Genomic DNA, 57173 nt, shown 5'->3' with positions numbered 1-57173 from the left:
CACGACGAAGCGCCGATGCGCCTGATGCTCGACGGCACCTGGCGGGCGGCGGGCTATTTCATGCCGTGGGCCGCGCGCCTCGGCCTGGCGGCCCGCTTCGATGCCGCCGTCGCGCGCGCCGCCGTGCGCGAAATCGCCACCAGCGCAACACCGCTGGGAATCAACATTTCCGCCGAATCGCTCGCCGACGCGAGCTTCCGCAGCGAACTGTTCAGCCTGCTGCAGGGCAATCCGGCAGCCGCACAACGACTTTGGATCGAGGTGCCGGAATACGGCGCGCTGCGCCACCAGCCTGAGTTCCGCGCGTTCTGCCTCGCGCTGCGACCGTTCGGCTGCAAACTCGGCATCGAACATGCCGGTCCGCGCTTCGCCCGCTTGAACGACCTGCACGAGCTCGGCCTCGACTACATCAAGATCGACGCGGCGATCATTCGCGGCATCGACGGCGACGCCAGCAGCCAGGGCTTTCTGCGCAGCCTGTGCACGATCGCCCATTCGATCGGCCTGCTGACCATTGCCGAAGGGGTCGGCACCGAAGCGGAGAAACGCGCCCTGCCGGCCTTCGGCGTCGACGGTATGACCGGGCCAGCGATCAAGGCGCCGCAGCGCCTCCAGCCCAGCCACGCTCCCGATGCCGCGTGGCCGTAATCAGCCGTTCAACTTGCGCCGGCCGATCGCCATGTCGAAGATGCGCAGATAACTGGCAGCCACGTTGCGGATGTCGAATCGTTCGCGTGCATCATGCAGCGCGTTTTCGCCGAGATGACGGAAATCCGCCGGCGTGTCGATCACCTCCGTCGCATACTGCACCCACGTCTGTATGTCGTCGTACTTGCACAGCAGGCCGTTGTAGCGATGCCTGATGACTTCGGGAACGAAACAGCGATCGCTGCCGATGACCACCTTCGCGCGGAACAGCAGCTCGAAGAGCCCCCAGTTTGCGGAGCCGAACTGCAACGGGTACAGGAAGAGATCCATCGCTTCCACATAGCCGGCGAACTCGTCGTACGACGCGAAATCCACATGCTGGAAAGCCGAATCCTCGCCGAGCGTGATTCCTTCGCGCTCCAGCACGTACTTCATGAACGATTCGGGCCGGTTTTCCTTTTCGAAGCGGCTTTGCAGGAACGCATCTTCGTAACTGTAGAGCACTTTCGGCGCCCCGCAGAAGACGAAGCGGACGTTCTGCCTTTTTTTCAGGATTTCCTTCGCGATCAGGATGAACTGCTCGAACCCCTTCGCCGATGACAGGTCGCGCGCAGCGAAGCCGACGTGGAAAACGCCGTCCTTCCGGGCGAAGGTGGCCGGCCGGCGGGTGATGTCGAAGCCCTCCATCTGCGCGATCACCTTGTCGTGCAGGCACGCGGGAAACATTCCTTTTGCATAGACGCTCGGCACGATCACGAGTTCGCTCTTCAGCACCTGGTGATAGCTGGTCATTTCGAACACTTTGTCGCGATAGGAGGCGTAGTCGGGCTGCGGGTACTTCGCGTCGTAGCCGTGGTGCGTGAACGACGGGAATTCGATATAGGTGATGATCGGAATATCGAATTCGCCGAACAATTGCAGCGGAAAGCCGCCGGACCCGTGTGCAACGATGACATCGATGCCGGTACGCGCAAGCAGTTCGGAGATCGACTTCTTGATCAGGAACGAGCGCTGGATGCGGGCTTCGAGATTCTTCGTATAGAAATAGGTATTAGCGTTCTCGGCCGGCACCTGGAACGGCACGAGGTTCGCAATCCTGTCCTTGTTCGCCTGATAAACCGAGGTCGAGCACAGAAACCACGAGTGCGCGAGGCTCTCGGCATTCAGGTGCTCGTGCAAGGTCTGAAACTGCCCCAGTCCTTCGTGTATGAAAAGTATGCGCATCGCGAGCTTTCTTGATCCATTCGAGAAAATGGCGGACCCGCGGGCCCGCCACCGGCGTCACGTCATTGACGCGTCATTCGCCGGAAGGCACGTCGTTCCTCAACATCCGGCTGATCGCGTCCTGATCGAAGGATTCGAACGCGTCGCCGCCGGGGGCGCCCGAACCACTCGCCTGCTCCGCGCCTTCGATCAGCGGATCGTCGTCACTGATCACATCGATCGCCGCGAGCGGCTGACCCGCCGAATGACCGATCTCCGCCGTTACCGTCTCGGTGACGGTCTCGGTGAAGTGGCCGACGGTCACGGTCTCGGTGAAGTGACCGACGGTCACGGTATCGGTGAATTCGCTCACGGTGATGGTGTCGGTGAATTCGGTCAGCGTGATTGTCTCGGTCGGGCCGGCGATCGTTTCGGTCGCCGTGACCACGGTTTCGGTGACGAAACTTACGGTCTCGGTGCCGGAAGTCACGGTTGGGGTCGTGGCCGTGCCGAACTCTTCGACCGTCTGAGTGCCGACGGTTACGGTGTCGGTCACGGCTTCGGTCGCCGTCACGTCCACCGTCTGCGTGCCCGTCGTCACGGTTTCGGTCACCACTTCGGTCGCCGTCACCTCGACCGTCTGAGTGCCCGTGGTCACCGTCTCGGTCGCCGCTTCGGTTGCCGTCACCTCCACCGTCTGCGTGCCTGTCGTCACTGTCTCGGTCTCGGCTTCGGTCGCCGTCAGCTCGACCGTCTGCGTGCCCGTCGTGACTGTCTCGGTCTCGGCTTCGGTCGCCGTCAGCTCGACCGTCTGCGTGCCCGTCGTCACCGTCTCGGTCGTGGTTTCGGTCGCCGTCACCTCGATCGTCTGCGTGCCTGGCGTCACCGTCTCGGTCACGGCTTGCGTTGCCGTCACCTCGACCGTCTGCGTCCCCGCCGTCACCGTCTCGGTCGCCGCTTCGGTTGCCGTCAGCTCGACCGTCTGCGTGCCCGTCGTCACCGTCTCCGTCGCCGCTTCGGTCGCCGTCACCGCGACCGTCTGGGTCCCCGTCGTCACCGTCTCGCTGACAGTTCCGGTAGCGGTGAGGGTGACCGTTTCGGTCTCCGTTGCGATGACCGTTTCAGTCACCTGCACGTCCGTTGCAATCCCGACAATGGGACCGAGTCTGAACGCCCCGCTTACGCCGGTAATGGTCAAGGCGGTGTAATCGCCAGGAATGAGCACTTCCCCGCCTGCCGTCGAAATCGTGCCGCTACTGCCGTCCGAGGCCGACCAGTCGAAGTTTGCAGAACCGCCCGGAACAAAGATTTCGAGCGTTACGTCATTGACGGACACGGGCAGGCCTTCGGCTTGGAAACGAATGAAGAGCGTCTCGTCCGGATTGATGTTCAGGTTATCGATCGCGATATAGCCATTGTTCGCGTTCACCAGATGTCCAGCCGTGGTCGAAAATATGACCGTCAGCGGCGCATCAGTGACGGAATATTCTCCATTCGGGCCAGCCGCAGTGATTGCCAGATCGGACGTATCGAACGAAGTGGTCGTCGTGATCGTTTCGGTGACGTAGGTGTTCGTGACCGTGTCGGTCCCGACAGTCACCGTCTCGGTTGCCGCTTCGGTCGCCGTCACGTCCACCGTCTGCGTGCCCGTCGTCACGGTTTCGGTCACGGCTTCGGTTGCCGTCAGCTCGACCGTCTGAGTGCCCGTCGTCACCGTTTCGGTCACGGCTTCGGTTGCCGTCAGCTCGATCGTCCGCGTGCCCGTCGTGACCGTCTCGGTCGCGGCTTCGGTTGCCGTCAGCTCGATCGTCTGCGTGCCCGTCGTCACCGTTTCGGTCGCCGCTTCGGTTGCCGTCAGCTCGATCGTCTGCGTGCCCGTCGTGACCGTTTCGGTCGCGGCTTCGGTTGCCGTCAGCTCGATCGTCTGCGTGCCGGTCGTGACCGTCTCGGTCGCGGCTTCGGTCGCCGTCAGCTCGATCGTCTGAGTGCCGGTCGTGACCGTCTCGGTCGCGGCTTCGGTTGCCGTCAGCTCGATCGTCTGCGTGCCGGTCGTGACCGTTTCGGTCGCAGCTTCAGTCGCCGTCAGCTCGATCGTCTGCGTGCCGGTTGTCACCGTCTCGGTCACGGCTTGGGTTGCCGTCACGGTCACCGTCGCCGTGCCGGTCGTCACCGTTTCGGTCAATGCCGTTCCGGTCACCGTTTGCGTGCCGGACGTCACGGTTTCCGTGATGCCGGTGACCGTGATCGTCTGACCGCCGCCGACAGTGGCCGTCACGATTCCGCGCTCCGTCGCAGTGACGACGCTCGTTGCCGTGTCGGTCACCACTCCTTCCACGGTGTCGGTGATGACGCCCGTCACCGTGCTGGTAACGGTCAGCGTTTCGGTCAGCGTCGGCGTGACCGTCGCCGTCTCGTCGACGACAAGTGCGTTGCCCGTCGGCACCGGCAGCAACTCGTCCTCGGCGAAGAGGCTGAAGTCGAACTGGACCGGGTTCACCTCTTCGATAATTCGCAGCAGGCGCACGAAGTTGTTGCCTTCGCCGCCGCCGCCCCCGGCGAGGCCGGCCGCGGGGGCCTCGAGTACGTCATCGAGCTTTGCGCCTTCATTGATCGCATCGATGATCAGGTTGACGGTGTCGCCGGCGATCCGGGCATCCTGGGCGTCCGGGCGGGATGCTTCGGTGATGTCGGCGGCGAGCTTGACGGACTGATTTTCGGCCATGGTGAACAGGTCGCCATCGGGGAGGATGATTGCGACTCGGGCGCCCCCGGCGGTAACGACCGTTTCACCTTCCGTCAGCACGTCCCCCTGCCTGAGAGATCGAACCCTGCCTTCGGCATCACGTGCATATGCGTTACCGGTGACTGTAATGACGGTTGCGATGGGGCCGGCCATGATTGCTGCTCCTGAATGATCGAGAGGCGTCGCCGGCACCGGCCGGCGGCACAACGTCTGCTGTCGACGGATACCGTACGCCACCCCTCGCGCCGAACCTATTGCACCGGAGGACAAGTGGCGTGAGAAATTTCACGGCCCGCCGCAATTACGCAGGCATCGTTCCGATGACGACGTCAATCGCCGGGAAACCGCCTGCGAAAAAACCTGTTACAGCACGTCACCGGTGTCGTCGAACGACCCGAGCCGATGCATCGCCTCGCGGGTGCCGCGCCGCTCCATCAGCTTCGCCTGCGCAGCGGGCGGCAGGTCGGTGAAGCGGATCACGGCGCGGTCGATCAGCAGGTCGATCAGGTCTTCGAGCACGCGCACCAGCCCGAGGTCGGAAGGGCTCAGCGGGTTGGCGGATTCGGTGATCAGGCAGCAGAAGGCGACGACCTCGGGTTCGTCACTGTTGGCGACCTCCCAGCCGCCTGCTTCGAGGTTGTCGCAGGCGACCGGTTCGCGGCTGACGGCAATCACTTCTCCCCTGGCATTGCGCTTGATGAAAATCATCGTTCAGTCCGCGATCACCGCGCTGCTGTGCGCCGACAGCCGGAGGACCAGCTGGAGCCGGTCGCGCACGCCGAGCTTGTCGAAGATTGCGCCCAGGTGCGCCTTCACCGTCCGTTCGGTGATACCGAGCTTCGAAGCGATCTCCTTGTTGCTCAACCCCGCCGCCGTCTCGCGCGCGACTTCACTTTCGCGGGCCGAGAGATTGGCCGGCAGCGGAGCCCTGCCGGGGGCGGCGAGCGCCCGTGCGGCGGCATCGACGAGCCGCGCCATCAATTCCGCGCCGACCCACAGGCCACCATGCCGAGCGACGAGCTCGACCTCGCGCAGCAAGCCGGGCACCGCCAGCGCGTGGCAATAGCCGCGCGCGCCATGCTCGAGCGCGACGATCGCCTCGTCGGCTTCCGGCACCATCGTGACGACGACGAGCGGCGACTGTGGCAGGGTGCAGTGGAACCGGGCGACCAGCGCCGGCCAGTCGGCATGGGCAGTGGCGACCCAGATGACGTCCAAAGGGCGCGCCGTCGAGAGGACGTCGCCCGCATCGGCACGCATGCCGTCCGGAAACGCTTCGAGCCAGCGTTCCGACGGAGCCACCGCTGCAGAGCAGGCGAAGAGGTTTCGGTTCATCGTTCGGACAGTGCGTTGGCCTTGGCCCGCAGGACGGGCTTCAGCAGGTAGGAGAGGATGGTTTTCTTGCCGGTGAGGATGTCGATTTCTGCGACCATGCCGGGAATGATCGGAAGATTTTCGCCCAGGCTGGATTTTTGCGTGCGCACCCTGACGGTATAAAACGCGTTGCCTTTGTCATCAATGACGGTGTCCGCGCCGATGTGCTCCACTGTCGCATCGAGCCCGCCGTAAATGGCGAAGTCATAGGCGGTGAATTTGACGAGCGCCGCCTGCCCCGGGCGCAGGAAAGCGATGTCCTTCGGCTTGACCTGCGCTTCGAGGATCAGCGCGTCGTCGAGCGGGACAATCTCGACGACCTCCCGCCCCGGCTGGACGACGCCGCCGACGGTATTGACGAGCAGGCGCTTGACGGTGCCGCGCACCGGCGAGCGCACTTCGGCATGCTTGACGCGGTCGGCGAGCGCCCGGCTGCCTTCCGACAGGCTGCCGAGCCTGGCCATCGTGTCGGACAACTCGCTGCGCATCTCGTTACGCACGCTCAGCTCGACTTCCTGGATCTTGCGCGTCGCCTCGGCAATCGCCGACTGGATGCGCGAGATCTGCGCGGTCGACTGGTCGCGATCGCCGCGCAGGCGTGACACGTCGCGTTCGAGGCGCAGGATATCGACCTCCGAGACCGCGCCGGACTTGACCAGCGGCCGGGTGACGCCGAGTTCCTGCATCGCCAACTGGAAACCGCGGCTCGCCTGTTCGTGGCGCGCGCGCACTTCATTGAGCTCCTGCTGGCGCTGGGTCAGCTGCTGGCGGGCGATCGACAGCTGCGCCTCCATGCCGGCGACGCTGGATGCGTGCAGCAGGCGTTCGTGGGCGGCGATTTCCGGGACCTCGCGCAGCACTTCGTCGGGCAGCGTGAAGGGGGTGCCGTTCGTCAGCGCCTCGAGGCGCGCGGCCTTCGCCTGCAGCGCGAAGAACTGCGAGCGGTTTTCGGCCAGCGACGAGACGAAGCGGGTCGGATCGATACGCAGCAGCAACTCGCCCGCGTTGACGACCTGCCCCTCGCGCACCGGCATCTGCTCGACGACGCCGCCGTCCACGGTCTGGATGATCTGCACCTGCGACGACGGGACCACTTTCGCTTCGCCGCGGGTGACTTCGTCGACCTGCGCAAAACCCGCCCACAGCAACAGCAGCACGATCACGCCGGCGACGACGCGCAGCAGCATGCGGGCGCGCAGCGGCTCCTGCTGCAGGCGTGCCCAGTCGGCGTCGCACGCCCAGTCGAGGCCGTCGTCGGCCGGGGGCGGCGGAATCAGGCGGGCGAAAAACCGCCCGAACAACGGGCGCGCCGGCTGCGCGACGCGCTCCGACACGTCGCCGACGCGCTCGAACGCTGCCCGGCCGTAATCACCCATCACAGCGCCCTCCCGACCCGGCCCTGGCGCAGCGCTTCGACGACCTGTTCCTTCGGGCCGTCGGCCACGATCCGGCCGCCGTCGACCACGACGATGCGGCTGACGAGGTCCAGCAGCGAAGTACGGTGAGTGACGACGATCATCGTCTTGCCGCATGCAAACGCCCGCAGCCGGCCCTTGAGCTCCTCCTCGCTCGAGCGGTCCATCGACGCGGTCGGCTCGTCGAGCAGCAGGATCGGCGGATCGTTGATGAGGGCGCGCGCGATCGCGACCCCCTGCCGCTGACCGCCGGACAACGACGCGCCGCGCTCGCCGACCTGCATGTCGAAGCCTTGCGGATGGATGTTGACGAACTCGGTGATGCCGGCAGTCGTCGCCGCGCGCAGCACTGCGGCATCATTGGCGAACGGCGTCGCCATCGTGATGTTCTGCCGCAGCGACCCGTAGAACAGCGTGACGTCCTGGGGGACATAGCCGATATGGCGGCGCAGTTCGGCCGGATCGAGCTGGCGCTGGTCGATGCCGTCGATCAGCACGGCCCCAGCCGTCGGGCGGAACAGCCCGAGAATGAGCTTCTCGAGCGTCGTCTTGCCCGAGCCGATGCGGCCGAGGATCGCGACGTGCTCACCGGCGCGGATCTGCAGCGACACATTGCGCAGCGCTTCGGTTTCCTGGCCCGGGTAATGGAAGCTGACGTTGCGGAACTCGATGTCGCCGCGGAACGACTGGCGGCTGATGAACGACGACGCCTCGGGGCGCTCGATTTCCTTCTTCATCAGCGTGTCGAGCGACGCGAGCGCGGTGGCTGCGGCATGATACTGAACCAGCAGTCCGGCAACCTGGCCGATCGGCGACATCGCGCGCGACGAAAGCATGAAACACGCGATCAGCCCGCCGACGCTGAGCCGGCTGTCGCCGATCAGGTACACGCCGAGAATGATGACCACCACGCTGACGGTGTGCTGCACCCACGCGGCACCGTTCGTCGCGGTCGCCGACAGCAGCCGCAACTGCGAGCCGACGCGCGCGAGCAGCGCGACGCTCTTCTCCCATTTGCGTTGAATTGGCGCCTCCGCGCCGAGCGCCTTGACCGTCTCCATGCCGACCAGCGCCTCGACAAGCGTCGCGTTGCGCTGCGCACCGGCACGATAAGTGGTCTCCGCCAGTTCATGCATCCGCCCCTGCACCGCCATCGCGTACACAAGCAGCAGCGCGACGCCGAACAGGAAAGGCAGCACCAGCGGCCACGCAATCCAGCCGATCACGAGCAGGAACAGCAGCGCGAACGGCACATCGATGAAAACGACGACCGTGGCCGAGCTGATGAAGTCGCGTACCGACTCGAACGCGCGCAGGTTCGCGGCGAACGATCCGGCCGACTCCGGACGCTGCTCCATGCGCAGGCCGAGGACCCGCTCCATGATCGCCGCCGAAAGCTTCACGTCGGCGCGGCTGCCGGCGAGATCGACGAAGTAGCCGCGCATCGTGCGCAGGACCACGTCACCGACGAGGACGATCAACATCCCCGCGCCCAGCACCCACAGCGTTTCGACGGCCTGGTTCGGGACGACTCGGTCATAGACATTCATGACGAACAGCGGCATCGCGACGGCGAACAGGTTGATCATCAGCGCCGCCAGCAGCACGTCCCGGTACAGCGCGCGATTCTCGGCGATCACGCCCCAGAACCAGTGCTGGCGACGGGCCGGCCGCACTTCCGGCGCGCGCGCATCGAAGCGATGCGCGGGGCGCACGTAGATCGCATCACCGGCGTAGCGCGCCTCGAGGTCCGCCATCGGGAGCTCGACATCCGAGTCGCCCAGCTCCGGGAACACCACGCGGGCGACGTTGCGCTGCGCATCGCGGCCGAGCAACATGCACGCGGACCGGTCGTGAAGCAGCAGGACGACGGGAAACAGCGCATCGTTCAGGCCGTCCAGCGGACATCGGACAACGCTGCTGTGCAATCCTGCACGTTTTGCCGCGCGGGCGAACAACGACGGCGGCAGACGGGCACCGTCGAGCGGTAAACCGGCAACGGCGGCGTCGCGCGTCAGGTTGCCGCCGTAGGTGCGCGCAAGCAGCAGCAGGCACTCGAGAAGAGGGTCGCCGGGTGCCAGTGCCGCTGCATCGACGCGTGACGGTTCGGCGCGAGCCGGCTCCTGCTCTCCGGCGGTTCCCACCTCCGCGAGAACGCAGTCACCAGAACGCTCGTCCGCTTCTGCCACGCACTCTCCGCCGGGAATACTGGAAACAGGACCGGCAACACGGGCCTTCACCGCCGCTCGTTGCCTCGAACAAATTGTTGCATAACTCGCAGCAGAGGCTCGTGACAAGATTCTCACTTCAGCGCCGGGGCCGCGCCGCTTCACCGCGGCTCCCATGGCAGCCGTCCGGACAATGCAAATCGTATCGTTGAAAATGCCGGTCACGCCAAGAAAAGCAGACAGCATCAGCATGTCGCGCAGCCCTCACCCCTGAAATGCTACAATGTTGCATTAGTGACACTCCGCTCCCCGCACCAGCACGATGCCGCCCCGACCCTCCCTTCCGAGAAAGCACCGCCGCACTGATCGCCGCATGCGGGGGGCGCATTACGCGGACGCGCCTCGCGGTACTCGGGATCCTGCGCGACAGCGCCCATTCGCTGAGCCATGACGACATCGCGGCGCGGCTGCTCGCGCTCGACGTGCACCACGACCGCGTGACGCTCTACCCGCGCGCTCGACTGGCTCGTCGAGCAGGGGCTCGCCCATCGCGTCAGCGGACCGGACCGCGCGGGGCGCTTCAACAGCGGCGGCGACAACGCCGGCGCGCATGCGCATTTCCATTGCGACCGCTGCGGCCACGTCGTGTGCCTGGAATCGATACGCCCGGACGAAAGCCTGGCGCTGCCTGCGGGATATCGCCCCGAGCGGGCCGAACTCGTCTTCCACGGCACGTGCCCGGACTGCGGCCGGCGGCGGGCCGAGGGTACATGAGCGCCGGTGGACACGGCACTCGCGACGAACCTGCCACCCTCCCCGACGATGAATCCGTCCACCTCCGGCCGCCGCAACCGCGCCGCACCACGACGCCTCGCAGGGGCACGGCCGGCACGCTCCGCTCGCGCCCCCTCACCCTCACCCCTCGTTCGGCTCGTCGGTTCTCGTCCAGGGCGTCGGCACCCGGCTCGCCCTCGCCGCCGCCGGCGCGGCGCTGCTGTGGATCACGATCGGCTGGGCACTTTCATGAAACGCGACATCGACGTCCCGGCGCTGCGCCTGGAAAACCTCACGCTCGGCTACGACCGCCACCCGGCCGTGCACCACCTCAGCTGCGACATTGCGAGCGGCGCACTGGTCGCGATCGTCGGCCCGAACGGCGCCGGCAAATCGACGCTGCTCAAGGCGCTGACCGGCGAACTCTCGCCGCTGCAGGGGACTTTCCGGCTCAAGGCCGGCCGCGAAGGCGTCGCCTACCTGCCGCAGCAGAACGAGATGGACCGCAGCTTTCCGGTATGCGTTTTCGACATGGTCGCGATGGGATTGTGGCGCGACATCGGCGCGTTCGGCGGACTGCGCCGCGACCAGGCCGAACGCGTGCACGGGGCGCTCGCCGCGGTCGGCCTGTCCGGCTTCGAGTCGCGCCAGATCGGCGCGCTGTCGGGCGGACAGCTGCAGCGTGCGCGCTTCGCCCGGATGATGCTCCAGGATGCGCCGCTGCTGCTGCTCGACGAGCCGTTCAACGCCATCGACACCCGCACCATCGAGGATCTGGTCGCGATCGTCCTCGGCTGGCATGCCGAAGGCCGGACGATTCTCGCGGTACTGCACGATCTGGAGCTCGTGCGCCGGCACTTTCCCGAATGCCTGCTGCTTGCGCGCGAACCGGTCGGCTTCGGCCCCACCGCCGAAGTCCTCACCAGCGAGCGCCTCGCCATCGCGCGCCGTCTCGCGAGCGATTTCGACGACGCGGCGCGCGTCTGCCAGCGGCAACCCGAGCGGGGGGCCGCATGATCGCAGACGCCCTGTTCGCGCCATTTTTCGACTTCGAATTCATGCGCCGCGGCCTGGCCGGCTGCCTCGCGCTCGCACTGGGCGCGACGCCGGTCGGGGTGTTCCTGCTGTTGCGCCGCATGAGCCTGATGGGCGACGCGATGGCGCACGCGATCCTGCCGGGCGCGGCACTGGGTTACCTTGCGTTCGGCCTGTCGCTCGGCGCGATGACCGTCGGTGGCATCATCGCCGGCCTGGTTGTCGCGCTCGCCGCGGGGCTCGTCGCGCGCTCGTCGATCCTCAAGGAGGACGCCAGCCTCGCCGCGTTCTATCTGCTGTCGATCGCAACCGGCGTGATGATCGTGTCGCTGCGCGGGCGCAACCTCGACCTGCTGCACGTGCTGTTCGGCTCGGTGCTGGCCCTCGACGACAACTCGCTGCTGCTGATCAGCGCGATCTCGACGCTGACGCTGTTCGCGCTGGCGCTGCTCTACCGCCCGCTGGTGATCGAATGCTTCGATGCCGCGTTCCTGCGCAGCGTCAGCGGCACGAGCCCGGTCGCCCACTATGGCTTCCTGGTCCTCGTCGTGTTGAATCTCGTCAGCGGCTTTCACGCGCTCGGGACGCTGATGGCAGTGGGCATCATGATTCTCCCTGCCGCCGCAGCGCGGCTGTGGGTCAGGCGCCTGCCTTCGATGCTGGGGCTGGCGATCGTGATCGCGCTGGCAAGCGGCATCGGCGGTCTGCTCGCGTCGTTTCACGCCGACGTCCCGGCCGGGCCGGCGATCATCCTGGCCGCCGGCGCCGTCTATCTGCTGTCGCTCGCGCTGGCGCCCGGCGGCATGCTCGGCGCGCGGCTCGACCGCCGCCCGCATCTCGAATCCTGAACCGCCCGGTCGTCACGCAATCGATGAATCCTCTGAAAATCGCCCTCCTCGCCGCGCTCGCGCTCGCTCTTGCCCTCGCCGCCCCGGCGCTGCGCGCCGCGCCGCTCGAAGTGGTCGCGAGCTTCAGCATCCTCGGCGACTTCGTCAGCCGCGTCGGCGGAGAACGTGTTGCCGTGACGACCCTCGTGGGCGCCGGCGCCGACGCCCACAACTACCAGCCCCGCCCCTCGGACGCCCGGCGCCTCGGCAACGCGCGGCTGATCGTCGCCAACGGCCTCGGCTTCGACGAATGGGTCCAGCGCCTGGCTCAATCCGCGGGTTACCGGGGCACGATCCTGATCGCCAGCGCCGGGATCCGGCCGCTCGCGGAAGAAGATGGACACGGACATGCCCACAAAGGCGCCGTGGACCCGCATGCGTGGCAGGACGTCTCGAACGCGATCCGTTACGTCGCCAACATCGCTGAGGCGCTGATCCAGGCCGATCCCGCCGGTGCGGCCGTCTACCGGCAGAATGCCGCCCGCTACACGGCGGAACTGGAAGCCCTCGACGCGACGATCCGCCGCACGCTTGAAACGGTGCCGGCGGCACGGCGCAAGGTCGTCAGCTCGCACGACGCCTTCGGCTACTTCAGCCACGCCTACGACGTCCGTTTCCTCGCCGCGGCCGGGATCAGCACCCAGTCCGAGCCTTCGGCGAGCGGCATCGCGCAGCTGATCCGCCAGTTGCGGCGCGAGCAAGCCCCTGCCGTGTTCGTCGAGAGCATCAGTGATCCGCGGCTGGCCGAACGCATCAGCCACGAGAGCGGCGCGCGGCTCGGCGGGACGCTGTACTCGGACGCGCTATCGAGCGTCGACGGTCCGGCACCGACCTACCTCGACATGATGCGTCACAACCTGAAGACGCTGATGGAGGGATTGACGCCGGCACCGTGAGCCCCAAGGAGGCCGGCGGCGAAGTTTCAGTCACCGTCCTCGGCGAGACGAAAGCCCTGGAACTGCCAGCGCTCGTGCGGATAGAAGAAATTCCGATAGGTCGGGCGTACATGGTCGGCAGGGGTCGCGCATGAGCCGCCGCGCAGCACCATCTGGCTGCACATGAACTTGCCGTTGTACTCGCCCAGCGCGCCGGCTGCGGCATGGAAGCCCGGATACGGCAGATACGCCGAGGCGGTGTGTTCCCACACGTCGCCATAGAGCTGGCGCAGGCCTTCACCGGCATCCGCGACGACAGGATGGAGATAGCCCGCATCGCGGAAATTTCCGCCCACCCCCTGACCCGCGGCAGCCACTTCCCATTCGGCCTCGCTTGGCAGACGCCGCCCCGACCACGTCGCGAAGGCGTCCGCTTCGTAGTAGCTGACGTGGCAGACCGGTTCGTCCGGATGCACGCGGCGCATCCCGCCCAGCGTGAACTGCCACCATTCGCCGTCGATGCGCTCCCAGTACAGCGGGCTGCTCCATGCCGACTGCTTCACCTGCGCCCAGCCGTCCGACAGCCACAGCGCCGGATTGGCATAACCGCCCGATTCCATGAACGCAAGGAACTCGCCGTTGGTCACCGGCCGGGACGCCAGCCGGAAAGGGTCAAGCCACACGCGGTGGCGCGGGCGCTCGTTGTCGTACGCGAATCCTTCCCCGGCATCACCGACCTCGCACAGGCCGCCGCCAAAACTTATCCACTCGAGCGCGCTGCGCGAACGCCCCGGCGCCACCGGCAGCTCTGCGCGATAGGCAGGACGCAGCGGATTGACGCTGAAATTGCGCTTGATGTCGGTCAGCAGCAGCTCCTGATGCTGCTGTTCGTGGTTCAGTCCGATTTCGAGGCGCTCGAGGATTTCCGGCCACGGCCGGTCGCGGCGGTCGTCGAGCAGTTCGAGCATGTGGCGATCGACGTGAGCGCGATAGCGGTAGATTTCCTCGACGGTCGGCCGGGAAAGGGATCCGCGTGCCGCGCGCGGATGAAAAGCGCCGATCTGCTCGTAATAGGAATTGAACAGGACCCGGTACGCAGGATCGAACTCGACATAGCCCGGCGAGTATTCGCGCAGGATGAAAGTCTCGAAGAACCAGCTCACGTGAGCCAGGTGCCACTTGGCCGGGCTCGCCTCGTCGGCAGTCTGGATAACGAAATCCTCGGTGCACAACGGCGCGACCAGCGCTTCGCTGTCCGCCCGGATGTCGCGATAGGCCCCGATGCATGCCTCGCGCAATGCCTCCGGATCTGCGTCGGCCATCTCGCCGACCGCCCGCAATCGCCTCATGACTCGACCTCCCCCTTGCCGCCCCGCAAACCGGCCGGGCTCAACTCAAAAGAAAATCGCGTGCAACATCTTCGCGCACAGCAGGATCAGCACGCCCGCGAACACCTTCTTCAGCGTTGCGACCGGCAACTGGTGGGCGAGTTTCGCGCCGAGGGGCGCGGTGAACATGCTCACGCCGCTGACCAGCAGCAACGCCGGCAGGTAGATGAAGCCCAGGCTGTATGGGGGCATCCCCGCGCCATCCCAGCCATTGACCAGGTAACCGGCGGTGCCCGCGAGGGCGATTGGCAATCCGATCGCAGCCGACGTGCCGATCGCGTTATGGACCTTGACGTTGCACCAGGTCATGAACGGCACGGACAACGACCCGCCACCGATCGCGACGAGGGCGGATACGCCCCCGATCCCTGCACCGACCGCGCTCATGCCGAGCAATCCCGGCAATTCGCGCGAGGGCTTCGGCTTGACGTTCGCGAGCATCTGCAGCGCCACGTAAGCCATGAAGCCGGCAAAGAAGATCGCCAGCGGCTCGGAAGCGACCCTTGACGCGATGAAGGTCGCGGCGAAGGTGCCGAGCAGGATTCCCGGGGTGATGCTGCGCACGACATCCCAGCGCACGGCGCCATGGCGATGGTGGGCGCGCAGACTCGACAGCGAAGTCATCACGATCGCCGCCATCGACGTACCGAGTGCGAGATGCACGACGCTGCCTGCGGCGAAACCCTGCGCGATGAAGAGGCTCGTCAGCACCGGCACCATGATCCCGCCGCCGCCGACGCCCAGCAGGCCGGCAAAGAAACCGACGAACGCACCGAGCGCAAGGTAGCTCAACCACCACACATCGAAAACCATGCTTCCAGTCCCATCAGCCGGCAATTAATGAAAAACGCCCGCAAAAAACAAGAGAGGCACGGACCGCAATCCGTGCCTCTCAATTTGGCCCCCCACCTGTTTCGTCTCCGCCGGCATCCTGAACCTGGGGTTCAGGGAGGTCGCTTCCCTTCCGCATCAGGCTCACCCGGCGAGGGGCGTGCACACCTGCGGCATCCATGGTCCGCGACCAAGTCTCTCGACATTGGTCCAAGGAATCTACGACTTCAACGAACAGGCGGGGGATTGATCTTTCAACTCACGCCAAGCCTTTGTCCAACTCGCGCCAAGCCTTTGTCAAAAAAGCTTTTCCCGCTGCGCGAGCACCCCGTCGAGGCGTGCATTTACGAAACTGATTCTACGCTTCACGGCCTGCATGTCAAACCCGCCGGTGCGCTGAAACTGCAAAAATTCGTGGGCGATGTTCAGTGCCGTCATCATCGCAAGCTTCTCCCCCGACGCGCGCGTCTTGCCCGCCAGACTGTTGAGTTTTTCGTCCAGATAGGAAACCGCCGCGAGCAGATCTTCCTTGTCTTCCGGGCGACAGGTCACGGAGTAAGCCTTGCCGAGCAAGGTGATGTCGAGTGTGTCCGAGGGCATGTCAGGATTCCGGCAATTGTTCAAGCAAGGATTCGAGTTTGCCCGTCGCGAAGCGCACCTTTTCGGCCAGCGCCCGGTTATCGGCCTCCAGTCCGGCGAGCCGGGTCCGCAGTTCGCGTATTTCGACCCTGCCCGATTCGTACAGGCCGATCAGCTGTTCGAGCTGGTTCTCGAGCTTGTTGAGTTCTGCGTCCATGCGGCGGATGGTAGAGGGCGGTCGCCAGGCGGTCAAGAAGGGCTGCCGGCACGGCAACCGAAGCGCAATCAGGCCTCGGCGGCCTGAACCCAGTCGAGCGCCTCGAACTGGAGCCGGATGAGCTCGCCCGGCTCGACGCCCAGCACGTCGGCGAAGGACTTCATCCGCTGCGCGTCGCCCTGTTCGAGCGCCAGCGCCAGTTCGAGGTACGGCGCCATGGGCCCGCGCCGGTTCAGGATCGCGTCCTGCATCGCCGCCGAGAGCTTGAGCGGGCGAATCGCGTCCTCGATGGGCACTTTCAGCGCCACGTCCAGCAGCGAAAAAAGGCCCAGCACGAACAGCTGCGCAGCCGGGTCCCGCTCACCGCGAAGCGCCCCGAGCAGTTCGAGGAAACGGGCCCGCGTCAGTGCCACCTCGAGCACCACGCCCGCCCCGGGCACGCTGCGCGCGCTCCCGAGCAGCATCATCGAGACCCAGCGCTGCAGCGGCTCCCGGCCGAGCAGCAGCACCGCCTGCTCGACCGAGGTGATGTGGTGGTTGAGCCCCCACCCGGCGGCATTCACATAGCGCAGCAGGCGATAAGCGAGCGCGAGGTCATGCTTGAGGATCTGCGCGATCTCCTGTGTCTCGACGCCGCGGTGCAAGCGGTCGAGCAGCGAGGCGAGGCGCGCCCCGTGCGGCGAAAGGCTGTTGCCTTTCCAGTCGTCGCGACGCGTCACGAATCCGCCGGCAAAGGCCGAGCATCCGGCGCTGCGCGCGAGTTCGAAGTCGTCGTGGGTACCGACGTCCCACGCCCAGACTGCCACGCCTGGCTGCCGCCGTGCGATCGCGCGGGCGAACAGCGAGACCTCCTCGGGCACGCAGAACCCCATGCGGAACACGACCGCATCGGCGACCGGCAGCAGGCTCTCGAGCCACGGCCCGGGATCGTTGTGGTCGAGCGCGATGCGCATCCCCAGCCCCCGCAGCCGGCGTGCATGGGCGATTGTTTCGCCGCCGGCCGCACGGGCCGGGTTCTCGGGCTGGACGAGCAGCGCGACATGCAGCCCGACGAGGCGTTCCAGCACGGGCTGTGCGAGAAATCCGTCCCATACGCGTATGCAAAGGTCGCGATTGCGCAAGGTTGCGCCGTGCCGGTAGTGCGCAAGCTGCTCGACAAGCAGAGCGTTGACGAAATCGCGCGCGCGCCGTCCGGGGGCACGGATGCGGCCCGCGAGATCCTCGCGCAGTTCGAACGCGTAACCGAGGAGGCACTGGTCGCGATCGAGGACCTCGGTGCGACACAGCAAAGGCACGGCCACGTCGTCACGGTCCTCGTCTACAGCAACGTCATCAGCCAGTGCGGCCGGTCGAACGGCGGCCGACGGCGCCGCGGTGGAGTCGGCCGCGGCAACGACGACTGTGGCCGGCGGCGCCGCGACGACGAGCGGCGCCGCCGGCCTGCCGCCGAACAGCCGCATCAGCCAGCCGAACAACTCACCCGCCGCAACATGGACGCGCCTTCACCGGATTCCGTCCGCCTCGTGTCAGCGCTGGACTTGCGTCACATCCCGCACGCCGCCGGTGTCTGCGCTGGTCGTCAGTGCCGCATAGGCCTGCAGCGCCGCCGAGACGACACGTTGGCGCCCTTCCGGCTTCCACGCCTTGTGGCCCTTCGCGTTCATCGCGGCACGGCGGGTGGCCAGCACTTCATCGGGTATGGCGAGGTGGATGCGCCGGTTCGGGATGTCGATCTCGATCGAGTCGCCCTCCTCGACCAGGCCGATCGCGCCGCCGCACGCCGCTTCCGGGGAGACGTGGCCGATCGACAGGCCCGAAGTGCCGCCGGAAAAACGGCCGTCGGTCAGCAGCGCGCATTCCTTGCCGAGCCCCTTCGATTTCAGATAGCTCGTCGGGTACAGCATCTCCTGCATGCCGGGACCGCCCTTGGGCCCTTCGTAGCGGATCACGACGACGTCGCCGGCTTTGATCCGGTCGTCGAGAATGCCTTCGACGGCCGCTTCCTGGCTCTCGAACACGCGCGCGCGTCCGGTGAAAGTCCAGATCGATTCATCGACTCCGGCGGTCTTGACGATGCAGCCTTTCTCGGCAATGTTGCCGTACAGCACCGCGAGACCGCCCTCCTGCGTGAACGCGTTCGCCCGGTCACGAATCACGCCGTGCGAGCGATCCATGTCGAGTTCGTTCCAGCGCCGGTTCTGCGAGAACGCGACCTGCGTCGGCACGCCGCCGGGAGCGGCCTTGTAGAATTCGAACACCGCGTTGTCGTGGGCCTGCATGACGTCCCAGCGCGACAGCGCTTCGGCCATCGTCTTGCTGTGCACAGTCGGCAGTTCAGCATGCAGCAGGCCGGCGCGGTTCAGTTCGCCGAGGATCGCCATGATGCCGCCTGCGCGGTGCACGTCCTCGATATGCACGTCGGCTACCGCCGGCGCGACCTTGCACAGGCACGGCACCTTGCGCGAGATGCGGTCGATGTCGGCCATCGTGAAATCCACCCCGGCTTCACGTGCGGCGGCGAGCAGGTGCAGCACCGTGTTCGTCGAGCCGCCCATCGCGACGTCGAGCGTGATCGCGTTCTCGAACGCCTGGAAGGTCGCGATCGAACGCGGCAGCACCGACGCGTCATCCTTTTCGTAGTAGCGCCGCGCCATGTCGACGATCGTGCGGCCAGCGCGCAGGAACAGCTGCTCGCGGTCGGCATGCGTCGCGAGCACCGTGCCGTTGCCCGGCAGCGACAGCCCCAGCGCTTCGGTGAGGCAGTTCATCGAGTTCGCGGTGAACATGCCGGAACACGAGCCGCAGGTGGGGCACGCGGAGCGCTCGATCGCATCGACCTCGGCGTCCGAGCAGCTGCTGTCGGCCGCCTTGACCATCGCATCGACGAGATCGAGCGAGATCACCTTGGCTTCCCACTTGACCTTGCCCGCTTCCATCGGCCCGCCGGACACGAAGATCGCCGGGATGTTCAGCCGCAGCGCGGCCATCAGCATGCCGGGGGTGATCTTGTCGCAGTTCGAGATGCACACCAGCGCGTCCGCGGTGTGCGCGTTGACCATGTATTCGACGCTGTCGGCGATCAGCTCGCGCGACGGCAGCGAATAGAGCATCCCGGCGTGGCCCATCGCGATGCCGTCGTCGACGGCGATGGTGTTGAATTCTTTCGCCACGCCGCCCGCCGCCTCGATCTCGCGCGCAACCAGCTGGCCGAGGTCCTTCAGGTGCACGTGGCCGGGCACGAACTGCGTGAAGCTGTTGGCGATCGCGATGATCGGTTTTTCGAAATCGCCGTCCTTCATGCCGGTGGCGCGCCACAGCGCGCGGGCGCCCGCCATGTTGCGGCCAGCGGTGGAAGTACGGGAACGGTACTGGGGCATGATGTCCTCGGCTCGGAAATCGGGCGCTCGGCTCTCGTCGGCCTGCGCCACTTCGGGTTCAGACTTGGAATTCTAACCGAAGCGAAACGCCCGTCGGCTATCATTCCCCTCCCGCCGCGGGCACGCCCGCGGCACCGAATGGGAATGCAATGACCGACCACACCCTGGCCGACGCCGGTGAAGGCTTCGACCTCGACCCCGCCGAGATCCGCGTCCTCGGCGTGCTGATGGAAAAAGCCTTCGTCACGCCGGATAACTACCCGCTCTCGGTGAACGCGATCGTCACCGGCTCCAACCAGCTCACCGGCCGCGATCCGGTGATGAATCTCACCGAAACCGAAGTCCAGGATGCGCTCGACCGGCTCATCGCGCGCAAGCTCGTGTCGAAGCGCGACCAGGCCGGCGCGCGCGTCGGCAAGTACGAACACCTCGTTCGCCTGCGCCATTCGCTGCCGCCGCCTGAACAGGCCGCGCTGGCGACGCTGATGCTGCGGGGTGCACAAACCGCTGGCGAGATCCGCCAGCGCAGCGAACGCATGTATCGCTTCGACGACATTGCCGCGGTGGACAAGGTGCTCGAGCACCTGGGCGAAAAATACCCGCCGATGGTCGCCGCGCTGCCGAAGGCGCCCGGCACGAAGGAGACCCGCTACGCGCATCTGCTGGGCGGCCGGCAGGCTTTCGCGCAGATGGGCGAAGCCGTCGCGAGCGGGTACGCGGCAGGCGGGGCGATGCGGGGGCGGACCTCGGAACTCGATGAGGAAGTGCGGCGCCTGCGCGACGAGCTCGACCTGCTGCGCAGCGAGTTCGAGAAATTCCGCTCGCAGTTCGAATGAGCGGCCGGCTTCCGTACATCACGCTCCTATCCGCCCACCGCCCATGCTGATCCATCCCCAGTTCGACCCCGTCGCGTTTTCCGTCGGCCCGCTGTCGGTGCGCTGGTACGGTCTCATGTACCTGACCGCGTTCGTGCTGTTCATGACGCTCGGCCGCGTGCACGCGCGGCGGCGCCCGGAACTGGGCTGGAACGCGCAGCAGCTCGACGACCTGCTGCTATACGGCATGCTCGGCGTCGTGCTCGGCGGGCGGCTCGGCGAAGTGCTGTTCTTCCAACCCGCGTATTACCTCAGCCACCCCGCGGAGATCCTCGCAATCTGGAAGGGCGGGATGAGTTTCCACGGCGGCTTTCTCGGCGTGCTCGTCGCAATGTGGCTCTATGGACGCCGCAGCGGCAAGGGGTTCTGGCAGGTCACCGATTTCATCGCGCCGCTGGTGCCGACAGGGCTTGCCGCGGGGCGCCTGGGCAATTTCATCAACGGCGAGTTGTGGGGCCGGCCGGTCGAGACCGACGTGCCATGGGCGATGGTGTACCCGTGGGTCGACGCGCTCCCCCGCCATCCGTCGCAGCTCTATCAGGTGGCGGGCGAAGGCCTGCTGCTGTTCGCGATCCTGTGGGTCTATTCAGCGCGCCCGCGGCCGCTGAAGGCCGTCTCCGCAATGTTCCTGATCGGCTACGGGGTGCTGCGCTTCGCGGCCGAGTTCTTCCGCACGCCGGATCCGGGAATATTCGGCACCCTGTCGCTCGGGCTGTCCACGGCCCAGTGGTTGTGCGTGCCGATGATCGCCGTCGGCATCGGGTTGCTCGCAGCGAATCGGGCGAATCAGGCGCATTGACCGCTTTCCGCACTCGCCGTGTCGTCCGTCGCCCCCGCCAGCGCCGCGAGTGCGGCGGGCAGCATGTCGCAGGTCACGACGACATCGGCGCCGAGCGCCGACGCCGCGCGGGCAGGCATCGAGTCGAGCGACGGCACGATCGAAATGATGTACGCATCCGGCGCGACACGTCGCAACAGTCCGATGAATCTTGCCGGCTCGTTCGCCGCGACCCGCCAGTCGAGCAGCGTGACGTCGGGCCGGACGCGGAAATAGAGCTGCAGCGCCCGGCTTTCGGCATCGGCCCTGCCGACGAGATCAAACAGCGGCGAGATCAGCAGGAAGTCGTCGAGCCGCTCGCAGCAGCGCTCTCGCGGAGCCGCCAGCATGACGCGCAGCGGCCGACCGGGAAGGGTTTGTCGACGGCGGTATTGGAGCAACGGAAGCATTCGGGCTCGTCCCGGAAATATTTCGGCCGATCATGCCACAGGCCCGACGCTGATGACATTGGGGATTCCACCCGGCATCGCGCGGACTTCGCGAGTTTGGCGTGAGGGACCGACGGCGTGGCGGAGGCAGCGGACGGGACGTGAAGCCCCTTCATCGGGGGGCTCCGCCGCACCATCCCGGATACGTTTGGCAACATTTACGTACTATGATGCTCTCATTGCAAGAGGAGCGACTTTAGGAGGCATGACGTGGCATCCGGACTTGTTTCTCGCAGCCTGTCGAAAGTGCGCGCAATGGTCGCCGGAGCAGGCGGAAAAAGCGGCGAACCGTCGGAAAAAGTGCTCGCCCGCATCCGGCGGCAACTGAAGGAGTGCGCCGAGGGACTGGGCGGCGAAGTGTCGACGCGGCTGCGCGCAGGCCGTCTCGCCGAAACCTATCTGAGCCTCGATGATGCGGGACGGATCGCATTCCTGCGCATGATCGCGCTCGAGTTCGGCCCCGATCCGAAAAAAATCGCGAAAGCGCACGAAGCGTATCAGGCCGCGGTGGGGACGGAGCGGCAATGGGACGCCGAAGCGCAGTTGCGCGCCGCGATGCGCTCGTCGCGGATCCGCATCCTGACCCAGTTCAACGCGATCCCGCAGGGCGTGAAGTTCCTCGTCGACCTGCGCGCGGACCTGCTCCGCTTCCTCGAGAAAGACAAGGAACTCAAGTCGCTCGACCGCGAACTCGAAGCGCGCCTGACGGCGTGGTTCGACGTCGGCTTTCTCGAGCTCACACGGCTCACCTGGAATTCCCCCGCCGCGCTGCTCGAGAAAATCGTCCAGTACGAGGCGGTGCACGAGATCCAGTCGTGGCGGGACCTGAAGAACCGGCTCGGGTCCGACCGTCGCTGCTACGCGTTCTTCCACCCGCGGATGCCGCAGGAGCCGCTGATTTTCGTCGAAGTCGCGTTGATGGAGAATCTCGCCGACAACGTGCAGAAACTGCTCGACGAGAACGCGCCGGCGGCCGACACCAACCGCGCGACGACCGCGACCTTTTATTCGATCAGTGCCACTCAGGAAGGGCTGCGAGGGGTGTCCTTCGGCAATTTTCTGCTCAAGCGCGTCGTCGATGACCTCAAGCGCGATTTCCCGAAGCTCAACACCTTCGCCACGCTCTCGCCGATCCCCGGCCTGGTGCGCTGGGCTTCGAAGAACCCGGACGAAGTCGCCGTGGCGTTCACCGAAGCCGACTGGAAGCGCCTGGCCGCGGCCGGCATCGAGGGTCCGGATTCGGAGCGGCTCAAGCCGGTATTGGCGGGGAGCCACGAATGGGCCGCCGACCGGGCGCTTACCCGCGCGCTGCGCGATCCGCTGCTGCGGGTCGCGGCGGCCTACCTGCTCGGCGGCCGGCGAGACAGCAAGGCGATCGATCCGGTCGCCCGCTTCCACCTGGGCAACGGCGCCCGCATCGAGCGGCTGAACTGGCTCGCGGACACCTCGGACAAGGGACTCGACCAGTCGTGGGGCATCATGGTCAATTATCTCTATGACCCCGATCGCATCGTGACGAACGTCGAGACTTTCGCCGCCAGCGGGGAAATCGACGCCGCCGCCGGCGTGAAGCGGCTTGCGCGGCGCTGACGGCGAGGCACCGTGAAGTTTCCTTTCCGGAGCACTTCGATCCGTGTCCGCCTGCTGCTGGGCAGCACGGTCGTCCAGGTCCTGCTGCTGACGCTGCTGCTCGCCAACAGCGTGCGGCTGATGAACGACGCGACGTCCGCGAGCCTCGACACGCTCATCGACCAGAACGCGACGATGCTCCACGCGATGGCGGTGGCGTACGGCGACCAGCGCCAGTTCGACGTGCTGCAGGACGTGCTGGGCGAGTTGCTCGGCGAAGCCGATGAAGGCCTTGTCTATGTGCGCATCGGCACCGCCGATGGACACCTCCTCGTCAGCGCGGGGATGCCCGGGATGACCGAACTGCCGCCGGACAACTCGGACGTCGCCAACGACAGCCACCACAACGAGCTGATCCACGTGCGCCGGCCGCTGCTGCTCGAACGCAACGAAATCGGCTTCCTGCAGTTCGGCGTGTCGGTGTCGGTGCTCGCCGCGGCGCGCAAGGCGATCACCGAGCAGGGCGGGGTGATCGCGCTGGCCGAGATCCTGCTGACCTTCGCGCTGTTGTCGGGCATCGGTTTCCTGCTCACCCGCAAGCTGAGCCGCCTGCTCGCGGGCAGCCAGGCGATCGCCGAGGGGCGGCTGGACCACCGCCTGCCGGAGGACGGCCACGACGAGCTGGCCCGCCTCGCCCAGCATTTCAACGTCATGGCCGCGAACCTGCAGGACCGGATCGGTGAACTGCAGGACACGGCGGCGCGGCTGAAAACCAGCGAGCAGCGGTACGAACTCGCGATCCAGGGCGCCCACGACGGCCTGTGGGACTGGGACATCGCCGCCGGTTCGGTGTATTGCTCGCCGCGCTGCTGCGAGATCGCGGGCCTTTCGGCCGACCGCCCGCTGCAGTCGCCCGTTGACATCCTCGGAAGAATCCACCCGCTCGACGTATCGGCGTACCGCAACAAGCTGGTCGAGCACCTGAAAGGAAACAGCACCCAGTTCAAGGCGGACTACCGCATGCGCCAGCACGACGGCAGCTATTGCTGGGTCATGAAGCGTGGCGTGGCGCTGCGCGGCCCCGATGGCCGCGCGTTCCGCATGGCGGGATCGATCAGCGACATCCACCTGCACAAGCTGGCTCAGATGCAGCTCCAGTTCGATGCCCTCCACGACAGCCTGACAGGACTGCCGAATCGTGCCCTGTTCCTCGAGCACGTACACAGCGCACTCGGCCAGCAGCAGCGCCGCGCCGATCTTTTCGGCTTTGCGGTGCTCGCGATCGATCTCGAACGTTTCCGCCTCGTCAATGACAGCTTCGGCCACGCCGCGGGGGACGAACTGCTGAAGAAAGTGGCGGAGGCGATCCGGACGACGCTGCGCCAGGGAGACATCGCCGCGCGCGTCGGCGGTGACCAGTTCGCGCTGCTGCTCAACGGCATCGAGGATCCGGCCGAGTCGCTGCGCCTTGCCGACGCGCTGCGCGAGAATCTCGCCAGACCCACACGGATCGCCGGCCACACGCTGTATCCCAAATGCCGCGTCGGCGTCGCGCTGAGCACCGACCACGATGACGGCGAAGCCTTGCTGCGCGATGCCGACAACGCCCTGCAGCAGGCGCGCGAGGGCGGTGAGGACCGCGTGGCGATGTTCCATGCGTCGATGCACACCCAGGCGCTGCAGAGCCTGCGGCTCGAAGGCGAACTGCGCGCGGCGCTGCGCAGCGGCGGGCTGGCGGTGTATTTCCAGCCGATCGTCGCGCTCGCCGACGGCAGCATCAGCAGCTTCGAGGCGCTGGTGCGCTGGCCGCACCCCACCGAAGGAATGCTGGCCCCGAACCTGTTCATTCCGCTTGCCGAGACCCTCGGGCTGATCCACGAGCTCGACATGCTCGTTCTCACGCGCGCCTGCGAGCACATCCTGCAGTGGCAGCGCAGGGCCGACGGCAGGCCGGTCCCGCGCGTCAGCGTGAATCTTTCCGCATTGCAGTTTTCCCGGCCCGACCTCGCGGGCGAGATCATCGCCGAAGTGCGCCGTCACGGCTTGTCCCCGGGCCGGCTGCGCGTCGAAGTCACCGAAAGCGTCCTCGCCGAGACGTCCGGCCCGGCGACCCAGGTGCTGCAACGCCTGCGCGACATCGGCATGTCGGTGCTGATCGACGATTTCGGCACCGGTTACTCGGCGCTGAGCTACCTGCACACGATCCCGTGCGACATCGTGAAGCTGGATGGCTCCTTCGTCCGCAGCCTCGAGCACGACGAGCGGCTGCGCAAGATCGTCGCGCGCAGCATCGAGCTCGCTCACGACCTCGGCATACGCGTGGTCGCCGAGTGCATCGAAACGCCTGAACAGGACGCGCTGCTGCGGGCAATGGGATGCGATTACGGGCAGGGCTACCACTATTCGCGCCCGCTCGATCCTTTGGCGGCCGAACACTTGCTGTTCGGCGCTTCGACGTTGACCGAGACCGCCACATGATCTTCCCTCCCCTGCAGTGCGCACGCCTCCTCCTCCTGCTGTTGCTGCTGTTCGCGGCCTTCCGGCCGGCGGGCAGCGCCGCGGCCGACGCAGGGACGCCCGAACTGTCGGGTTTCGCGACGCTCGGCGCCGTGACCACCGACCGCCGCGACATGTGGTTCACGCGCTCCGGCGTCAACTACCCCGGCGGCGGCGATCCCGACTTCAGCCCCGACTCGCTGCTGGGCCTGCAGGCGAGCCTGCGGCTTATGGCCGACAACGACATCACGCTGCAGGCCCTCTCCAGGGAAGACGGGACGAACAGCTACGACCCGCGGGTCACGCTCGCTTTCTTCCGCCAGACGCTCGCGCCCGGTCTGTCGGCACGCGTCGGTCGGGTCCGTGCACCGTTCTTCATGCTGTCGGATTCGCTGCACGTGAACTACGCGAATCCCTGGGTGCGCCCGCCTGTCGAAGTGTACGGCCTCAATCCGTTCACCGACCTTGACGGCATCGACTTCATCTACCACGCCCGGATCGGCGCACTGGACGCCGAAATCCACCCCTATTACGGCCACAGCGCGATCTCGTTTCCGCAGGGCAAGGCTCGCCTCGACGCAACCTGGGGCCTCAATCTGGTGCTGACGCGGGGCGGCTTTTCCCTGCACCTCGGGCATGCCGATGCGCGGTTCAGGGTCAAATATCGCGACCCCCAGCACGTGGCGCTCGCCGCAGGCCTCGCCGCGATCGGGCTGGGCAGCGTGGCGAGCGATCTGTCGGGCGACGACGGCAGGACGAGTTTCGATTCGGTCGGGGTGCAATGGGACGACAGTCGCTGGCAGGTCATCGGCGAATACGTGCGCCGGCGGGCCGACCGCTACGTGACGAGTTCGAGCGCGTGGTACCTGAGCGTTGGCAGGCGCTTCGGCGCCTTCACGCCCTACGTCTCGCTTGCCCGGCAGATCCTCGACGAACCCGTCGCCCGGGCGACGATCCCCGCATCCATGGCGGGGCTCGAAGCCGGCTGGAAGGCCTATCTGGCCTCGCGCAACAACGCCCAGCGCAGCCTCACCGCTGGAGGGCGCTGGGACCTCTCGCCCACTGCCGCGCTCAAGGCGGAATTCACTCACGCCCGGCTGGACCGGGATGCCTGGGGATCCTACTTTCCGCGTGACAAGGCACAGCTCGCCCCGATCGAGGGAAATACCGCGAACACGCTGAGCCTGTCGCTTGATCTGACTTTCTGAGGCGCGCCAGGTGAGGCCTATCTCCTCCGGAATCCTCGTCGCGGTGGCCCTGGCGCTGCTCTCACCCCTCGCCGCGGCGCAGATCCTCATCGTCACCAGCGCGCGCGGCGCAATCGGCGAATTGTCGCGACAGCAAGCCGAGCAGTTGTACTTGGGGCGCACCCGCAGCCTGCCCGACGGGACTCCGGTCGCGCTTGCCGACCTGCCGGGGGGCAGGGTGCGGGACCGTTTCTACGAGCAGCTCACCGGCAAAAACCCGAGCCAGATCCGCGCCTACTGGTCGCGCATGGTCTTCACGGGCCGCGCGCTGCCGCCGCAGCAAGCCGAAAACGTCCGTGAACTCGGCGCGCGCCTCATGGCCAACCCGAACCTGATCGGTTATCTGCCGGCCGCCGATGCGGATCCCCGCATGAAAGTGCTGCTCGAGCTTCCCTGAGCGCACGCTCCCTGCGCATCGGCTCGGATCACGGCCGCAAAGCGCGAGGCGCCCCGATTTCCCCCGCAAGATACGCAAGACGCTTGACCGATCCGGCAGGCAATGTTGTAATGCGAATCGTTCCTATTCGTTATATCGAAACATGCCAAACGAGCTCTACCTCCCGTCGCGAACCACGCATCTCCATCCGGTTGACGGGGCGCCGCGGGGAAGCGCGACGGAACAGCCTGCGCAGGCGATCCCGAGCGCCCAGCTGCTGCTCGGGCGTCCGAGCGTGACGATCGACCACGACGGAATGCATTACGTCCTGCGCGCGACCCGCGCGGGGAAACTTATCTTGACAAAGTGATCCTGCGGCAAGCGGGCGAACAAACGGAATAACGAGGCTAGACTATGTACGTCTGCGTCTGCAACGCGGTAACGGATCGTCACATCGAACAAGCAGTCAGCGAAGGCGCATCGACCTTGCGCGAGCTGCGCACGAAACTCGGCGTGGCGAGCGAATGTGGCCGCTGCGCGACGTGCGCCCGCGATTGCCTGCGTTCAGCGCTGGCAGAGCAGACCGCGACTCCGGCCCCCGCCGGCGTCGCGTCCTCGTTCTCGTTTGCCGCGGAGGCCCTATGAAAGGCGACGTCAAAGTCATCCAGTTTCTCAACAAGCAGCTGACCAGCGAGCTCACCGCCGTCAACCAGTACTTCCTGCATGCGCGCATGTACAAGAACTGGGGCCTGGGGCGGCTCGGTCATCACGAGTACGAAGAATCGATCGAGGAAATGAAGCACGCCGACAAGCTCATCGGGCGCGTGCTGTTTCTCGAAGGGCTGCCGAACCTGCAGAACCTGAACAAGCTCTTGATCGGCGAAAACGTCCCCGAGTGCCTGGAAGGAGACCTGAAGCTCGAATTGGCGGCGCGGACCGACCTCATCGAAATGATCGCGTACTGTGAAACCTCTCAGGACTACGTTTCGCGCGAACTGTTCGAGGAGCTCCTCGAAGATACCGAAGAGCACATCGACTATCTCGAAACGCAGCTCGAGCTCATCGGCAAGGTAGGCCTGCAGAATTACCTGCAGTCACAGATGGAAAGCTCCAGCTAGTTGCCACTGCCGCCGGGCCGGGGGTACGTGCTGTACCCTCCGGCACCCGACTGGCGCGCGCCGACCTCCCCTCCTCTCCCATTCCCGCCCGTTCTCGCGCAGAACCCTCAGGCGCCGGGCACCGACACGAACAGGCGAACATGGACCGACCGATTTCCCCGCTCCGCGGCGCGCCTCCACTGCCCGCGGCATTTGCCGCACATCGCATCGCGCTGTACCTCGTGGTCGCCGCTGCGGCAATCGACCGTCTGCTCGGATGAGCCTTGAGCCACCTGCAGGCGCCAGCCGGCATCCCTGCAGGTCGCGCGGAACAGACCCGATGAACCTCTCGCATAGCCTTCCCTCAGATTCGTTCCTCGACCGGCAGGATCCCGTACCGCGTCGCGCGCCGACCGCCGCGCCGCGCCCGGGCACAACCTCCCGCCCGAAGGCCGGAGGCCAGTCGCGCCTTCGGCCCGAGGCACGCAACCGGCGCGAACGTCGCCTGATGCTCGTGCTCGTCGCGCTCGCGCACGCTGCCGCGGCGATCGGGTTCGCGCGATTTCAGCCGGCTCCCGCCGAACCGCCGCAGCCACCGATCACCGTCGCCCTGATCGAACCTCCCGCGGCGATTCCGATGGCGGCACCGGCTCCCGTCCTGCCGACGCCGCCGAAACCGGAAGTCAGCAAGCCGCAGCCCGCGCCACCCAAGCCGGTGCGGCGCCAAACCCGGCCGGCGCCGGCGAAAGTCACGCCGCCCCGGCCCCGCTCACGGACTCCGCCACCGCGGTCAGCAACGACGAACCACCGACGCCCCGCCCCCGTCGTCCGGACTTCCACCCCCGCCTGCCGAGGCACTGCCGCCCGCCGCCGCGGCGCGGTCCGTTCCGCCCGGCGGAGACCGTTGCCGCGCGTTTCGACGCCGCCTACCTGAACAATCCGCCGCCGCCCTACCCGCCGCTGTCGCGCAGGATGCGGGAGGAAGGCAAGGTCATGCTGCGCGTCTTCGTAACAGGCGAGGGCATGCCCGGCAAAATCGAACTCTCTGCAAGCTCGGGCTCGCGCCGGCTTGACACCGCGGCCGAGAACGCCGTGTCCCGCTGGCGCTTCGTACCCGCGAAGCAGGACGGACGCAATGTCGACGCGTGGGTCGTCGTGCCGATCATTTTCAAACTCGAAGGACTGTGAACATGCCTAGCGACACTTTCGGCCTTGCGCACCTGTGGGGCCAATCCGATCTCATCATCAAGCTCGTCGCCTTCACGCTCGTCGTGATGTCGGTGGCGAGCTGGTACCTGATCCTGGTCCGCACCGTGCGCCAGTTCCGCGCCCGCCGCTTCGACAACGCCGTCGAAGCGTTCTGGAACGCCCCGCACCTGGATGAAGGCCTCACGCGGCTGTCCGGCGCGGCACCCGATTCGCCGTTCGAAGCGCTCGCGCGCCAGGGCGCGGCGGCCGCCGAACATCTGCGCCGCCACACGCACGACGACACGCTGGGCGGCAAGCTCGACGCCGACGAGTTCGTCACCCGCGCGATGCGCAAGTCGATCGCGCTGTCGACGGCGCAGCTCGAGTCGGGCCTCACTGTGCTCGCGTCGATAGGCTCGACCGCGCCTTTCGTCGGCCTGTTCGGCACCGTGTGGGGCATCTACCACGCGCTGATCGGCATCAGCACATCGGGGATGGCGACGCTCGACAAGGTCGCCGGCCCGGTCGGCGAAGCGCTGATCATGACCGCGTTCGGCCTGTTCGTCGCGATCCCGGCGGTTCTCGCGTTCAACACGTTCACCCGCGCGAACCGCCTCGAGCTTTCCGAGCTCGACGCGTTCGCGCATGACTTGCACGCCTGGTTCACGACCGGCACGCGGCTCGCGAGCGCACCGACCGGCGACGTCGCCACGGGCGCCGGCACAACTGCCCGCAGCGCGGCGCCGGTCCAGCTGCGCGTGCCGACGCCGGGAGCCGCGTGATGGCTTTCGGCGGATTCAGCCAGGAAGGGCGCGGCGCCCCGATGAGCGAGATCAACATGGTGCCGCTGATCGACGTCATGCTGGTGCTGCTGATCGTGTTCATGATCACCGCCCCGCTGCTGACCCATGCGGTCAAGATCGATCTGCCGAACGCGGCCAGCGCGGCGGCGAACGAGAAGCCGGAAACGGTGACGCTGGCGATCGACGAGGCCGGGACGCTGTACTGGAACGACCGCCGGATCAGCGACACCGAGCTGCAGGCCCGCTTCGCCGAGGCCGCGGCGAACCCGGTGCAGCCGGAGCTGCACCTGCGCGCGGACCGCGAGACGCGCTACCAGAAGCTCGCCGAAGTGATGTCCGCGGCGCGCCTTGCCGGCATCCAGAAAATGGGCTTCGTCACCGTTCCCGAGCACTGACCGGCAGGCACGGCGACGTCCATATCGCCGCCGGCCCGCCGGCCCGCCGACCCACCGGCCCGCACCTCCCGGCCGCCGTCCGCGCGGCCGCACGCGCCAGTCTCCCGACGGGCGGCATGTCATAATCACCCGCGCCGCTCCGGCGCGGGAACCCCTGCCTGCAATACGATACAAAGCAGCGGCATGCCTTCCCGTATTCTTCGGGCTGCAACCCTTATCGAATGCGCGACACCCTTTCGCGCGAGGCCACCCCGAGTCCGGTCACCGACATGAATCCCTCCGCACCTTCCCCGAAGCGACGCTGGCGTCGCGCCGCGATCGCCTTGCTCAGTCTCGCACTGCTCGGCGCAGGGGGCTATTTCGCCTGGTCGAAATATTTTGCGAAGCCCGACGAAGCGTCCGCTTACCAGTTCACGAGCGTGTCGCGCGGCGATATCGAGGACGTCGTGACCGCGACCGGCACGTTGCAGCCGCGCGACTATGTCGATGTCGGTGCGCAGGTGTCCGGGCAGTTGAAGAAGATCCACGTCGAAGTCGGCTCGGAAGTGAAAGCCGGCGAACTGCTTGCCGAGATTGACCCGGTCGTGCTGCAGAGCCGCGTCGATGCGACGCGCGCGCAGCTGCGCAACCTGCGTGCGCAGCTGATGCAGCGCGAATCCGACCGGCGACTCGCCGACCTGCAGTTGCGGCGCCAGCGCAACCTGATGGCGGAAGACGCGACCACCGCCGACGCGCTGCAGACGGCCGAAGCCACGCAGCTCGGCGCGCAGGCGCAGGTCGAGGCGCTCAAGGCACAGATCGACCAGACTGAATCGAACCTGCGCGCCGACGAGGCGAACCTCAACTACGCGCGCATTTATGCGCCGATCACCGGCACCGTCGTGTCGATCACTGCGCGCCAGGGCCAGACGCTGATCGCGAGCCAGCAGGCGCCGGTGATCCTGCGCGTCGCCGACCTGTCGACGATGACTGTGCAGACGCAGGTTTCCGAGGCGGACGTGAGCCGCCTCACGCTCGGCATGGACGCCTACTTCACGACTCTCGGCGGCGAAGGGCGCCGCTGGCAGGGAACATTGCGCAAGATCGAGCCGACGCCGGTCGTGCAGAACAACGTCGTGCTCTACAACGCGCTGTTCGACGTCTCGAACCCGGAGCAGGCGCTGATGACGCAGATGACGGCGCAAGTGTTCTTCGTCGTCGCGGCCGCGCGCGATGCGCTGCTGGTGCCGATGTCGGCATTCTCCGCCGCCGTGCCGCGGGTCACGCGCACCGCTGCCGGCGGCAGCGCAGCGGGCGGCGGCAGCGCAGCGGGCGGCGGCGAAGCCCGTCCATCGCGCCCGCGCCCCCCGACCAGCGGCACCGCCGGGCCGCGCCAGCGCACCGTCCGGGTCGCGGCGGCCGACGGCACGCTGCAGGAGCGGCGTGTCGAAGTCGGAGTCAGCAATCGCGTCCAGGCTCAAGTGCTGTCCGGCCTCGAGGAAGGCGACCGCGTCGTCTCCGGCGCGGCGCTGCGCACCGACACCCCCGCCGCCGCACGCCGCGCGCAGCCACCGCGGCTATGAAAACCGAGCCGTTCATCGGCGCACTGGGCGCCGACCTGAAACGCGGCATGCCCGCGGGCGTGCCGCTGATCGAACTGTCCGGCGTGACAAAAACGTTCCGCAACGGCGAACTCGCCGTCGAGGTGCTGCATGGCATCGACCTGACGATCCTGCCGGGCGAATTCGTCGCCATCGTCGGCAGCTCGGGTTCGGGAAAATCAACGCTGATGAACATCCTCGGCTGCCTCGACCGCCCGACGAGCGGCAGCTACCGCTTCATGGGCCGCGACGTCGCGGCGTTCGACCGCGATGAGCTGGCGCGGCTGCGGCGCGAGACGTTCGGCTTCGTGTTCCAGAGCTACAACCTGATCGGCGGCGCGAGCGCGCGCGAAAACGTTGAAGTGCCGGCAGTCTATTCGGGCATGCCGCCGGCCGAACGCCACGCGCGCGCAACCGGACTGCTCGCGTCGCTCGGCCTGGGCGAGCGCATCGAGCATCGCCCGAACCAGCTCTCCGGCGGCCAGCAGCAGCGCGTGTCGATCGCGCGGGCGCTGATGAACGGCGGCCGCGTGATCCTCGCCGACGAACCGACCGGCGCGCTCGACAGCAAAAGCGGCGCCGAAGTCATGCAGCTGCTCAACACGCTGTCCGCCGACGGCCACACGATCATCCTGATCACGCACGAGCGCGAGGTCGCCGAGCAGGCGCAGCGCATCATCGAGATCCGCGACGGCCACATCGTCGCTGACGCCGGCCCCCGTCCGCGTCCCGGCGTTGAGCCCGACTTCGCGCCGCACGTCGATCGCACCTCGCCGCTGTCCGACATCGTCGAAGCCGCGCGCACCGCGTTGCGGGCGCTGCGCGCAAACATCTTTCGCGCCGCGCTGACGCTGCTCGGCATCGTCATCGGCGTCGCCGCCGTCATCGCGATGCTCGCGATCGGCGACGGGGCGAAGCAGGACGTCGTCGACCGCATCAGCTCGATGGGGACCAACCTGCTGACGGTGCGCCCCGGCGCGCCGAACCAGCGCGGCCGCGACACCACGGCAACGCTCGTGCCGGACGACGTGCGCGCGATCGCCGACCTGCCGAACGTCCTCGCCGCGGTGCCCGAACAGAGCTCGACGGTGACGATCCGCTCCGGCCACGCCGACCACCGCACCTCGGCCAACGCGACCGGCGCCGACTTCACCCTTGCACGCGCCTGGCCGATCGCCCGCGGCACGTTCTTCAGCGCCGCCGACGAACGCAGCTATGCAACGGTCGCCGTGCTCGGCCAGACGGTCGCGAAGGCGCTGTTCGGCGACGCCGACCCGGTCGGCGAGTTCGTCCTCGTCAACAGCATCATGTTCCAGGTCGTCGGCGTCATGGGTCCGATGGGCGCGACGCCATGGGGTTCGGACCAGGACGACGTGATCTTCGTGCCGTACTCGACCGGCAGCCTGCGGCTGTTCGGCCAACGGCACCTGCGCAGCGCCACCGTCGCGGTCGAGGACGTCGCCGCCATCGACGATACGCAGGCGGCGGTGCACGAGCTGCTGCAGGCACGCCATGGCGGCATCGAGGACTTCCAGATCCGCAACATGGCGTCGGTCATCGAGAGCGCGACCGAAACGCAGAACACCCTGACAGTGCTGCTCGGCACCGTCGCCGCGATCTCGCTGCTCGTCGGCGGCATCGGCGTCATGAACATCATGCTGGTGTCGGTGACCGAGCGCACGCGCGAGATCGGCATCCGCATGGCGACCGGCGCGCGGATGAAGAACATCCTGCAGCAGTTCCTCATCGAGGCGCTCGTCGTCTCGGCGCTCGGCGGCGTCATCGGCGTCGTCGTCGGCCTCGGCGCCGCAGCGATCATCGAAGCGTTCGGCACGCCGATCGTGTATTCGGCTCCGCCGGTGCTGCTCGCGTTCGGCTGCGCGTTCGCGACCGGCCTCGTCTTCGGCTACCTGCCGGCGCGCAAGGCGGCCCGCCTCGATCCGGTCGTCGCGCTCGCCTCGGAATGAAATTCTCGATGCACTCACCCTCCTTTCCCGCGCCGCCCGGTGGCTCGTCCCGAGCCGGCCGGCGTGGACGGCGCGCTTTGCTCCTCGCCGTCGTTGCGCTGCTCGTCGCCGGCTGCGCGATCACCGAGCCGGCGACGCGGCCAGCGCTGAGGATGCCGTCGGGCTGGTCCGAGCCCGTACCCGCCGTCGCGATGCAACCGGGCGCCGGCTGGTGGCGCAGTTTCTCGTCGGCCCAGCTCGAAGGCCTGATCGACGCGGCGCTCGCCGGCAGCCCCGATTTCCGCATCGCGGCGGAACGCGTGCGCCAGGCCGAGATCCAGTTGCGCACCGCCGGCGCGTCGCTGCTGCCATTCGCCACCGTCGGCGGCGACACCGACTGGCGGCGCACCGACCCCGCGAGAGAACGTGCGATCGACAGCGAATCGTCGGGCGCGAGCCTCGCGATCCGCTACGAAGTCGACCTGTGGGGCCGGCTCGCGGCGGGCGTCGTCGGCGCGGATGCGAGCCTTGCAGCGACCCGCCACGACTTCGACGCGGTGCGGCTGACGCTCGTCACCGGCGTCGCGAGCACGTATTTCCAGCTGCTCACGACCCGCACCCGCCTCGACATCGCCCGCGACAACCTCGCGATCGCCGAGCGCGTGTTCGACATCGTCGAGGCCCGCTATCGCAACGGCGCGGCCTCCGCGCTCGACGTCAGCCGCCAGCGCGGCACCGTGCTCGCGCAGCGCGCCGCGCTGCTGCCGCTCGAAAACCAGGAGCGCCAGACGCTCACCGCGCTCGCGGTGCTGCTCGGCCGCATCCCGCAGGACTTCGGCGTCGACGGCGAAACGCTCGCCGCGCTGGCGATTCCCGAAGTCGCACCGGGCCTGCCTGCCGACCTGCTGGTGCGCCGCCCGGACCTCGCCAGCGCCGAAGCGCAGCTCGCCGGGGCGGACGCCGACGTCGCCGCCGCGCGCGCCGCGCTTTTGCCATCGGTGCAGCTTTCCGGCTCGGCCGGCCTCGCGAGCACGGCGCTGCTGTCGCTCGCGAATCCGTCGAACAGCATCGCGCTCAGCGCGAGCCTTGCGCAGACACTGTTCGACGGCGGGCGGCTGCGCGGCGACGTCGAGGCGGCGCGCTCGCGCCGGCGCGAATTCGTCGAGAATTACCGCGCCGCGATCTTCACCGCGCTGAAAGAGGTCGAGGACGCGCTCGGCAACGCCGACCGCAACCGCCGCCAGGAAGACCTCCAGCAACGGGTCCGCGACGAGGCAGCGCGCGCGCTGCGGCTCGCCGAACTGCGCTACCGAGAAGGCGCCGACGACCTCCTCGCGGTGCTCGACGCCCAGCGCACGCTGTTCCAGGCGCAGGACCAGCTCGCGCAGCTGCGCTTCGCGCGGCTCGCCGCCGCGCTCGACCTCTTCAAGGCGCTCGGCGGCGGGTGGGAAGATTCCGGCCCGGCAGCTTCCGGCAACGGCGAAAACATGCGGTATGTATCCCGGCGATGACGCGCGCGACTGACCGAGCGTCCGACCCTTCACCGGCAAGCCCGGCCCAGCGGCTGCCCGGTTGACGGCCGCACCCCGCACCGCGCGGCAGCGCATTCCAACTGATCGACGAGGGTTGATGCCACACGGGCGGCGCTGCTCCCGCCGCCCGTCCCGCCCCCTTCCCCTCCGTCGTCCTGCGGCCGGGGTATGCGTTCGACAAGGACAAAATCTCGATTTCGCTATTGCGAACTCTTCTCATTCTTCTTATCATTCTCGCACGTTCCAACTCATGCATGCCGCACCCTGTCCACTGCAATTTTCGAAAGGATTCCCGATGCACCGTTTCCCGCTTCGCCCCCTCGCCGTCGCCGCGCTGGCCACCCTGTCGTTCGCCGCCCACGCCCTCGAATATCCGATCGGCACCCCGCAGCACCACAACGGCATGGAAATCGCGGCTGTCTACCTCCAGCCGATCGACATGGAGCCGGAAGGCATGATGAAAAAGGCCGCGGAGTCCGACATCCACATCGAGGCCGACATCCGCGCGCTGGCGAACAATCCGAACGGCTTCGAGGAAGGCAGCTGGATTCCGTACCTGACGGTCAAGTTCGAGATCGCGAAGCTCGGCAGCGACTGGAAGCAGGCGGGCGAATTCATGCCGATGGTGGCGAGCGACGGCCCGCATTACGGCGACAACATCAAACTCGCGGGCCCGGGCAAGTACAAGGTCAAATACACGATCCTGCCGCCGGGCGCCGCCCACCACGGCAGCCACTTCGGCCGCCACACCGACCGCGCGACCGGCGTGCGGCCGTGGTTCAAGGAGTTCGAGGTCGAGAACGAGTTCACGTACGTCGGCGTCGGCAAGAAGGGCGGCTACTGAAATGGCGCTGACCCGATTTGCCCGCACGGCCGTGGCGCTCGCGGTGCTGGGCGCAGCCAGTGCGAGCCACGCCGCGCCCGCCCAGGACAAGGTGCTTGCCGAACTCAAGCGGCTCGCCGAACGGATCGAGAAACTCGAACAGCGCAACAGCGAACTCGAAGCACGGCTCGCGGCGACCACCAAGCCCGCTCCGGCGCTCGCGCAGCGCGTCGAAGCGCTGGAACAGGCGAACCAGGAGCTCGCCACGAGCCTCCAGAGCGACCGCATCAGCGAGCGTGAGCCGGAGCTCGCGATCCGGCTCAAGGCGATCGAGGAGCGGACCAACGCGATGGGCGCGCCGTCGCGCCTGGCGGAGGCCCTCGACGGCATCGCGGTCGAAGGCAGCGTCGCCACCGTCGCGCAGCGGATCGACGGCGACGCGCGCGAAAGCGGCAGGCATGAATCGCAGCTGTCATGGCGCGGCGACCTCGGCATCACGCTGCCGGCCGGCGACATCGGTCAGGGCCAGGGGGAGTTCTACACGCAGTTGCGGATGGGCCAGGGCGACAGCTTCACCGGCCTGAAGCCGACCTTCACCGGCGCGTTCAACAGTCTCGCGTTCCAGGCGGGCGGCGGCTCGGAGGAAACCTACGCGATCGTCGCGCAGGCCTGGTACCAGCTGACGACGCCGCTCGGCGATCGCGGCGCCGATTCGCCGCACAGCCTGCAGCTCACCGTCGGCAAGATGGACCCGTTCGTGTTCTTCGACCAGAACGCGATCGCCGACAACGAAGCCGGGAAGTTCCTCAACAACGTCTTCGTGCATAACCCGATGCTTGACTCGGGCGGCGCGGTCGGCGCCGACAGCTACGGTTTCACGCCCGGCCTGCGCCTCGCGTACCGCAACGAAAGCGGCGCGCCCGACTGGTGGCAGGCGTCGATCGCGGCGTTCGGCGCCGGCGAAGGCGCGCGCTTCGGGCGCAGCTTCGACAAGCCGTTCGTCATCGGCCAGCTCGAGTACGGGCGCAAGAGCCACGGCTTCGACGGCACCTACCGCCTGTATGCGTGGCGCAACGGCCAGTACGAAGGCTTCGACGCGACGAGCCGCAGCGCCAGCGGCTGGGGCGCGAGCGTCGACCAGCGCGTGCATGAGGACGTGACGCTGTTCGCGCGCTACGGCCAGTCGAGCAGCGGCAAGGCCGCGTTCGACCGCGCCGTGACGGTCGGCACCGAGATCGCCGGCAACGCCTGGGGACGCGGCGCCGACAGCGTCGGCTTCGCCTGGGGCTGGCTGCGCGCGAGCGACGAATTCCGCGACGCCGCCCCGCTGCTCGACGATTTCGGCTTCGCCGCGCGCGGCGCCGAGCAGGTTGCCGAGCTGTACTACCGCTGGCACCTGAACGACCAGCTGTCGCTGACGCCGGACCTGCAATACGTGCGTCGCGCCGCCGCCGACCCGGACGCGAAAGCGATCACCGTCATCGGCCTGCGCGGGCTGTATGCGTTCTAGGCCTGCACACCCTCCTGCCCCGCCCGGCCTCCCCGCCCCGCGCGGGGTTTTTGTCATTTTCGCCATTGCGGAATCCCCGATCGTGATTCTTCCGCGCCTGATCGCCCGTACGCTGGGCATCGCCGCCCTGATGGCGGCAACCGCCGTGCAGGCCGAATTGCCGACGTTCGAAGTCGTGGCCGAAAACGGCCGCTTCACGCCCGACACGATAACGGTGCCGGCCAACACCCGCTTTCGCCTGCAGCTGACGAACCGCAACGCCGGCCCCGAGGAGTTCGAGACGACGAATCCGTTCAAGGAGCTCGTCGTCGCGCCGGGCGTGACGCGCAGCACCATCTTTCCGCCGCTGAAGCCGGGCACCTACCCGTTCTTCGGCGAGTTCCACCCCGACACGGCAAAAGGCCGGTTCGTCGCCCAGTAACCGCAGGTTCAGGAAACATCATGGGTAATTCGCTCTTCATCGTGTGGCGCGAGAGCGTCGAAGCGATCCTGGTGATCAGCATCCTCTACGCGTGGATTCGCGCCCGCGGCGACGGCCGCATCGGCGTCCATCACCTGTGGGCGGGCGTGGCCGGCGGGCTGCTGCTCGCCGGCGTGCTCGCGCTGGCGATGCTCGGACTGCAGAGCCAGCTCGCCGGCGACGCGCTGGAGGCGTTCCAGGCCGCCATCGTCATCATCGCCGCCGGCCTGATCACGCATATGGTGTTGTGGATGCGCGCGCACGGCCGGCACCTGAAGCGCGAGCTCGAAGCGGGCCTGTCGAAAGCCGCCGACGCCGCGGGCGGCGCATCGGTCGCGCTGCTCGCGGCGATCGCGGTCGGCCGCGAAGGGGCCGAGACCGTGCTGTTCCTGTACGGCCTCGGCGTCGAGCAGTCCGGCGACGCGCTGCACCGCATGCTCGCCGGCGCCGGCCTCGGCTTCGTGCTGGCGCTGGCCACCGCGTGGCTGATCCAGCGCGGCTCGCACTGGCTGCCGAGCCGCGTTTTCTTCCGCGCGACCGAGATCGTGCTGTGCCTGCTCGCCGCCGCGCTGCTCGTCTCGGGCGTCGAGCGGCTGATCAACATGGAATGGCTGCCGCCGCTCCTCGAACCGGTATGGGACAGCTCCGCGCTGCTCGCCGACGGCAGCGCGGCTGGCGGCATCGCCGCGGCGTTCGCCGGCTACCGCGCGCAGCCGTCGCTGACGGTGCTGATCGCGTGGTTCGGCTACTGGACGCTGTTCGCGTGGCTCGGCCGCTCGCCCCGGAGAGCCTGACCATGACGAGCAGCTGCAGCCTGCCCGCGATGCGCCCGCCGCGGCTCGCCCGCCTCGGCGACCTGATGCGCCGTCACAGCAACTGGATCGTCGGGGTCCAGTGGGCAGTGCTCGTCGCCTACGTTTTCCTCGTTGTCACGCCGGCTTTCCTGCCGCTGCCCGAATCCGGCGCGCACCTGTGGGACAACCTCACGCTGTTCGCGCAGTTCGTGTTCTGGGGCATCTGGTGGCCGTTCGTGCTGGTGTCGATGATGCTGATGGGGCGCGTGTGGTGCGGCGTGCTGTGCCCGGAAGGCTTCGTCGCCGAGCAGGTGTCGCGCGTCGGCCTCGGCCGTCCGGTGCCGCACTGGATCAAGTGGGGCGGCTGGCCGTTCGTCGCGTTCCTCGCGACGACGGTGTATGGGCAGCTCGTCAGCGTGTATGAATATCCCAAAGCCGTGCTGCTCGTGCTTGGCGGCTCGACCGTCGCAGCGGCTGCGGTCGGCCTCGTGTATGGCCGCGGCAAGCGCGTGTGGTGCCGCCACCTGTGCCCGGTCGGCGGCGTGTTCGGCCTGCTCGCGCGGCTCGCACCGGTGCATTTCCGCACCGATCGCGAAGCGTGGCGAGCGCATCCGGAAAAACCGGTCACGCTGGTCAATTGCGCGCCGCTGGTCGACATCCGCCGCATGGAAAGCGCCGCCGCGTGCCACATGTGCGGGCGCTGCAGCGGTCATCGCGACGCGGTGCAGCTGGCCGGGCGCATGCCCGGCGCCGAAGTCGCGAGACTGCGCAGCGATGAAACCGACGTCTGGGAAGCGCGCCTGCTGGTGTTCGGTGTCATCGGCACCGCGATCGGCGCGTTCCAGTGGTCGGCGTCGCCGTGGTTCGTGCAGGCCAAGCTCGCTGCCGCCGAATGGCTCGTCGAGCGCGACGCCTTCGCGCTGCTCGACAGCGACATTCCGTGGTGGGTGCTGACGCATTACCCCGAAGCGAACGACGTGTTCACGTGGCTCGACGGCCTGATGATTCTCGGCTACATCGGCACGACGGCGCTCGTCATCGGCGGCTGGATCACGCTGTGGCTGCGTGCCGCCGGGTGGCTCCTCGGCGAGGCGGCGGCGCACCGGCGGCTCGCCTACGCGCTGATTCCGCTCGGCGGCGTCGGCGTGTTCCTCGGCCTGTCGGCGCTGACCGTCACGCTGCTGAGCGCCGAAGGCATCGTGCTCGCGAGCCTGCCGCTCGTGCGCGGACTGCTGCTCGCCGTGGCGACCGGCGCGAGCCTCGTGCTCGGCGCGCTGCACGTGCGGCGAGCGCCGTCGTCCGGCGCGCGCCGGGTCGCTGCGCTGCTCGCTTTTTGCACTGCAGCCGCAGGCGCGGTCGCGCCGTGGGTGACGATGTTCTTTGTCTGGTGAAACGGAGTGCGGGCGAGGACAGCAGCCCGTCGCGCCGACGCATTCAGGCGGCCAGGCCCTGAATGCCGGACGCGATCAGCGTCTGCGCCGCTGCTGGGGACCGAGAGGCCCGCGGCCTTCGATATGGCGGAAAGTGATACGCCCCTTGCTGAGGTCGTAAGGGGAAAGTTCGAGTGAAACCTTGTCGCCGCACAGGATGCGGATGTGGTGCTTGCGCATCTTGCCCGCGGAATAGGCAACGAGGTTGTGGCCGTTGTCGAGGGTGACGCGGAAACGGGAGTCGGGCAGGACTTCAACTACCATCCCGCTCATTTCGATCAGTTCTTCCTTGGCGATGACGATTTCTCCAGAAGGAAAGCAGAAAGGGAAAAAATCCGGCACACGCCGTGATTTTTCCCTCGGGGAGGCGTTCTTGAAGGAATGCCGGGGTCCCGGCCCCGCGGGGCCGAGGGCATGGCATTGCTGCCATGCCGCGCCGGGAACGCTCAGTCAGCCGGACGGATGTTCGACGCCTGCTGGCCTTTCGGGCCGGAGGTGACGTCGAAGCTGACGCGCTGGCCTTCGGCCAGGGTCTTGAAACCCTGTCCCTGGATCGCGGAGAAGTGCGCGAAAAGATCGTCGCCACCGCTTTCCGGGGTGATGAAACCGAAGCCTTTGGAGTCGTTGAACCACTTTACGGTACCTGTTGCCATGTCTTGAATATCCTGAAAAATGAAGGGACGTGCCCTGGGGTGAGGGCGAAGCTCAAGACGGCAGGGTGATGAGGGAGAGATACCGCAGAAAAGCAGATACTGAACCGGACAACAACGGTGCTACTTGAAGATCGCTGCGGTGCACTGTGGACTGGATCACCGGGTTTTGCAAACGGAACGCACATTCTTACATCTGCGCGGTTTCGGATGGATCACTGTCGCCTCTCCGGTTCTCGCCGTTCCGGGCCGGTCCGAAAGGGCGCGGCGGCAAATCGAAGCGGTGCTCCACGCGCCGTCGCGGACAGTTATAATCCCGGCCTGCCGAGGAGCGCTGCGAGACTTTCGTCCCAGGCTCGGCTCATTTTCCGCAACTGCGCTCACCTTAACCCGTGCCGGGCACGGGGTGACGAAGGTGAGCCCACCGCAGCACCCCTTCCCGGCCACACGTTCAAGGAACTCACATGAACTCTGTGGCTGAAAACTTCACCGATCACGTCGTCGCCGACCTCGGGCTCGCCGCCTGGGGCCGCAAGGAAATCCGCATCGCCGAGACCGAGATGCCCGGCCTGATGGCGATCCGCGAGGAGTTCGCCGCCGCGCAGCCGCTCAAGGGCGCGCGCATCACCGGCTCGCTGCACATGACGATCCAGACCGCGGTGTTGATCGAGACGCTGACCGCGCTGGGCGCCGATGTGCGCTGGGCGTCGTGCAACATCTTCTCGACGCAGGACCACGCCGCGGCCGCGATCGCCGTGTCGGGCGTGCCGGTATTCGCGGTCAAGGGCGAGTCGCTCGCCGACTACTGGGACTACACGCACCGCATCTTCGAATGGCCGGCCGCGAACGGCAGCACCGTCTTCAGCAACATGATCCTCGACGACGGCGGCGACGCGACGCTGCTGCTGCACCTGGGCGCACGCGCCGAGAAGGATATTTCGGTGCTCGAGAAGCCCGCTTCGGAGGAGGAGCGCATCCTGTTCGCAGCGATCCGCACGAAGCTCGCGACCGACCCGACGTGGTATTCGGTGCGTCTCGCCGCGATCCGCGGCGTCACCGAGGAGACGACGACCGGCGTGCATCGCCTGTACCAGATGTTCGAGCGCGGCGAACTGAAGTTCCCGGCGATCAACGTCAATGATTCGGTGACGAAGTCGAAATTCGACAACCTCTACGGCTGCCGCGAGTCGCTCGTCGACGGCATCAAGCGCGCGACCGACGTCATGATCGCCGGCAAGGTCGCGCTCGTCTGCGGCTACGGCGACGTCGGCAAGGGCTCGGCGCAGGCGCTGCGCGCGCTGTCGGCGCAAGTGTGGGTCACCGAGATCGACCCGATCTGCGCGCTGCAGGCGGCGATGGAAGGCTACCGCGTCGTGACGATGGACTACGCCGCCGAACATGCCGACATCTTCGTCACCTGCACCGGCAACTACCACGTGATCACGCACGACCACATGGCGAAAATGAAGGACCAGGCGATCGTCTGCAACATCGGCCACTTCGACAACGAGATCGACGTTGCGAGCATCGAAGGCTACGAGTGGGAAGAGATCAAGCCGCAGGTCGATCACGTGATCTTCCCGGACGGAAAACGCATCATCCTGCTCGCGAAAGGCCGCCTCGTGAATCTCGGCTGCGCCACCGGCCATCCGTCCTACGTGATGTCGTCATCGTTCGCGAACCAGACCATCGCGCAGATCGAGCTCTTCACGCGCACCGCGGACTACCCGGTGGGCGTCTATACCCTGCCGAAGCACCTCGACGAGAAAGTCGCGCGGCTGCAGCTGAAGAAGCTCAACGCGCAGCTCACCGAGCTGCGCCCGGACCAGGCGGCCTACATCGGCGTGCCGGTCGAAGGGCCGTACAAGTCGGCCCACTACCGCTACTGATCGGGGCGCATCATGCACAGACCCGAACTTTCGATCGAATTCTTCCCGCCGCAGACGCCCGATGGGGAAGAAAAACTGCGAGCGACGCGCGCGGCGCTCGCGGCGCTGAAGCCGGCGTTTTTCTCGGTGACGTACGGCGCAGGCGGCTCGACGCGCGAGCGCACATTCTCGACCGTCAGGGAGATCGCCGCCGACGGCTTCGAAGCCGCTCCGCACCTGTCGTGCATCGGCTCGACGCGCGCCGGCATCCGTGAAATCCTCGACGACTACGCGTCGGCCGGGATCCGGCGCATCGTCGCGCTGCGCGGCGACCTACCGTCGGGCGTCGGCGATCCCGGCGAGTTCCGCTACGCCAACGAGCTCGTCGAATTCATCCGCGCCGAGACCGGCGACCGCTTCCGCATCGAGGTCGCGGCCTATCCCGAATGGCACCCGCAGGCCAAAAGTCCGAAGGACGATCTGCTCGCGTTCAGGCGCAAGGCCGAGGCCGGCGCCGATTCGGCGATCACGCAGTACTTCTACAACTTCGACGCCTACCTCCACTTCGTCGATGAAGTCCGCGCGATGGGCCTCGACATCCCGATCGTCCCCGGCATCATGCCGATCGGCAGCTTCTCGAAGCTCGCGCGCTTCTCCGACGCGTGCGGCGCCGAGATCCCGCGCTGGATGCGCAAGAAGTTCGAAGCCTACGGCGACGACACGGAGTCGATCCGCGCGTTCGGCCTCGACGTCGTTACCGACCTGTGCGAACGCCTGCTCGCCGCCGGCGCGCCGGGCCTGCACTTCTACAGCATGAACCAAGCGAGCCTGACGACGGCGATCTGCGAGCGGCTCAAGCTGGGTTGACGATAGTGAGGAAAGCCTTCGCGTGAAGGCTCCTCAGACGGCAACCGGATGCGCGCTGTTGGCGATATCCTGCAGGCAATCCATCACCTCGATGCTCGCCGTCTCCATCGCGGCGATGTCCTGCAGGCCCGCCTGGCTGTCGCCCGACAGCAAGCGCTCCACCGCGCGGCGTCCGCCGTCGTGCACCCGCGCGTGCGGCGCTTCAAGCCGCCGGTAGGCCGGCAGGCCCGCGAAGCGCTTGCCGGCGCCCTCGTAATACCAATGACCAAGCCGGCAATTGTGATGACTGGAGAATTCGTCCGGCCGCTTCCCCGAATGCCCCGACGCCGCCTTGTAGACCTCCATCTTGTAGATCAGGTGGTCCATCTTCGCCAGTTCGATGAAGCTGCGCACCGCCGCATCCCGCATCATGTCGGCCATGCCGCGCGCGAGCCTGGACAGCTCGGTCATGCTGCTGCGCGCGTCGCGCCCCTGGGAGGCGGCGTCGGCCGCCTTGCCCGCCAGCGCCTGGATCACCTCCTGCGCCTGTCCGGTTTCCCCCTGGATCGCGCCGACCAGTTCGGATATCTCGTTGGTCGCCGCCGCGGTGCGTTCGGCCAGCTTGCGCACCTCGTCGGCGACCACCGCGAAGCCCCGCCCCTGCTCGCCCGCGCGCGCGGCTTCGATCGCCGCGTTGAGTGCGAGCAGGTTCGTCTGGTCGGCGATCTCGCGGATCAGGCGGACGATGCCGTCGATCTGGCTCGCGCGCTGGTTGAGGTGATGGACCGAGTCGACCGTCCCGCGGGTTTCCTCGGCAAGCCGGTCGAGCCGCTCGGCGATCCGCTCGATTGCCGCCGCGCTGTCGCCGGCGGACTGCGTCGAACGGTGCGCGGCCTCCTGCTGGCCATTCAGTCCGTCGGCGAGTTGGCCGAAAGTTCCCTGCACCGTGACCAGCGTCTGGCCGTAGGTCTTGAGATTGCCGAACAAGGCTTCGAGCACCGCCTTGCGCTGCGTCACCTCCGCGCACGCCGTGCGCTGCGCGTCCAGCTTCGCTTCCAGGTCGGCTGCGCGCTGCTGTTCACGCGCGAGGTCCTCCCTGCTCGCCGCCAGTTCCTGCCGCAGCGCCGCGAGTTCCGCCCCGCGTCCAAACCATCCCATGTCGCACTCTCCATCGATCGCATTGGTCAGCCTGCGGCGCCCTCGCGCACGCACCGTCGGACATGCTTTCCTGTCATCAGCGTTATCGGCAGAATGCCAGACGAGTTTAAGGCTATTTCGATCTTTTAGCGGTCAGCTCATGCCGTGGCGCCGCATCCAGGTGCGAAAATCCTCCTTCGCCGCAGCGCCCCGCAGGCGTCCGAGATGCAGCACGAGGTTTTCCACCATCGTGTGCGCGGCTATCGCGGCCATTACCTCCAGCCTCGCCTCGGCGGTCATGCCATGTTCGGCGAGTTGGCGGTCGATGGCGCAGAAATGCTGCGCCATCAGGCTGCGCGCTTCGTGCTCGCCGATGGCGAGGTCACCGAAGTCGATGCTGTCTTCGGCTTCGATCTCGGCAATCAATGATTCGATGGATTGTGGCGTCATCGGGACCTCCATCCGGCAATCGGTGGCGGTTGGACCCGCGCCCCTCTCGCCAGTGCCCGGCGCCGGGTGATTACCGAATGCGAACGCCGGGCGAGCGGGATATCAGCGCTTGCGGCTGCTTCCGCCGAACAGCGAGCCGAGCACGCCGCGCACGATCTGCCGTCCGACCGAACTGCCGATCGTGCGCGCGACGGTTTTCGCCGCGATATCGACGAGCCCGTCGCGTTTGCCGCCGCGTGGGCCGGTCGAACCGAACAGGATGTCGCCCATGCCGCCCATCAGGCCGCCCGACCCCGTACCTTCGGCCGGGCCAGGTCCGGAAGCCTGGGCTGCATCCGCCGCGGTCGCCGCAGCCGCCTGCGCCCGCAGTAATTCGTACGCGGACTCGCGGTCGAGCAGCTTCTCGTAATGGCCGTACAGCACCGAGCCGCGGATCGCCTGGCTGCGCTCGTCGACCGTCAGCGCGCCGAGTCGCGAGAAGGGCGCGATGACGGCGGCGCGTTCGACGATTTCGGGACGGCCTTTTTCATCGAGGAAGGACACCAGCGCTTCGCCGACGCCCAGTTCGGTGATTGCCGTTGCAGCGTCGAACGCCGGGTTCGCGCGCATCGTCTCGGCAGCGGTCTTGACGGCTTTCTGGTCACGCGGCGTGAACGCACGCAACGCGTGCTGGACGCGGTTGCCGAGCTGGCCGAGCACGGACTCGGGCACGTCGAGCGGATTCTGGGTGACGAAATACACGCCGACGCCTTTCGAGCGGATCAGCCGCACGACCTGCTCGACCTTGTCGACGAGAGCTTTCGGCGCGTCGTCGAACAAGAGATGCGCCTCGTCGAAGAAGAACACCAGCTTCGGCCGGTCGAGGTCACCGACTTCGGGCAACTGCTCGAAGAGCTCCGCGAGCATCCACAGCAGGAAAGTCGAATACAGCGCCGGCGAGTGGTACAGCTTGTCGGCGGCGAGCACGTTGATGACGCCGCGGCCCTCGGCGTCGGTCTGCATCAGATCAGCGAGGTCGAGCATCGGCTCGCCGAAGAACCGGTCGCCGCCCTGCTCCTCGAGCGCGAGCAGGCCGCGCTGGATCGCGCCGATCGATGCTGCCGAGACGTTGCCGTACTGCGTCGTGACGGACTTCGCGTTCTCGCCGACGTGCTGCACCATCGCGCGCAGGTCCTTCAGGTCGAGCAGCAGCAGGCCGTTGTCGTCGGCGATGCGGAAGACGATCTGCAGCACGCCGGCCTGCGTCTCGTTGAGGTTCAGGAGGCGCGCGAGCAGCAGCGGCCCCATGTCGGACACCGTTGCGCGCACCGGGTGGCCGGACTCGCCGAACACGTCCCAGAACACCACGGTGTTGGCGCGCGGCGTGTAGTCGGTGATGCCGATCGCGGCGAGGCGCTGCAGCAGCTTGTCGCTCGCGACGCCGGGCGCCCCGATGCCGGACAGGTCGCCCTTGATGTCGGCGACGAACACCGGCACGCCGATGCTGGCGAAGGATTCGGCCATTTTCTGCAGCGTCACCGTCTTGCCGGTGCCGGTCGCGCCGGCGACCAGGCCGTGCCGGTTCGCGAGCCGCGGCAACAGGTTGATGTCCTTGTTCCCGGCGCGGGCGATCAGGAGCGGCTCGACCATGGCGAAATCCTCGATGGATGAATTCATGAATTCATGAATTCATGAATTCGCCCGAGTTTAGCAGGATGCCGGGGCGCAGGCCTCCGGCACCCCGCGGCGATCACGCCGGAACGCGTTCGATGACCAACGCGATGCCGTGGCCGACGCCGATGCACAGGCTGACGACCGCGTAGCGCCCGCCGCGGCGCTCGAGTTCGCGCGCGGCCGACAGCGCGATGCGCGCGCCGGAGGCGCCGAGCGGATGGCCGACCGCGATCGCGCCGCCGTTCGGATTGACGCGCGGATCGTCGAACGCGACGTCGAGCAGCTTCAGGCAGCCGAGCACCTGCGGCGCGAACGCCTCGTTGATCTCGATGACGTCCATGTCCTTGAGCGTCAGCCCGGCGCGCGCGAGCGCCTTGGGGATCGCGTAGGCTGGCCCCACGCCCATGATGCGAGGCTCGACGCCGGCGACCGCGCCGCCGAGGATGCGTGCCATCGGCGCTGCGCCGGCCCGCTCGCCGGCCGCTCGGCTACCGACGATCAGCGCGGCCGCGCCGTCGTTGATGCCCGAAGCGTTGCCGGCAGTGACGACGCCGTCGGCGAACAGCGGCTTCAGTTTCGCGAGCGCCTCGTACGTCGATTCAGGGCGCGGATGCTCGTCCTCGGCGACGACCAGCGGCGGCGTCTTGCGCCCGGTCGGCACCGAGATCGGAAGGATCTCGCCGGCATAGAAGCCGGCTTCTTTCGATGCCGCGTATTTCGCCTGAGACGCGGCGGCGAAGCGATCCGCGGCGTCGCGCGTGATGCCGAACTCCGCGGCCACGTTGTCGCCGGTCTCCGGCATGCTCTCGTTGCCGTACTCTTCGACGAGGCGCGGATTCGGGAAGCGCGCGCCGATCGTCGTGTCGAACACCTTAAAATCGCGGCTGTACGCGGATTCGGCCTTCGCGACGACGAAAGGCGCGCGGCTCATGCTTTCGACGCCGCCGGCAATGTACAGATCGCCTTCGCCGCAAGTCACCGCGCGCGCGCTGTCGAGCACTGCGGCAAGCCCGCTGCCGCACAGGCGGTTGACCGTCTGGCCGGCGACCGTTGTCGGCAGGCCGGCGAGCAGCGCCGCGTGGCGGGCGACGTTGCGCGAATCCTCTCCGGCCTGGGCCGCGCAGCCGAGGATCACGTCCTCGACGTCGGCGCCCTGGAACGGCGAGCGGGCGAGCACTTCGCGGATCACGGTCGCGACGAGGTCGTCGGGGCGAACCGCGGCGAGCTTGCCGGCGTGGCGGCCGATCGGGGAGCGCAGACCAGCGTAAATGTAAGCGTCGAGCATCAATAGTCCTTGTAGGGAGAGCAGGTTCAGTTTTCGGGAGTCAGCAGCGACACGCCAAGACGCGCGCGCCGGATCAGCCACGGACTCGGGCGGTAGCGCGGGTCGTGGTAGAAATCGTGGAGCCGCTCGAGGATCGTCAGCACCGTGGCGGCGCCGAGTGCGTCGCCCATCGCGAGCGGGCCTTTCGGGTAGCCGAGGCCGAGCCGGACTGCGCAGTCGATGTCGTCGGGGGTGGCGATGCGCTGCTGCGCGATGTCGCAACCGATATTGACGATCATCGCGACGACGCGCTGCGCGACGAAGCCCGGGCTGTCGTGGATCACCGAAACCACGATATCTTCGCCTGCGAGCGCGGCCCACGCGGCGTCACGCGCGGCGGACGTCGTCAACGGGTTCGTCATCAGCGTCAGGTGGCCGTCGAGAAACAGCGGATCGAGCGCGAGCGTGCGCGACGGGTCGAGCCCTTCGGCGAGCGCGGTCGTCGTCGTATCAAAGCCGACCGGCAGCACGAGGCACACCGAGCTGTCACCCGGACGCTCGCCGTAGTCGATCGGGATGCCGCGCCCCGCGAGCAGCGTCAGCACGCGCGCGTGCCTGACCGGGTGGCTCGGGCTGACCCAGATCGGCGTCTGCGTCAGGGCCGGCACCGCCGGCGTCGCGACCGGCTCGGCTTGGCCGTTCGTATACGTATAGAAGCCGCGCCCGCTCTTGCGCCCGAGCAGCCCTGCGGCGAGGCGCGTGCGCGTCAGCGGCGACGGACGGAAACGCGGCTCCTGGTAATACTGCGCGTAGATCGACTCCATGACCGGGTGCGAGACATCGAGCCCGGTCAGGTCGAGGAGCTCGCACGGTCCCATGCGAAAGCCCGCGGCATCGCGCAGGATCGCATCGACCGCCGGGACTTCGGCAATGCCTTCGCCGAGGACGCGCAGCGCTTCGGTCAGATAGCCGCGCCCGGCGTGATTGACGATGAATCCCGGCGTGTCCTTCGCGCGCACCGGCGTGTGCCCCATGCGCCGCGCGAGCGCCATCAGCGCTTCGCCGGCCCCCGGCGCGGTCAAGGTACCGTCGATGACTTCGACGATCTTCATCAGCGGCACCGGGCTGAAGAAATGGAAGCCGGCGACGCGTTCGGGGACGCGGCAGCCGGCGGCAATCGACGTCACCGACAGCGACGACGTGTTCGTCGCGAGCAGGCACGCGTCGGGGACGATCGCTTCGAGGTCGCGGAACAGCTGGCGCTTGGCGTCGAGGTCCTCGACGATCGCCTCGATGACGATGTCGCAGTCGGCGAGATCCTGCAGCGTATCGGCGATGTGCAGGCGCGCGACCGCGGCCTGCGCGTCGTCGGGGCTGAGCTTGCCTTTCTCGGCGAGCTTCGCGAGCATCTGCGCGACCGCATCGCATGCTTCAGCCGCGGCGCGCGGGCGGCTGTCGAAAAGCCGCACCTGCACGCCGCCCTGCACCGCAATCTGCGCGATACCGCGGCCCATCAGGCCGGTGCCGACGACTCCGAGAGTCAGGTTCTGGCGTGTCGCATCGAGCATGATTCACTTTCCTTCAAAGTTGGCTTTCCGTTTCTCGAGGAAGGCCTGCATGCCTTCCTTCTGGTCTCGGCTCGCGAACAGCAATTGGAATGCCTTGCGCTCGAGCATCAGCGCCGTCTCGAGCGACGCGTCCTGGCCGGCGATCAGCACTTCCTTGATCTGCGCGATTGCCAGCGGCGGCAGCGCGGCGATCTGCGCAGCCAGTTCGATGGCGTGCGCCTGCACGTCCGCGTCGGCGACGACTTCGCTCGCCAGGCCCATTTCGAGCGCGTCGCGCGCGCCGACCGGCTGGCCCGTGAGGACCATCTTCATCGCCTTGAACTTGCCGACTGCGCGGGTGAGACGCTGCGTGCCGCCGGCGCCCGGCATGATGCCGACTTTCACTTCCGGCTGGCAGAACGACGCCGATTCGCCGGCGACGATGATGTCGGCGTGCATTGCAAGCTCGCAGCCGCCGCCCCACGCATAGCCGTTGACCGCGGCGATTACTGGTTTCGGGCAGCTCGCGATCGCCTGCCACAGGCGATGGGTGTGGCGCAGCATCATGTCGATCGCGCCAGCATCGGCCATCGCGCGGATGTCGGCTCCGGCGGCGAAGAACTTGTCCCCGCCCGTCAGCACGATGCAACGCACGTCCGGATCCTGGCCGAACGCGGTGAAATGCGTCGCGAGCTGCTGCCGGACTTCCTGGTTCAGCGCATTGCGGGCGTCGGGCCGGTTCAGGCGCAGCAGCACGATGCCGGGCCCCGGGCGCTCGATGAGGACTTCGTCCATGGTCTTCCCCTTTTGTTTCGCTCTGCGAACGATGCGTTTGCACAACACGTTGAATCAACGATACGGTCTTTGCCGTCCGGTGTAAATACTGCGCCGAGGAGGGCCGTAGCACGCGAGCCGTTGTGTTTCGCTGTGCGAATCAAGATGCCGCATTTGCATTGACACGTGCGAATTCGCCATGCCACCATGTCAGCGGAAAACGAAACTGAAAACCGCCACGCGGAACCCGGGGACTTCTCATGGATGACGACATCCAGGTATTTGCCGACGACGAGGAAAGCAAGGACCGCCAGTTCGTCAACGCGCTCGCACGCGGCCTCGAGCTGTTGCGCTGCTTTCGCCCCGGCGACACCGAACTGAGCAACGCCGAACTCGCGCGCCGCACCGGCCTGCCGAAACCGACCGTATCAAGGCTCACCCATACGCTGACCAAGCTCGGCTATCTCGGTTTTTCCGATAGCCGCGGCACCTACCGTCTGGCCGCCGGCGTGCTCGCGCTCGGCTATGCGCTGCTGTCGAACCTCGACGTGCGCAAGGTCGCGCGGCCGTACATGGAAGAGCTGTCCGAGTACGCGCAGGTGTCAGTGTCGATCGGCGCGCGCGACCGCCTGAGCGTCGTTTATATCGAGAGCTGCCGCAGCAGCGCGAACGTCACGTTGCGCTTGGACGTCGGCTCGCGCATCCCGCTCGCGACTTCCGCGGTCGGGCGTGCGCTGCTGTGCGGCCTGCCGCAGGGCGAGCGCGACTACCTGATGGATCACATCCGCCTGCGCGACGAGGAAAACTGGCCGCGCGTCAAAGCCGGCATCGAGCAGGCGCTGCGCGACTACCACGAGCGCGGCTTCGTCGTGTCCGCCGGCGACTGGCAGAAGGACGTGCACGCGGTCGGCGTGCCGATGACGGGCGTCGACGGCGAGCGTGCGATGGCGTTCAACTGCGGCGGCCCGGCTTTCCTGCTGTCGCGCGAGCGGCTCATCGGCGAGGTCGGCCCGCGTCTCGTCGAGCTCGTGCGCAAGGTGGAAGCCGATCTCGGCCGCGCCTGAAGCCCCCCGGAGTTGAGTCGTTCCGCCGCGCTCGCAGCGGCGGAACGCAACGAAATACAGCCTGTGGAGATGGAAAGATGAGTCGTGAAGCAATGGAATTCGACGTCGTGATCGTCGGCGGCGGCCCGGCCGGGCTGTCTGCGGCGATCCGCCTGAAGCAGCTCGCCGCGGATGCCGGCAGCGAGCTGTCGATCTGCGTCATCGAGAAGGGCTCGGAAGTCGGCGCGCACATCCTGTCGGGCGCGGTGATGGACCCGCGCGCGCTCGCCGAGCTTTTTCCCGACTGGCAGGCGCTCGGCGCGCCGCTGAAAGCGGCAGTCACCGAAGACCGCTTCCTGCTGCTCAGTGACACCGGCGGCCGGCAGCTGCCGAACGCGCTGCTGCCCGACTGTTTCCACAACCACGGCAATTACGTCGTCAGCCTTGGCAACGTGTGCCGCTGGCTCGCGACGCAGGCCGAAGCGCTGGGCGTCGACGTCTATGCCGGCTTCGCCGGGGCCGAAATCCTGTACGACGCCGAAGGCCGCGTGACAGGCGTCGCGACCGGCGACATGGGGCGCCTGAAGGACGGCTCGGAAGGTCCGAACTTCCAGCCGGGCATGGAGCTGCAGGCGAAATACACGCTGTTCGCCGAAGGCTGCCGCGGCCACCTCGGCAAGCAGCTCGAAGCGAAATTCGACCTGCGCCGCGACTGCGATCCGCAGACCTACGGCATCGGCATCAAGGAGCTGTGGGAACTCAAGCCCGAACGCCACCGCCAGGGCCTCGTGATCCACACCGGCGGCTGGCCGCTCGAGCCGGACACCTATGGCGGCGGCTTCCTGTACCACATGGAAGACAACCTGGTGTCGGTCGGCTTCGTCGTCGGCCTCGGCTACCGCAACCCGCACCTGTCACCGTTCGACGAGATGCAGCGGCTCAAGACCCACCCGCTGCTGAAGGATTTCTTCGCCGGGGCGCGACGCGTCGCGTACGGCGCGCGCGCGATCGCGGCCGGCGGCCTGCAGTCGATGCCGAAAGTGGTGTTCCCGGGCGGGGCGCTGATCGGCGACGATGCGGGCTTCCTCAACGCGAGCCGCATCAAAGGTTCGCACTGCGCGATCAAGTCCGGCGCGCTCGCCGCGGAAGCCTGTTTCGCCGCGCTCGCGACGGGCCGCGCGCACGACGAGCTCACCGCCTACCCCGAAGCGTTCCGTGCGAGCTGGCTGTACGACGAACTGCACAAGGCGCGCAACTTCAAGCCGTGGATGAGCAAAGGCCTGAAGACCGGCTCATTGATGTTCGGCATCGACCAGATCGTGCTGCGCGGGCGGGCGCCGTGGACGCTGAAGAACAGCGCCGACCACGGCAAGCTGCGGCCTGCGACCGACTGCGCCCCGATCGTCTATCCGAAGCCGGACGGCGTGCTGACGTTCGACCGCTTGTCGTCGGTGTTCATCTCGAACACGAACCACGAGGAAGACCAGCCCTGCCACCTGACGCTCGGCGATGCGGCAGTGCCGATCGACGTGAATCTCGCGCAGTTCGACGCGCCGGAGCAACGCTACTGCCCGGCCGGCGTCTACGAGATCGTGCGCGACGCGGGCGCCTCATCTGCCAACAGCGCGCGCCTGCAGATCAACGCGCAGAACTGCCTGCACTGCAAGACCTGCGACATCAAGGACCCGACGCAGAACATCACCTGGGTCGTGCCGCAGGGCGGCGAAGGGCCGAACTACCCGAACATGTGAGCGCGAACCGGCGCGGCCCGCGGCGCGTGTCGTGAAGCCGCCGCGCCACCGACCCATTCCGCCCGCACGAGCGCGGGCAGCAAGGAGACATCATGAAACCGCCCCGCGTCTATGCCATCGACGGCGTCGTCCCGGTCGTCGACCCGAGCGCCTATGTCCACCCCTCCGCCGTGCTGATCGGCGACGTCATCGTCGGCCCCGGCTGCTACGTCGGCCCGTGCGCGAGCCTGCGCGGCGACTTCGGCCGGCTGATCCTGATGGCCGGCGTCAACGTCCAGGACACCTGCGTCATCCACAGCTTTCCGGACCACGACACGGTGATCAACGAGAACGGCCACATCGGCCACGGCGCGGTGCTGCACTGCTGCACAATCGGCCGCAACGCGCTCGTCGGCATGAACGCCGTCGTCATGGACAACGCGGTCGTCGGCGAGAACGCGTTCGTCGCCGCGTGCAGCTTCGTCAAGGCCGGCATGCAGGTGCCGCCGGCCACCCTCGTCGCCGGCACGCCGGCGAAAGTCGTGCGCCCGCTGACCGAACAGGAGATGGCGTGGAAGGTCCAGGGCACCGGCATCTACCAGAACCTCACCCGCCGCTGCCTCGCGACAATGGTCGAGACCGACGCGCTCGCCGCGGTCGAGACCGACCGCAAGCGCATCGTGATGCCGGACATCGTCCCGCTGAGCGAGCAGAAACAGCGCAGCTGACGATAACCAGATCGACTTGGGGGCTGGCCTAAGCTACGATTGATTTACCACAATTGCAGCAAGAGCCTGCCATGTCCACCCCCACCACCACCTCGATTCGAATTGACCAGACCCTCTACAACCAGGCGAAGGCTGATGCCGCCGCCGAGCATCGCACCATTGCCGGCCAGATCGAGTTCTGGGCGAAAGTCGGCCGGGCTGCCCTGGACAACCCCGACTTGCCGGTCAGCTTTGTCGCCGAGGCCTTGGTCTCGATGGCGGAGCCCCGCGAGGACGCCACCCCGTTCGTGCCACGAAGCCGGCAGCAGTGAGTGATTACGGAGTCGTCCAGACCCGCCGGTTTGGTCGCCAGTACAAGAAGCTCCACGACAACGTCGCGGCCGACGTCGACCAAGCCGTGGCAGGGGTGGCCGCCGACCCGAACGGCGGGGAACGCAAGAAGGGCGACCTTGCGGACTTGCGGGTCGTGAAGTTCCGCAGCCAGGGCCAGCTCTACCTTCTCGGCTATACCGTCGCTGACCAGGTGCGCCTGGTCTATCTCGAAGCTGTTGGGCCGCACGAGAACTTCTATCGCGACTTGAAGCGAAACTGACCCCGCAAGGATGGCCGGAATAGCCGGAGTGAAGTGGAACTCCGATTCCGAAAGCTTACTTGCCAGGGCGGGAAAGCCATCTACAGTCGCGGCAATGGCTGCTCGTGAGCATCGCCAGTTGAATCAACTCACCCAATGATTTAACCCCGAGCTTGCTCATCAGCCGACTTCGATGCGCCTCCACGGTCTTATGGCTGATCCCCAGAACTCTTGCAATTTCCTTGCTGCTGTTCCCCCCGACAACCAGATCGAGAATTTCCTTCTCTCTCTGTGAGAGGCTTTCGAGACAGTCGCGATACTTGAGCTTCTCGCTCTGCTTGCCCATCGCCTCCTTGCTCAGCGTCAGCGCCGCATTGACGGCATCGAGCAGATCCTGATTGCGGTAAGGTTTCTGCAGAAAGTCGATGGCACCTTTCTTGATCGCTTGCGCCCCGATCTGCGCATCACCGTACGCAGAAAGAAAAATGATCGGCAGGCTGAAACCCCGCGCGCAAAGCGCCTCCTGAAGTTGCAAACCGCTCAGCGCCTGCATCCGGACATCAAGAATCAGACAGCCATAGGAACAGGAAATATCGGCGTCGAGAAATGCTTGCGCCGAGTCATACATTTTCACATCGAGTGCAACCGAACTGAGCAACCAGTTCAGGGAATGCCGGACCGACTCCTCGTCGTCAACGACGAACACGGTCGGCGAAGTATCTTCCACCTGCATCGACTCCTCCTTTGTTCATTACCCGCGCCCCGAAGGCTCTTCGGCCTCCCTGCCTGCGCCAGACCCCTTCCTACATCGGCAAGGTAAATTGAAAGCGCGACCCGCCCTTGCCGATTCTGGAAAAAGAAAGCTGCCCGCCGTGCGATTCGACGATCGACCGGCAAATGGTCAACCCTATGCCCATCCCGTCCGGCTTGGTCGAAAAGTAGGGTTCGAAGACACGCTTCGCGGACCGTCTCTCGAGCCCCGTCCCGTGGTCCTGGACGAACACCTTCACCGCCCTGCCCTCGCCGACGATTTCGCTGCCGATGACCAGCTTCCGCGCCTCGGCGGGCAGCGTCGTCATGGCCTCCATGCCGTTCTTCATCAAGTTGAACAGTACCTGCTGGATCTCGACCTTGCACAGCGGGACCAGGGGCGGATTCGGCAGCAGACGGAGATCGACCTCGACGTCGTGACGGCGGACTTCGAAATTGAGAAACGAAAGCGCGTCCTTGATCACTTCGTTGATGTCTTCCGGCTCCTTGTCCGGCTTGTGCTTGCAGACAAACTCCTTGACGTGACGCAGGATCTCGCCGGCCTGCTCGAGATACTTGAGCGCCAGGCCAACGGACTCGGTGATCTCCTCCACCCCTTCGACGCGCTCGAGCCGAAGCCGGCAGCCGTTCAGGTAATTGACGGCGGACACCAGCGGCTGCCCCATCTGGTGCGCGAGGGCGGCTGCCATTTCAGCCATCGAGTTGATCCGGCCGAGCCGGGTCAGCTCCGCATGGCGCAGCCGTTCCAGCTCTTCGATTCGCTTGCGGTAGGTGATGTCGGTAAAGGCCGCGACGACGAACTGCTTGTGCTTGCGCTCGAGGAGGGATGAACTGACGCTGAGCCAGCGCAGCTTGCGACCCTTCTCGTCGCGCATGCCGATTTCGATGTTGTTGATGGAATCCTTCTGACAGTCGCGGATTTGCCAGGGCAGTTGGTGGCGGGGGATTTCCGTCTCGTCGTGCAGGAAGAATCGCAGCGGCAGCTTGCGCCAGCTCTCCGGTTGAATCCGCCGCGAGCCGACCATTTCGGCGAATTGGCAATTGGCCTCGAGAATGTCGCCATGCGCGTCGGTAATCGAGATCCCGATCGGCAGCATGTGAAAGAGCTTCTGGTATTTCTCGCGATTCTCGTTGGCGGCCTCCTCGGCGCGCTTGCGCGTGACGACCTCCTGCTTGAGGCTCGCCACGTGCCGGCTCAGCTCCACGGTCCGCTGCTGCACCAGAATTTCGAGCTTTTCGA

Annotated in this window: 54 protein-coding genes, 1 pseudogene and 1 riboswitch (2 of these 56 only partly in view); of the genes and pseudogenes, 31 read left to right on the top strand and 24 right to left on the bottom strand. The window is 67.0% G+C overall.

All coding sequences use genetic code 11. From position 1 onward, the window contains the following. Positions 1–648: the end of a bifunctional diguanylate cyclase/phosphodiesterase gene (locus GO606_RS07610; protein WP_169117682.1), read on the top strand. Its footprint begins 1305 nt before the window's first position; only the last 648 of its 1953 coding nucleotides appear in the window; its start codon lies off the left edge, out of view; it ends in the stop codon at positions 646–648. Here the strand turns inward: GO606_RS07610 and GO606_RS07605 are convergent, their stop codons facing one another. The 6 genes from GO606_RS07605 to GO606_RS07580 all read right to left on the bottom strand — a co-directional run bounded on the left by GO606_RS07605 (position 649) and on the right by GO606_RS07580 (position 9572). Beyond that, positions 649–1872 carry a glycosyltransferase gene (locus GO606_RS07605; RefSeq protein WP_169117683.1) on the bottom strand — a complete coding sequence of 408 codons (1224 nt, stop codon included), beginning with the start codon at positions 1870–1872 and terminating at the stop codon, positions 649–651. 73 nt (positions 1873–1945) lie between these two features. Next, positions 1946–4747 (bottom strand): retention module-containing protein, encoded by a 2802-nt coding sequence (locus tag GO606_RS07600; RefSeq protein ID WP_169117684.1) that lies wholly within the window; start codon positions 4745–4747, stop codon positions 1946–1948. 210 nt (positions 4748–4957) lie between these two features. After that, entirely contained in the window at positions 4958–5302 is a 345-nt protein-coding gene (locus tag GO606_RS07595) for a hypothetical protein (RefSeq protein WP_169117685.1), read from the bottom strand. Between the two features lie 3 nt (positions 5303–5305). Beyond that, positions 5306–5929, bottom strand: coding sequence for a helix-turn-helix transcriptional regulator (locus GO606_RS07590; protein WP_169117686.1), 624 nt, complete (start codon positions 5927–5929; stop codon positions 5306–5308). Beyond that, entirely contained in the window at positions 5926–7344 is a 1419-nt protein-coding gene (locus tag GO606_RS07585) for an HlyD family type I secretion periplasmic adaptor subunit (protein ID WP_169117687.1), read from the bottom strand. Before GO606_RS07585 ends, GO606_RS07590 begins: the two co-directional genes overlap by 4 nt. Continuing rightward, complete coding sequence (locus tag GO606_RS07580) at positions 7344–9572, bottom strand: type I secretion system permease/ATPase (RefSeq protein WP_425532195.1); 2229 nt, start codon at positions 9570–9572, stop codon at positions 7344–7346. Before GO606_RS07580 ends, GO606_RS07585 begins: the two co-directional genes overlap by 1 nt. A gap of 1002 nt (positions 9573–10574) precedes the next feature. Between GO606_RS07580 and GO606_RS07570 the strand changes: the two genes are divergently transcribed. Genes GO606_RS07570 through GO606_RS07560 form a run of 3 tightly spaced genes read left to right on the top strand, consistent with a single transcriptional unit; the run spans position 10575 to position 13143 of the window. Further along, a complete protein-coding gene (locus GO606_RS07570; protein ID WP_169119817.1) occupies positions 10575–11342 on the top strand; it encodes a metal ABC transporter ATP-binding protein in 768 nt (255 codons plus the stop codon). After that, positions 11339–12208 (top strand): metal ABC transporter permease, encoded by an 870-nt coding sequence (locus GO606_RS07565; RefSeq protein WP_169119818.1) that lies wholly within the window; start codon positions 11339–11341, stop codon positions 12206–12208. The genes GO606_RS07570 and GO606_RS07565 overlap by 4 nt, the downstream gene beginning before the upstream one ends. Before the next feature lie 23 nt (positions 12209–12231). Next, positions 12232–13143: a metal ABC transporter substrate-binding protein gene (locus GO606_RS07560; protein WP_169119819.1), complete on the top strand. Its 912-nt coding sequence runs from the start codon at positions 12232–12234 to the stop codon at positions 13141–13143. A gap of 26 nt (positions 13144–13169) precedes the next feature. On the opposite strand, the gene egtB is transcribed toward GO606_RS07560, so the two are convergent. From egtB to ilvD, 6 genes are all read right to left on the bottom strand, one after another. Further along, entirely contained in the window at positions 13170–14471 is a 1302-nt protein-coding gene (gene egtB, locus GO606_RS07555; protein WP_211166771.1) for an ergothioneine biosynthesis protein EgtB, read from the bottom strand. Positions 14472–14516: 45 nt separating this feature from the next. Further along, positions 14517–15323, bottom strand: coding sequence for a sulfite exporter TauE/SafE family protein (locus tag GO606_RS07550; protein ID WP_169119820.1), 807 nt, complete (start codon positions 15321–15323; stop codon positions 14517–14519). Positions 15324–15638: 315 nt separating this feature from the next. Beyond that, on the bottom strand, positions 15639–15941 hold the full coding sequence (locus GO606_RS07545; RefSeq protein WP_169119821.1) for a cell division protein ZapA: 303 nt from the start codon (positions 15939–15941) through the stop codon (positions 15639–15641). A gap of 1 nt (position 15942) precedes the next feature. Next, positions 15943–16137, bottom strand: coding sequence for a hypothetical protein (locus GO606_RS07540; RefSeq protein ID WP_169119822.1), 195 nt, complete (start codon positions 16135–16137; stop codon positions 15943–15945). A 68-nt stretch (positions 16138–16205) separates the two neighbouring features. Next, positions 16206–17612, bottom strand: a complete 1407-nt coding sequence (locus GO606_RS07535; protein WP_169119823.1) for an EAL and HDOD domain-containing protein — start codon at positions 17610–17612, stop codon at positions 16206–16208. A gap of 51 nt (positions 17613–17663) precedes the next feature. After that, positions 17664–19514, bottom strand: a complete 1851-nt coding sequence (ilvD, locus tag GO606_RS07530; protein WP_169119824.1) for a dihydroxy-acid dehydratase — start codon at positions 19512–19514, stop codon at positions 17664–17666. Between the two features lie 149 nt (positions 19515–19663). Here ilvD and GO606_RS07525 point away from each other — a divergent pair, with 149 nt between their 5' ends. Together GO606_RS07525 and lgt are read left to right on the top strand one after the other, a co-directional pair. Beyond that, a complete protein-coding gene (locus tag GO606_RS07525) occupies positions 19664–20350 on the top strand; it encodes a YceH family protein (protein ID WP_169119825.1) in 687 nt (228 codons plus the stop codon). 43 nt (positions 20351–20393) lie between these two features. Next, entirely contained in the window at positions 20394–21188 is a 795-nt protein-coding gene (gene lgt, locus GO606_RS07520; RefSeq protein WP_169119826.1) for a prolipoprotein diacylglyceryl transferase, read from the top strand. Here lgt and GO606_RS07515 read toward each other — a convergent pair. Continuing rightward, complete coding sequence (locus tag GO606_RS07515; RefSeq protein WP_169119827.1) at positions 21176–21616, bottom strand: two-component system response regulator; 441 nt, start codon at positions 21614–21616, stop codon at positions 21176–21178. The genes lgt and GO606_RS07515 overlap by 13 nt on opposite strands. 294 nt (positions 21617–21910) lie before the next feature. On the opposite strand from GO606_RS07515, the gene GO606_RS07510 reads away from it, so the two are divergent. The 18 genes from GO606_RS07510 to GO606_RS07425 all read left to right on the top strand — a co-directional run bounded on the left by GO606_RS07510 (position 21911) and on the right by GO606_RS07425 (position 40862). After that, positions 21911–23245 carry a malonyl-CoA decarboxylase gene (locus GO606_RS07510; protein ID WP_169119835.1) on the top strand — a complete coding sequence of 445 codons (1335 nt, stop codon included), beginning with the start codon at positions 21911–21913 and terminating at the stop codon, positions 23243–23245. 12 nt (positions 23246–23257) lie between these two features. Further along, complete coding sequence (locus tag GO606_RS07505) at positions 23258–25702, top strand: EAL domain-containing protein (RefSeq protein ID WP_169119828.1); 2445 nt, start codon at positions 23258–23260, stop codon at positions 25700–25702. After that, positions 25699–26928 (top strand): hypothetical protein, encoded by a 1230-nt coding sequence (locus GO606_RS07500; RefSeq protein WP_169119829.1) that lies wholly within the window; start codon positions 25699–25701, stop codon positions 26926–26928. The genes GO606_RS07505 and GO606_RS07500 overlap by 4 nt, the downstream gene beginning before the upstream one ends. Positions 26929–26938: 10 nt before the next feature. Next, positions 26939–27364 carry a hypothetical protein gene (locus tag GO606_RS07495; RefSeq protein WP_169119830.1) on the top strand — a complete coding sequence of 142 codons (426 nt, stop codon included), beginning with the start codon at positions 26939–26941 and terminating at the stop codon, positions 27362–27364. A 142-nt stretch (positions 27365–27506) separates the two neighbouring features. Continuing rightward, positions 27507–27713 carry a hemin uptake protein HemP gene (gene hemP, locus GO606_RS07490; RefSeq protein WP_169119831.1) on the top strand — a complete coding sequence of 69 codons (207 nt, stop codon included), beginning with the start codon at positions 27507–27509 and terminating at the stop codon, positions 27711–27713. 44 nt (positions 27714–27757) lie between these two features. Beyond that, positions 27758–27988, top strand: coding sequence for a bacterioferritin-associated ferredoxin (locus GO606_RS07485; protein ID WP_169119832.1), 231 nt, complete (start codon positions 27758–27760; stop codon positions 27986–27988). Continuing rightward, positions 27985–28461, top strand: coding sequence for a bacterioferritin (bfr, locus tag GO606_RS07480; protein WP_169119833.1), 477 nt, complete (start codon positions 27985–27987; stop codon positions 28459–28461). The genes GO606_RS07485 and bfr overlap by 4 nt, the downstream gene beginning before the upstream one ends. Before the next feature lie 972 nt (positions 28462–29433). Further along, positions 29434–29628, top strand: coding sequence for an energy transducer TonB (locus GO606_RS07475; protein ID WP_246979437.1), 195 nt, complete (start codon positions 29434–29436; stop codon positions 29626–29628). A gap of 2 nt (positions 29629–29630) precedes the next feature. After that, a complete protein-coding gene (locus GO606_RS07470) occupies positions 29631–30410 on the top strand; it encodes a MotA/TolQ/ExbB proton channel family protein (protein WP_169120557.1) in 780 nt (259 codons plus the stop codon). Then, complete coding sequence (locus tag GO606_RS07465) at positions 30410–30826, top strand: ExbD/TolR family protein (RefSeq protein ID WP_169120558.1); 417 nt, start codon at positions 30410–30412, stop codon at positions 30824–30826. The genes GO606_RS07470 and GO606_RS07465 overlap by 1 nt, the downstream gene beginning before the upstream one ends. Before the next feature lie 221 nt (positions 30827–31047). Then, a complete protein-coding gene (locus GO606_RS07460) occupies positions 31048–32388 on the top strand; it encodes an efflux RND transporter periplasmic adaptor subunit (protein WP_246979436.1) in 1341 nt (446 codons plus the stop codon). Beyond that, a complete protein-coding gene (locus tag GO606_RS07455; protein ID WP_425532194.1) occupies positions 32385–34373 on the top strand; it encodes a MacB family efflux pump subunit in 1989 nt (662 codons plus the stop codon). Before GO606_RS07460 ends, GO606_RS07455 begins: the two co-directional genes overlap by 4 nt. A gap of 77 nt (positions 34374–34450) precedes the next feature. Next, the gene (locus tag GO606_RS07450; protein WP_246979434.1) at positions 34451–35863 is read left to right on the top strand and encodes an efflux transporter outer membrane subunit; all 1413 of its coding nucleotides are present in this window, start codon (positions 34451–34453) and stop codon (positions 35861–35863) included. A gap of 316 nt (positions 35864–36179) precedes the next feature. Continuing rightward, positions 36180–36728 (top strand): iron transporter, encoded by a 549-nt coding sequence (locus GO606_RS07445; protein ID WP_169120875.1) that lies wholly within the window; start codon positions 36180–36182, stop codon positions 36726–36728. Position 36729: 1 nt separating this feature from the next. After that, positions 36730–38217, top strand: a complete 1488-nt coding sequence (locus tag GO606_RS07440) for a carbohydrate porin (RefSeq protein ID WP_169120877.1) — start codon at positions 36730–36732, stop codon at positions 38215–38217. Positions 38218–38299: 82 nt separating this feature from the next. Further along, a complete protein-coding gene (locus GO606_RS07435; protein ID WP_169119514.1) occupies positions 38300–38638 on the top strand; it encodes a cupredoxin domain-containing protein in 339 nt (112 codons plus the stop codon). A gap of 20 nt (positions 38639–38658) precedes the next feature. Continuing rightward, a complete protein-coding gene (locus tag GO606_RS07430; RefSeq protein ID WP_169119515.1) occupies positions 38659–39471 on the top strand; it encodes an FTR1 family iron permease in 813 nt (270 codons plus the stop codon). 2 nt (positions 39472–39473) lie between these two features. Further along, positions 39474–40862: a 4Fe-4S binding protein gene (locus tag GO606_RS07425; RefSeq protein WP_169119516.1), complete on the top strand. Its 1389-nt coding sequence runs from the start codon at positions 39474–39476 to the stop codon at positions 40860–40862. A 75-nt stretch (positions 40863–40937) separates the two neighbouring features. Here GO606_RS07425 and infA read toward each other — a convergent pair whose 3' ends face one another. Together infA and GO606_RS07415 are read right to left on the bottom strand one after the other, a co-directional pair. Continuing rightward, complete coding sequence (infA, locus tag GO606_RS07420; protein ID WP_053421334.1) at positions 40938–41198, bottom strand: translation initiation factor IF-1; 261 nt, start codon at positions 41196–41198, stop codon at positions 40938–40940. 149 nt (positions 41199–41347) lie between these two features. Continuing rightward, positions 41348–41554 (bottom strand): cold-shock protein, encoded by a 207-nt coding sequence (locus GO606_RS07415; RefSeq protein WP_041645847.1) that lies wholly within the window; start codon positions 41552–41554, stop codon positions 41348–41350. A 317-nt stretch (positions 41555–41871) separates the two neighbouring features. Beyond that, positions 41872–41940: riboswitch (S-adenosyl-L-homocysteine riboswitch) on the top strand. Positions 41941–42015: 75 nt separating this feature from the next. Here GO606_RS07415 and ahcY point away from each other — a divergent pair. Together ahcY and metF are read left to right on the top strand one after the other, a co-directional pair. After that, positions 42016–43440, top strand: coding sequence for an adenosylhomocysteinase (gene ahcY / locus GO606_RS07410; RefSeq protein ID WP_169119517.1), 1425 nt, complete (start codon positions 42016–42018; stop codon positions 43438–43440). A gap of 12 nt (positions 43441–43452) precedes the next feature. Further along, positions 43453–44286, top strand: a complete 834-nt coding sequence (gene metF, locus GO606_RS07405; RefSeq protein WP_169119518.1) for a methylenetetrahydrofolate reductase [NAD(P)H] — start codon at positions 43453–43455, stop codon at positions 44284–44286. Between the two features lie 33 nt (positions 44287–44319). On the opposite strand, the gene GO606_RS22100 is transcribed toward metF, so the two are convergent. From GO606_RS22100 to GO606_RS07370, 7 genes and pseudogenes are all read right to left on the bottom strand, one after another. Next, positions 44320–44652, bottom strand: coding sequence for a CZB domain-containing protein (locus GO606_RS22100; RefSeq protein WP_425532202.1), 333 nt, complete (start codon positions 44650–44652; stop codon positions 44320–44322). Positions 44653–44733: 81 nt separating this feature from the next. Then, positions 44734–45423, bottom strand: a pseudogene (locus GO606_RS22095) (methyl-accepting chemotaxis protein); the annotation flags it as partial. Between the two features lie 132 nt (positions 45424–45555). Further along, a complete protein-coding gene (locus GO606_RS07390; RefSeq protein ID WP_169119520.1) occupies positions 45556–45852 on the bottom strand; it encodes a hypothetical protein in 297 nt (98 codons plus the stop codon). Positions 45853–45954: 102 nt separating this feature from the next. After that, positions 45955–47481: a helicase HerA-like domain-containing protein gene (locus GO606_RS07385; protein ID WP_169119531.1), complete on the bottom strand. Its 1527-nt coding sequence runs from the start codon at positions 47479–47481 to the stop codon at positions 45955–45957. Between the two features lie 100 nt (positions 47482–47581). Then, the gene (locus GO606_RS07380) at positions 47582–48790 is read right to left on the bottom strand and encodes a 3-oxoadipyl-CoA thiolase (RefSeq protein WP_169119521.1); all 1209 of its coding nucleotides are present in this window, start codon (positions 48788–48790) and stop codon (positions 47582–47584) included. Positions 48791–48816: 26 nt separating this feature from the next. Beyond that, positions 48817–50337, bottom strand: a complete 1521-nt coding sequence (locus GO606_RS07375) for a 3-hydroxyacyl-CoA dehydrogenase (RefSeq protein ID WP_169119522.1) — start codon at positions 50335–50337, stop codon at positions 48817–48819. A 3-nt stretch (positions 50338–50340) separates the two neighbouring features. After that, positions 50341–51111: an enoyl-CoA hydratase gene (locus GO606_RS07370; RefSeq protein ID WP_169119523.1), complete on the bottom strand. Its 771-nt coding sequence runs from the start codon at positions 51109–51111 to the stop codon at positions 50341–50343. 239 nt (positions 51112–51350) lie between these two features. Between GO606_RS07370 and GO606_RS07365 the strand changes: the two genes are divergently transcribed. The 5 genes from GO606_RS07365 (at position 51351) to GO606_RS07345 (ending at position 55183) form a co-directional block, all read left to right on the top strand. Further along, complete coding sequence (locus GO606_RS07365) at positions 51351–52154, top strand: IclR family transcriptional regulator (RefSeq protein ID WP_169119524.1); 804 nt, start codon at positions 51351–51353, stop codon at positions 52152–52154. A gap of 77 nt (positions 52155–52231) precedes the next feature. Next, positions 52232–53884, top strand: a complete 1653-nt coding sequence (locus GO606_RS07360; RefSeq protein ID WP_169119525.1) for an electron transfer flavoprotein-ubiquinone oxidoreductase — start codon at positions 52232–52234, stop codon at positions 53882–53884. Positions 53885–53976: 92 nt separating this feature from the next. Beyond that, positions 53977–54591 (top strand): phenylacetic acid degradation protein PaaY, encoded by a 615-nt coding sequence (locus GO606_RS07355; RefSeq protein ID WP_211166731.1) that lies wholly within the window; start codon positions 53977–53979, stop codon positions 54589–54591. Positions 54592–54662: 71 nt separating this feature from the next. Further along, positions 54663–54902 carry a ParD-like family protein gene (locus GO606_RS07350; RefSeq protein WP_169119526.1) on the top strand — a complete coding sequence of 80 codons (240 nt, stop codon included), beginning with the start codon at positions 54663–54665 and terminating at the stop codon, positions 54900–54902. Next, positions 54899–55183: a type II toxin-antitoxin system RelE/ParE family toxin gene (locus GO606_RS07345; protein ID WP_169119527.1), complete on the top strand. Its 285-nt coding sequence runs from the start codon at positions 54899–54901 to the stop codon at positions 55181–55183. The genes GO606_RS07350 and GO606_RS07345 overlap by 4 nt, the downstream gene beginning before the upstream one ends. Positions 55184–55238: 55 nt before the next feature. On the opposite strand, the gene GO606_RS07340 is transcribed toward GO606_RS07345, so the two are convergent. Together GO606_RS07340 and GO606_RS07335 are read right to left on the bottom strand one after the other, a co-directional pair. After that, entirely contained in the window at positions 55239–55895 is a 657-nt protein-coding gene (locus GO606_RS07340; RefSeq protein WP_169119528.1) for a response regulator transcription factor, read from the bottom strand. Positions 55896–55965: 70 nt separating this feature from the next. Further along, positions 55966–57173, bottom strand: partial view of a PAS domain-containing sensor histidine kinase gene (locus GO606_RS07335; protein ID WP_169119529.1) — the 3' portion only. 430 nt of this gene lie beyond the right edge of the window; the window shows 1208 of its 1638 coding nt (coding positions 431–1638); the start codon falls outside the window, past its right edge; it ends in the stop codon at positions 55966–55968.

The organism is Aromatoleum anaerobium (assembly GCF_012910705.2).
Taxonomy (GTDB): Bacteria; Pseudomonadota; Gammaproteobacteria; order Burkholderiales; family Rhodocyclaceae; genus Aromatoleum; species Aromatoleum anaerobium.
The sequence above is the reverse complement of the archived record's forward strand: the minus strand, read 5'-3'. Positions and strand labels throughout refer to the sequence as shown.

Coding starts and splice junctions, on each gene's coding strand:
- GO606_RS07605 (WP_169117683.1), bottom strand. CDS start 1,872: ATGCGCATACTTTTCATACACGAAGGACTGGGGCAGTTTCAGACCTTG.
- GO606_RS07600 (WP_169117684.1), bottom strand. CDS start 4,747: ATGGCCGGCCCCATCGCAACCGTCATTACAGTCACCGGTAACGCATAT.
- GO606_RS07595 (WP_169117685.1), bottom strand. CDS start 5,302: ATGATTTTCATCAAGCGCAATGCCAGGGGAGAAGTGATTGCCGTCAGC.
- GO606_RS07590 (WP_169117686.1), bottom strand. CDS start 5,929: ATGAACCGAAACCTCTTCGCCTGCTCTGCAGCGGTGGCTCCGTCGGAA.
- GO606_RS07585 (WP_169117687.1), bottom strand. CDS start 7,344: ATGGGTGATTACGGCCGGGCAGCGTTCGAGCGCGTCGGCGACGTGTCG.
- GO606_RS07570 (WP_169119817.1), top strand. CDS start 10,575: ATGAAACGCGACATCGACGTCCCGGCGCTGCGCCTGGAAAACCTCACG.
- GO606_RS07565 (WP_169119818.1), top strand. CDS start 11,339: ATGATCGCAGACGCCCTGTTCGCGCCATTTTTCGACTTCGAATTCATG.
- GO606_RS07560 (WP_169119819.1), top strand. CDS start 12,232: ATGAATCCTCTGAAAATCGCCCTCCTCGCCGCGCTCGCGCTCGCTCTT.
- egtB (WP_211166771.1), bottom strand. CDS start 14,471: ATGAGGCGATTGCGGGCGGTCGGCGAGATGGCCGACGCAGATCCGGAG.
- GO606_RS07550 (WP_169119820.1), bottom strand. CDS start 15,323: ATGGTTTTCGATGTGTGGTGGTTGAGCTACCTTGCGCTCGGTGCGTTC.
- GO606_RS07545 (WP_169119821.1), bottom strand. CDS start 15,941: ATGCCCTCGGACACACTCGACATCACCTTGCTCGGCAAGGCTTACTCC.
- GO606_RS07540 (WP_169119822.1), bottom strand. CDS start 16,137: ATGGACGCAGAACTCAACAAGCTCGAGAACCAGCTCGAACAGCTGATC.
- ilvD (WP_169119824.1), bottom strand. CDS start 19,514: ATGCCCCAGTACCGTTCCCGTACTTCCACCGCTGGCCGCAACATGGCG.
- GO606_RS07525 (WP_169119825.1), top strand. CDS start 19,664: ATGACCGACCACACCCTGGCCGACGCCGGTGAAGGCTTCGACCTCGAC.
- lgt (WP_169119826.1), top strand. CDS start 20,394: ATGCTGATCCATCCCCAGTTCGACCCCGTCGCGTTTTCCGTCGGCCCG.
- GO606_RS07515 (WP_169119827.1), bottom strand. CDS start 21,616: ATGCTTCCGTTGCTCCAATACCGCCGTCGACAAACCCTTCCCGGTCGG.
- GO606_RS07510 (WP_169119835.1), top strand. CDS start 21,911: ATGGTCGCCGGAGCAGGCGGAAAAAGCGGCGAACCGTCGGAAAAAGTG.
- GO606_RS07500 (WP_169119829.1), top strand. CDS start 25,699: ATGATCTTCCCTCCCCTGCAGTGCGCACGCCTCCTCCTCCTGCTGTTG.
- hemP (WP_169119831.1), top strand. CDS start 27,507: ATGCCAAACGAGCTCTACCTCCCGTCGCGAACCACGCATCTCCATCCG.
- GO606_RS07485 (WP_169119832.1), top strand. CDS start 27,758: ATGTACGTCTGCGTCTGCAACGCGGTAACGGATCGTCACATCGAACAA.
- bfr (WP_169119833.1), top strand. CDS start 27,985: ATGAAAGGCGACGTCAAAGTCATCCAGTTTCTCAACAAGCAGCTGACC.
- GO606_RS07475 (WP_246979437.1), top strand. CDS start 29,434: ATGCTGCGCGTCTTCGTAACAGGCGAGGGCATGCCCGGCAAAATCGAA.
- GO606_RS07470 (WP_169120557.1), top strand. CDS start 29,631: ATGCCTAGCGACACTTTCGGCCTTGCGCACCTGTGGGGCCAATCCGAT.
- GO606_RS07465 (WP_169120558.1), top strand. CDS start 30,410: ATGGCTTTCGGCGGATTCAGCCAGGAAGGGCGCGGCGCCCCGATGAGC.
- GO606_RS07460 (WP_246979436.1), top strand. CDS start 31,048: ATGCGCGACACCCTTTCGCGCGAGGCCACCCCGAGTCCGGTCACCGAC.
- GO606_RS07455 (WP_425532194.1), top strand. CDS start 32,385: ATGAAAACCGAGCCGTTCATCGGCGCACTGGGCGCCGACCTGAAACGC.
- GO606_RS07445 (WP_169120875.1), top strand. CDS start 36,180: ATGCACCGTTTCCCGCTTCGCCCCCTCGCCGTCGCCGCGCTGGCCACC.
- GO606_RS07440 (WP_169120877.1), top strand. CDS start 36,730: ATGGCGCTGACCCGATTTGCCCGCACGGCCGTGGCGCTCGCGGTGCTG.
- GO606_RS07430 (WP_169119515.1), top strand. CDS start 38,659: ATGGGTAATTCGCTCTTCATCGTGTGGCGCGAGAGCGTCGAAGCGATC.
- GO606_RS07425 (WP_169119516.1), top strand. CDS start 39,474: ATGACGAGCAGCTGCAGCCTGCCCGCGATGCGCCCGCCGCGGCTCGCC.
- GO606_RS07415 (WP_041645847.1), bottom strand. CDS start 41,554: ATGGCAACAGGTACCGTAAAGTGGTTCAACGACTCCAAAGGCTTCGGT.
- ahcY (WP_169119517.1), top strand. CDS start 42,016: ATGAACTCTGTGGCTGAAAACTTCACCGATCACGTCGTCGCCGACCTC.
- metF (WP_169119518.1), top strand. CDS start 43,453: ATGCACAGACCCGAACTTTCGATCGAATTCTTCCCGCCGCAGACGCCC.
- GO606_RS22100 (WP_425532202.1), bottom strand. CDS start 44,652: ATGGACCACCTGATCTACAAGATGGAGGTCTACAAGGCGGCGTCGGGG.
- GO606_RS07390 (WP_169119520.1), bottom strand. CDS start 45,852: ATGACGCCACAATCCATCGAATCATTGATTGCCGAGATCGAAGCCGAA.
- GO606_RS07385 (WP_169119531.1), bottom strand. CDS start 47,481: ATGGTCGAGCCGCTCCTGATCGCCCGCGCCGGGAACAAGGACATCAAC.
- GO606_RS07380 (WP_169119521.1), bottom strand. CDS start 48,790: ATGCTCGACGCTTACATTTACGCTGGTCTGCGCTCCCCGATCGGCCGC.
- GO606_RS07375 (WP_169119522.1), bottom strand. CDS start 50,337: ATGCTCGATGCGACACGCCAGAACCTGACTCTCGGAGTCGTCGGCACC.
- GO606_RS07370 (WP_169119523.1), bottom strand. CDS start 51,111: ATGGACGAAGTCCTCATCGAGCGCCCGGGGCCCGGCATCGTGCTGCTG.
- GO606_RS07365 (WP_169119524.1), top strand. CDS start 51,351: ATGGATGACGACATCCAGGTATTTGCCGACGACGAGGAAAGCAAGGAC.
- GO606_RS07360 (WP_169119525.1), top strand. CDS start 52,232: ATGAGTCGTGAAGCAATGGAATTCGACGTCGTGATCGTCGGCGGCGGC.
- GO606_RS07355 (WP_211166731.1), top strand. CDS start 53,977: ATGAAACCGCCCCGCGTCTATGCCATCGACGGCGTCGTCCCGGTCGTC.
- GO606_RS07350 (WP_169119526.1), top strand. CDS start 54,663: ATGTCCACCCCCACCACCACCTCGATTCGAATTGACCAGACCCTCTAC.
- GO606_RS07340 (WP_169119528.1), bottom strand. CDS start 55,895: ATGCAGGTGGAAGATACTTCGCCGACCGTGTTCGTCGTTGACGACGAG.